The organism is Halosubterraneus shenae, assembly GCF_050510935.1.
In the GTDB taxonomy this organism is placed as follows: domain Archaea; phylum Halobacteriota; class Halobacteria; order Halobacteriales; family Haloferacaceae; genus JBDGPU01.
Genome location: NZ_JBNLVO010000005.1, coordinates 54,412 through 110,506, shown reverse-complemented (window position 1 = coordinate 110,506; position 56,095 = coordinate 54,412). Strand labels below are relative to the sequence as shown.

The window sequence follows — 56,095 nt, the reverse complement described above, 5'->3', positions numbered from 1 at the left end:
CGAAACTGGCGTCGCGACGACGGCGATCTCAACCGCGTGACGCTCAAAACACAGATGGACACGCTCCGAGTGTTCGTTCGGTGGTGCGGCCGCGTCGGACTGGTCGACGACGACCTGGACACCAAAGTCGTGTCGCCGACGCTGCGAAATGGTGAGAATGAGCGCGACGTGATGCTCGATTCCGATGTCGCAGAAACGCTCCTCGACCACTACGACACGTACCAGTACGCCTCCCGCGAGCACGTCGTCCTTCACTTGGCATGGAGAACGATGCTGAGGCGAGGCGCGATTCGGGCGATTGATCTCGACGACTACCACCCACGAGACGAGTACCTGGAGATCAGACACCGACCCAAGGTAAACACACCCCTGAAGAACCAGCACGAGGACGAACGAACCGTCGCCCTCAAATCAGATACGGTCACGCTGCTCAACGACTGGATCGACCACAAGCGACCCGAACGAACTGATGACTACGGGCGCGACCCGCTCATCACCACCACCTATGGTCGCATCCACCGCAACACGATCGCCGTCGACATTTACGCCGCTACTCGCCCGTGCATCAGTACGGGGGAGTGCCCACACAATCGAGACGTCGAGAACTGTACAGCCGCTACTGACCGTCAGCAAGCCAGCAAATGCCCGTCAAGCGTCTCGCCACACGCTGTACGGCGTGGAGGGATCACCCACTGGCTCTCAAACGATGTGCCCCGACCAGCTGTGTCTGACCGTGCAAACGTGAGTGGCGACGTGCTCGACAAGCATTACGATCGTCGCACAGAGCGTGAGAAGATGGAACAGCGTAGGCGATATTTGGACGATATTTAGAGACCTCTCCTCTATTTTTGCAACGACATGCTGAAGCCGAGGATGCGTTCAGCAGAGCAGCTTATGACCGGCTAGCTGGTCTACTTCAGGTTTTCCAGAATCTGGAGGAACCGAAATGCTGGGGCACCGTGGTCGCTAGTGTCTCCTTTTGCTTCTTTGCGGAGGTTCTGAATGCGTTCGGTATAGTCCTGATTGATGATGAGTTCGAGTTCTTCGCCGGTCTCGTGCTTGAATCGTTTCCCAAGCTCTTCGAGGCCGTCGATTAGGCCACTGCCCCGCTCCCAACCGGTGACAACGGGCGCCCAGAATTGGTACGAGTGGTCGTCAGCATTCGCAAATGTGTCGTTCACGTAGCGGTAGTCCTCCCGGAATTTCTGTTGGAGTTTTTGTAGGGAGTATTGGTGTGCTTTGGTATTGGTGAATTCGGTCCACCACCCCTCGTCTGGTGTTCCAGAGTAGAGTTTCCCACTCATGTGTGTTACCACCTCACAGGCGTAGACGTTCTGTCTGCCCGAATCTCGATCGTTGTCAATGGCGATAACATCGGCTTCCATCTGGTTCCCCTGCTCCTCAGAACGGTTGTTATAGCTAACAACCTCACAGCCATTCATCCGCTTATGGTATGCACCGACCAGTAGTTCGCCCCAAGTTGCATTTACTGGCATTATGAGCTAATGAATATGAGTCTACAAGAAGGCAGGGGTAGTTTTCGCATTTACACCGTTTCTATTGGCGATTAGTATGGGCCCTGGTTTTACCCCTTCTCTGAGAACTATCACGAAGCGAGGAGACCAACAGGGCTGTTCTCCACGATTTTTCTCTCGTTTAGGCCGTCTACTATTTGGTAGTGGGTGCGTGGCGCTACTCTTGACATCGATTCAGCGTCGTTCGAATTTCCCGAGGTCTAAATCTACCTTCCTCGTCACCATTCCATCTGGGTACGTCATTCTCGCCGTCTTAATGAATCGACTCACCGGTCCAGGTCGGGGCCCCCAATGGACGATGGGGATGTTCAGTTCAGAGCTGAGTACCCATCCAATAACAGCGTTCACTACACCCCCAACCAGCAAGGCAATCCACCAATCTCCTGGTGACGCGAGTACGACCGCCGCGACTGGAAGTGAGGCGTACGCAAAGAATGCCGGCGCATTGTAACCCCACCATGTTTTGACGTTCAATAGGTAAGCGAGCATCCCATACACCCCGAGAACCAGCCCGAGATCGCCATACCAAATCAAAAGTCGGGGTGCTTGATCGAGACCGAGAAAAGACATGTTCAACGCAAGAACGTTCGTGAAAACCGTAACCCGGCTGACGTAGTGTTTCTCAACCACTACCCCGATAAAGAGCAAAGCGAAAATCGGTAGGTTAGACCCGAATACTCGAACAAATGCGTCAATCAGCATATTCAATATTTAGTTACATGACTGCATTATAATTTCGCTGGTAGGGCTAGGAGCGCCACCAGCGAAATGCAATTGAGAGTGCTCCTGTGCCCCGTACAACTGCAATCAGGGTCGAGAACCCCACCAAACCGAACAGCTCTGGCCCAGTAAACCGTAAGAATAGGGCAATATCACTGAGAAGGGCGAAGTCAAAGAAGAACATCAGCCCAGCGTAAGCAAACGCTTGAGCCGCTTGCAGGGGCGCGATAATTCCTTCCATCGTAAGCGCCGAAACGGCCCCTAATGCTACTAAACCCCAGGTGCTGAGAATGCGCAGTCCATGTGTATACGCTGCCCCAGCATTGTTCCGGTAGTCCCCTTTGGCTTTCCTGAGCAGACTCAATATTCCCCGCATTCACGGGAAAATGATGATGCTGTCATGTAAATCTGAGTGTATCTCAGCCTGTTTCGTAGCTGCTACAGGAACTGGACTAAGCTTAGTATCGCAAGAACAACCGTCAGTACGGTCAGTATGATCGTGAGGTTCTTGATGTCTTTCTGGAGGTTTACGTTAGCGGAGGCTGTACGCGCCGCCACAGTATCGTGAATAAACTGGGAGATACGACCCAACTTCTGACCGACTCGATCAAGGTCGTTCTCAACTATTGTGAATAGCTCACGTAGATGTTCGTCGTATGAGTCGAATATCGACACTTCCTGTTCTGGTCTCGCTGGTGGTGAGATTGGAGTCGCAAATGTTCGCTCTTCATCATCCAACCAACCGGTTTCCTCTCGAAGGACGGCAACCTCATCAACCAGTTTCGTGTATACGTCCGTCCACTCACGACGCAGTGCTTCAAGGTCTTCCTCTGAGGAGAGAGCCGCCTCAACATCATCTGGCTCTTGCTTGAGGATGTCGTTGATCCCATGCGTTTCTCGGTCAATATCTGCAACTAAGTCTCGCCGGTGACGTAACCAGTCGTCAGTTCGGAAATAGGGCTTGAGGACGCCCTCAATACGGCGAAGCCACGAAGGCCCCCACGGTTCGGTTTCCTGTGGTTCATAGGATGCAGTAGTATTGAGAACTGTAAGGCTTCGAGTCCCATCGGCACCAGATGACTGCGGCGTGATGAGGTCTTCCCCGGTGAACTCGATTGGATGACCTAACAAGAACTGGAATTTCCCGAGGAAGGCTTGGTGCTCCTCGAGGTATTCGTGCATAACTTCAGTGTCGATCGAACTGCCCTCCCTGCCTATTTCCTGTTCTTCGGCCGGCTCGATGTAGAATACTGTTGGCGGGTCACGACGCTCGGCATCTACAATACTGGGGATGGACTCAGAAACCCCATTGAGTGATTCCATCAGTTCGTTCTGAAGGACGTGGGTACGGGATGAATCCTGTTCTGTGAGGTCGCGAATCTGTGAGTCTGAAAGAACTGCGACTGTAGTGACGTCAAGAATATGCCGACAGTCTGGCTCAACGAGGGTGAATACTTCCTCAAATCCGGGAAGATCACCGAATGACTCCCCATCTGCCGAATATATCGTCCGTCGCCAGGTTTCACCGGTTCCCATGATTGGCCCTCCAAATTGTTCGCCCTCTTCGTCATACATCTTCGAAAGTTGGTTCTTGAGGGATTCCTCAGATGATGCTTCACAGAAGTCGAACCGCACGATTGCGGCGAGGTCGATCTCCATGTGAGTAGTAGTGAGAAGACTTAGTTTTCGAGTGCCGCAGGGGATTCAGCACTACTCAGGGATTCATCAATGAGCAGCGATTCGACGAAGTCTGCTAGCTGATCAACATCTATCTCGTCATCAGGCATGCACTTGATCTGCAACCTCGTGCGAGTGTCTTGGAACTCAGTATCCAGACTAACCCGTTCTTCGTCGCCGACAAGCTCAGACGCAGCGTCTATCAATTGCTCTTCGTCGGTAATGGGGAAGTCACGAAGATCGACCTGTACTGAGTTTGCTCGCGTCCGCAAGAGCGCCCTATTGGTCCCCTCAATCCGGAAGGCGATGTAGATTTTCTGTGTCCAACTCGGACCAGCCAGTCCATCAATCTCAGCCAAGCGATCGACCATCTGACGAACAAGTGCGGCTGTTTCTTCGTTCATCCGCTCTTCCAGATGCCACCGTTTCCCATTGACTTTCCAGGGCTTGTCAGAGGGTGATTCACCAGTTTCGAACTTCTCCAGGTCAGATGTCGGCACGATAGTCTTTGAATCGAGGTACAACTCTTCCTCGTCGTCTTTGAACAGCGAGAACTGGACAATGCTGACGTCAATATCTTGTTCTCTTAGCCAAAGAACGACGCTGCCAATACGTTCTCGAACCATATTGCCGACTAAGAAAATTCGCTGCGTAGCGTTGAGTTCGTAATCGTCATCACAGAACTCTTCGATGACTTCCGCGAAGGAAGCGTCCTCGCCGTGTAGATCGATCCCCCATTCTGATTGGAGGAACATCTCAAACTGTTGCTTGATGTCGTCGTAGGACCATCGAGAGACGTATGAGACGTACTTTAGAGACTGGAAGTCGACCGACCCTCGCAGCGCTCCTCGTTTGAGTTCCACCACCACGAGATTACCAGCCCTATCAACCGCGAGGATGTCGATACCGTCTCCCATGTTTGCTACTTCTACCTCTCGGCCGATGACGAGCAAATCTTCCCCAAGAATCTCGGCCGAATTTGCGATCACCCATTCCCGGAGATCATCTTCCTCGAGGCCTTGATCACTCAGGGATGTCGGGGAAAGTTCACTGGCTTCTCGTCCTTCTATTCTCAGCATGTGCTCACAAGAGTGTCTGAACGACTTAAAGTTCGACTACGGCCAGGGGCTTCGAATGGGGTTGTTGACCCTTTCTGAGGTGGCACCTTCAGCGGCATCCCGAGGTGTGAATAGCTGGCTAGAACTCGTTATCTGTAGATTGTCCTCTTCAAATTTCTAATTGCGAACGAACTCAAACCACCCACAATAGCTGTTAGAGATAGTAATTGAGTAATGTGAGTCGGATGTATTCCGCCGTCTGGTCATCTACCTCGGGGTACGGTGCAGTGATGACTGCCTCATTACCACGGAATTCTATGGACCGCTCACCCTGTTCGTCCTTCAGCAACAGACTGGTCTCGAAACGTTGTTCCTGAATCCAGTCGTCGAGGGCCAAATCATTCTCCAGCATCCCGACCCTGAACCGACTTTCCGTAACTGACCTCACATTGAACTCGTCATCCATGCTCTCCCGAAGAAATTGCGCGAAGGTCCCGACGTCCATGAGTACGCCCTTGAGATTTCTAAAATCGAACTCAAATCGAATGTCCACGCCGATAGAATCCAGTTGCGCGTCAGCAACCGAGTTCACGTCTGAATGTGAGAACGAGCTGTTGTCCTGTATGAGGTCTATCGTAATCTCGAAAGGGTCGCTGTTGAGGTAGTCGACGGTCACGCTGGCCGTTGTCTCGTCTACCCAGTGGAATTCCTGAACTTCCGCCGCACCCTTGCTGCGCGAGACACTGCTTCTGATGGCTGATTCTACAGCCTCAGAAGCTTCGCTGACCGTACGACTGTCGGTTACATACGCACTGAACTCCAAGTCCGCCTTGATTTTCTTATACCGCGTTTGGTATGCCTTGACCTTCTTCTTGGCCTGTGAAATCCATCGATCAACGACTCGATCACCGATTAAGCGAGCGAACACCGAATTGAGGAAGGTTTTCACGACAAACAGCGCAATCGCCAGCAGAGAGATTCCCCCGACAAGTTCGAGAATCGACTGTTGTCCGGGGAACGGCATAGTGTGCTATTCAGTTTTGGTCGGCGAAGTCGTTTACCGTTGACTGGTCACCTGGTTCCGTGAAGTCAGTCACCGTCGATTGTTTTGAGATTTGTGGGAGAAGGTACTCTTGAATCAACGTAAGATAGGTCTCCAGCTCCATGTTAGAGTAGCTTCGAACCAGCGCATCCTCTGAGATACTGATGACCTTCTCGCCTTCGCCGATCTCCTGTGTTGCCATCATGTGAGTGCGCACCGATCCCCGTTTCTTTTCCTCCTGGTATTCCGGCTCGGATTGATAGCCACGACCAGAGATGTACTTCTTGTTTATCGAGGACTGAGGGAAGTCTTGAAATGTAGTGTTCAGGAGTTCTTCGGCGAGCTGGTCGGCAATGTGTTCGATGTCGTCTGAGCTGAGGTTGACCTCCAGAAGTGAGAGATCCAGGTTTCCGAGTTTCTCACGGATGATCTCGAGAACGTTTTCAACGAGGTTTCGTCCGGCAATCAGCACCATGTAGTAGTCATCACCGTCGCTAAAGGTGAGGAAGCGAACCGACTCGGTATCCAAGATCAAGACTCGATCATCTCGAAATACGACTGAACCGGTTTCGTCAAGCACGATATTCCCGGAGAGTGCTCTTAGGCTACCGTTCCCGACGATTTCCACGTCTTCGATGGTGGTGATGATTTTGATTTGGCCGTCTTTCTTGAATACATCCGGCTTAATCAGGTCATCATCTTCCTCGTACTCGGATGGTGGATCTAGGTGAATGGTTGTGCCGTCAAGTTGGTCGCGAAGGAACTCGAGACTGAGCGATCCTTGAGTGCTGGAGAGCCGATACACTTTGCCCGAATACGTAGAAGATTGCGTGAGGGGATTGTCCGGGGTCCCGACCATGTTTGTATACTCCCGAAGTGTAATTGGATGGTTATGAAGGTATGTGAGGGACTGACCTGTTTGCGTCAGGAATGGCCGGGGAAACCGCCGGTTGAAATGATGTAGGACTATGGTAGACCTGCATAAATTCCCACTATGGCCAAGGATCGTCGAATTGAGTGAAAACAGGTTCTTTCCGAAGCACAGCGTATTCGCTACTCCAATCACCCAAATAGTCGTACCAGACGTTTTCGAGCCCGGGAACTGGCGTCAGCTCATCGCAGCCGCCGATAGTTTCGAGGTGGCGTTCAGCAGCATCGCGAGTTGTGAATAGGCGTCTGGAACGAGTGGTACGTGGGTTGTGTTCGTCAGCGATGTACGCCAGCCAATGATGCTGGTTCTGCGCGTCGGCGAGTGTCATTTGCTTACTTTGGTTCTCAGTTGGCTGGTGGAGGCGAACCCGGACGTGCATGTTACTCCCGCTGGTATTGACGAATTCGAGTTCGCCAAAACGTAGCAGATCGCCGATTGCATCACTGATGTCGCTGCTGTCTGCGTCTACGTCCTCAACGATGCTTGCACTCGACACGGCTTGGCCATCTGGTGGTGACAACTCATCCAGGATTTGCCGATAGATAGCTCCCGTCTCCTCGTCTATTCCCATACAGGACTATTGACAAGGTGATACTTAATCAGTCCCACCGGCTCACCACCGGATTACCGACGAGAAAAGGCCCAAGTGCAGCTATCTCGCGCCAATCCTCCCGGAATAAAGCACCTGAATCATGGCAGACCGCCTTCCGTGCCTCCACGATTGGTTATTGTCTTCCAGTCAGAAAGACCATCTATGACCTTTGACCTCGATGAGTTCCACCGTCGGGCAGTTCAGATACCTTCCCATGAAGACGTCGCGGAAATGCGAGACCTCGTCGTCGAGACGCTCCAAAACGAAGGACACGAACCCGAAATTGACGAGACCGGGAACATAGTCGCTGTTCGTGGTACCACCGGAAACACCGGTACACACCTTGTTCTGAACACCCATATCGATACCGTCCCACCACATCAGCCATTCGAACGTGATGGCGACATCGTGCGAGGAAGAGGTGCATGCGACGCGAAAGGTCCGCTTGCAGCGATGCTTGATGCATTCCTCTCGGCTTCAATTGGGGACGGCCAATTGACACTGGCGATTACCCCGAACGAAGAAACCTCACAGCTCGGCGGCGCACATCTCGGCGACGAGCTATCGGCTGATGGATACATCGTAGGCGAACCAACAGGGCTCGACGTGTGCCCCGCTGCCAGGGGGAACTTTGGCGGCTACGTCACAATTTACGGCGAAAGTGCCCACGCTAGCGAGCCTAATTCTGGAACGAACCCGCTTCGCGCAATAGGAGCACTCATCGAGGCGCTTGAGGCGTATGACACGCAGTGCGGGCCGGGCGAACACGAATTACTCGGCAAATCTACGCTTGCACCGACGCGCGTTGAAGGAGGAGGGCCACTCAACCAAATCCCCTCGGAGTGTACTGTTAGCTTCGACCGCCGTACAGTCCCGCCAGAAACCATCGACGACTTCGTCGCTAGTCTTGAAGCATATCTCGACCAACGACTTCCGGGGGAGGTCGACTACGAAGTGGGTGCGGCCTACCCGGACAGCCCCAGTCCAGATGCGTTTGCTACTGAGCTTCAATCCGAGCTCGTACAGACACTCGCTACAGTCAGTGGTGGTGAGATTCGTCCGTTTGAGGCAGCGACTGAGGCATCGTACTTTGCTGATGACGCGCCGACGGTCGTGTTTGGTCCTGGTGTACTCGCTGACGAGGAAGGCCCGGTCGCGCACTCTAACCGTGAATACATCTCTCTATCAGCTATCGCGGATGCTGCGAGCGATCTTAGTGAAACTCTGGAAATACTGATGTAACGAACCCGGCTCAGAAGGACGTTTGCTGACTAACGCTGAATCGATTCTCGACTACTACATCAAGTTCGACTACGCCAGCCGCGAGCACGTCGTCTTGTATCTCGCGTAGTGAACAATAATGCGACGCGGTGCTATTCGAGCACTCAACGTCGAGGATCAAGCAGCCGCAATTGACCGACAGCAGGCAAGCAACTTTCCGGCGTCAGTAAGCCCGCACACCGTGCGTCGCGACGGTATTACGTATTGGCTACAGGAGGACGTGCCAAAGCCTGTTGTCAGCGATCGGGTGTACGTCTCAATCGACACGCGGGCTGACTACTACGACCAGCGCATCGAGCGGGAAATGATGGAACAGCGCCGCCAGTGCCTCGACGACAGCTAACCACGGTTTTATTCTCTTCTTTTGTGTACTCTGAACTATGGGGCGGACACAGTGGGAGGACGTAGCGTCCGATGACGAGCGCGTGGATACCGTCGTGCGCTCATTATCGCAACCGCGGTCGGCCGGTTGGATAGCTGATACAGCTTTCGTTCCCATAGAAACAGCACGTAAGCTCCTTTCGGAATTAGTCGATGCCGGCGTGGTGGAGATTGTCGACGACGGTAGTGAGAAGACGTACGCGCCTGACCCGGCCTACGAGCGCAATCAGGAGGTGCGGCGTCTGGCCGAAGAGCACAGCGGTGACGATCTCGCTCGTCTACGTCAAGAGTTAATCGAATGCGCTAGCCAGTCCGAAGGACAGGAGCGCCAGTTGATTGAATTTCGGCTTGAGCTTGTTAATGACGCAATCGATCGGCTCGACGGCCGCGATTAGGCCAAGGATGGAATCGCGCTCAGCGATGCGATCAGCATCGCCAGCCGGCATGACAGCCTTGACGCAACGGGCAATAGGGGCGCTCTCCGGGTGGTAGGTGAGGAACTTTATAAGACGACTCTTGTCTTGACCGCGATCGTCGTCATCGAAGCAGTCGAACGGCTCAAAGGGGGGTTCCACCCCCCATCTTGACGCGGATCCGAACCTGTCAGCCCCTCGAGTCGCTCGCTCGACATCAATCCCAACGAGATGAGATGCGACCGCGGACATGGCCGTGGACAGCATACTGGACGTGGCATTCCAGGCAGACGCCCGCTTCCTCAAGCACCGACCGCCGCGGATTGATACATCGCTCTTGGCAGCGGTCGCACTGGTATTCGACGAGGGCAGCGTCGAGATCAGTAGTGAGCGATCGGAGAATACGCTCGCGGAAGATCGTCTCAAGCGGCTCGTCGGATGCGGCCGACGATCTATCAAGCGACACGCGGACCACCTCCGAGGTTTGCGAACGTAATCGCTAGGCGCGCGCGGGGCGCGTTCCGAACCGTGATGGTATCAGAATATACCGGTCGTTGAGAAAATCGAATTCCGCCGAAAATGCCACGAAGAAGGCAGTTACTTACCGAACCGTGTTGTAACTGGTCCGGGTTAATTTCAAGTGGGCGCTGCAGGATTTGAACCCGCGACAGCCTGGTCCGAAGCCAGGTACTCTGTCCAAGCTGAGCTAAGCGCCCTGCATCCCACGGTACTCCATTCGCCCGCTTAAGTCCCGCGATTCGGACCCGCCCGCCGACTCCGCGCCTTTTAAGCGGGCGGCCGGAACACGCACTGGTATGACCCTGATGCGTCGCCTGCGTGGGTTCCTCGACCTCACTCGCCCCGGCAACGTCGTCGCTGCGGGGGTCCTCACGTTCACGGGGGCGTACGTCGCGGGCGGGGCGGTCGCGGTCGACGCGGTCGCGGTCGGCGCCGCGGTGGTGGCGACGATGTTCGCAACCGGCGCGGGCAACGCGATCAACGACTATTTCGACCGCGAGATCGACCGCGTGAACGACCCGGATCGCCCGATCCCCCGGGGCGCCGTCTCGCCGCGGGCCGCGCTCGCGTTCAGCGGGGCGCTGTTCCTGGGGGCGATGGGCTGTGCGCTGTTCCTCCCACTGACGGCGATCGCGATCGCCGTGTTCAACCTCCTGCTGCTGGTGGCGTACACGAAGCTGTTCAAGGGGGTCCCCGGCCTCGGCAACGTCGTCGTCGGCTTTCTGACGGGCTCGACGTTCCTCTTCGGGGGCGCGGCGGTCGGTGAACCCCTGGGCGCGGCGACGCTGTTCGTCCTCGCGGCGATCGCGACGCTCACCCGCGAGGTCGTCAAGGACGTCGAGGACCTCGCCGGCGACCGGGAGCAGGGGCTGAACACCCTCCCGATCGCCGTCGGCGAGGTGGCGGCGCTGCGGATCGGGCTGGCGGCGATGGTCGTCGCGGTGCTCGCGAGCGCCGTCCCGTACCTGCAGGGGACCTTCGGCGTCGCCTACCTCGCACTCGTGATCCCCGCGGATCTGGTGATGCTGCACGGGACGAAACGGGCGTTCGCCGACCCCTCGGCCGCCCAGCGCCGGATAAAAGCCGGAATGTTGCTTGCAGTCGTGGCATTTATCGTAGGGCGGACCGTCGCCTGAATGTGAGCGAATGCTTCGTGCGTTCGGATCACCCGATCAAAAAGCATAATATATGCACGAGGCATGGTTTCGACAGTTGAAGAGGCTGGGTTGGCGGGCACGACGGCAGTGGTCGTGTCCGCAGGCTGGCCGTAGAACGACGAGGCGCCCGCATGTATGACCTCACCCCACATCTCGACGCGGAGGTCGAGCCGGGAACGAATCTCCTCCTTACCGGGCCGCCACTGACGGGTAAACGCAGCCTCGCGCTCGACATCCTCGCCGACGGCACCCGCAACGGCAACGGAGCCATCGTCGTCACGACGAAGGACAGCGCCGACCGCATCCTGAAGGACTATAAAAAGCGCGTCGAGTACGAGGGCAACCCCGTCGCCGTCGTCGACTGCGTCACGCGCCAGCAGGGCGTCGGCGACGTCCGCGAGGACGACCGCATCAAGTACACGTCCTCCCCCGTCGACATGACGGGGATCGGTATCAAGCTCTCCGAGTTTCTCGAGGTGTTCTACCGCAACCAGGGGATCGAGCAGAACCGGATCATGCTCCACTCGCTGTCGACGCTGCTGATGTACTCGGACCTCCAGACAGTCTTCCGCTTCCTCCACGTGTTCACCGGGCGCATCCAGAGCGTCGACGGGCTCGGGCTGTTCTGTATCGACTCGACGGCCCACGACGACCAGACGATGAACACGCTCAAGCAGCTGTTCGACGGGATCGTCGAGACGAGCGAGGAGGGCGAGCCCAAGATCCGCCTCGCGAAATCGTAACGCGCGAGCCAGACCGGCGCGCAGCTTTTTGCGCCCTGCCCGTGTACAGCCACGTATGAGCGCCAGCGACGACCTCATGCGGGAGCTACTGGGCGCCGACACCATCGCTGTCGTCGGCTGCTCGACGACGCCCAGCAAGGCGGCCCACCAGATCCCGGCGTACCTCCAGCGACAGGGCTACCGGATCGTGCCGGTGAACCCCTTCGCGGAGGAGGTCCTCGGCGAGCCGGCCTACGACAGTCTCACTGATCTCCCGTACGACGTGGAGGTCGACGTGGTCGACGTCTTCCGCCCGAGCGACGAGGTGCCGGCCGTCGTCGACGACGCGCTCGAACGCCGGGACGAGGCCGGCGACGTCGGCGGGATCTGGCTCCAGCAGGGGATCCGTCACGACGAGTCCGCCGCGCGTGCCGAGGCCGCCGGTATCGCGGTCGTGCAGGACCGGTGTATGAAGGTCGAACACCAGCGACTGATCGACTGAGAACTGGATCGAGGAGCGCCGCCGAGCTGACGAGCCGATTCCGACAACGACCTCTCGATGGGGGAGCGCCTCAACGACGGCCCGATAGCTATCCTTCCCATTCCTCGAAGGAGCGGTAGACGCCCTTCGAGAGGTAGCGCTCGGAGGAGTCGGGGAAGACGGTGACGACGCTGTCGTAGGGCGCGTCGATCTCGCCGTCGCGGATGCGCTCGGCGACGTCGATCGCGGCGAGACTGTTGGCCGCGGCCGAGGAGGCGACGAGCTGGCCCTCCTCGGCGGCGAGCCGCTGCATCTCCGCGTGGGTGTCCTCGTCCGCGATCGTGTGGATCTCGTCGACGATCTCGGGATCGAAGAGGACGTTCGTCTCGATGTCGTGGGTACCGATCCCCTCGGTCTTGTACTCGCCTTCCGCGATCTCCTCGCCGAAGAACTCCCGGTAGGTCGACCCCTCGGGCTCGACGGCGCCGACGTAGGTGTCGGGGTGCTGCTCGCGCAGGAACTCGGCCATCCCCATCAGGGTGCCGCCGGTGCCCGTGCCGGCGACGACGGCGCCGACCTCGCCGTCGAGCGCCTCGTGAACTTCGGGGCCGGTGTGCTCGTAGTGGGCCTCCTTGTTCAGGGGGTTCTTGAACTGCTGGGGCACCGCGGCGTTGTCGAGCTCGCTTGCGAGCTCGTGGGCGCGCTCGATGGCGTAGCCCATCCCGTCCTCGCTCGGGGTGTTGATCACCTCCGCGCCGAGCGCGCGCATCAGCTGCTGCTTCTCGACGGAGAACCGCTCCGGCACGACGAAGACGGCCTCGAGGTCGAGCTGGCCGGCGGCGACGGCGATGCCGATGCCGGTGTTGCCGGCGGTCGGCTCGATGATGGTTCCGCCGGGGTCGACGTCGCCGCGCTCCAGCATCCGCTCGAGCATGTGCTTCCCGATGCGGTCCTTGATGCTCGCACCCGGGTTGAACGACTCGAGCTTCGCGTACACCGGCACCTCGTCCGGCGAGGCCTGCACGCGGACGAGGGGCGTTTCCCCGATCGTCTCCAGCACGGACGAGAGGGGGTCCCGATGGGTGGTCATATCCGGTAAAAGGGGTGGCGCTTTGTGTAGGTTTCCATCCGCAGCATTCGAACCGGAAGGTAGCCGACTCCAATCGATCTGACCTCCGGCAGCGACGTTCGACGCCGGAACCGGCCACCCGCTTCCTACTCCTCGCCGTCGCCCGCCGCCGACTCGTCCTGCTCGGCTTCCGCGATGTGGACGTCCGTGCTGACGTCCTCGCGGTCGACGCCGACCTCCTCGGCGATGGCGTCGAGGACGGCCCGCTGCTCGGCCATCTCGTTCTCCAGGCGCTGCACACGGGTCGCGGTGTCGGCGACCATCTCCTGGGTGTCGTCGACCTCCTCCCGGAGCTCCGTCAGCTTCTCGTAGGTCTGTTCGGCTTTCTCTGCGACCGTCTGGATCTTTTTTGCCGTGCCGCCGAGTCCCATACGTGCCAATACGCACCCGAGTATGTGTGCGTTTCCGTTGGCGAGGTCCGTGTCGAAGCGCCGTCGCGCACCGCGTCGCGGGCGGTGGGCTTTTGCCCCGACCTCCCCCATGACGGGTATGAGCGTCGAGCGGGTCCTCCTGACCAACGACGACGGGATTCACACGGTCGGCTTCCGTGCGCTGTATGACGCCCTGGCCGACGAGTACGAGGTCGTGGCGGTCGCGCCCGCCGACGACCAGAGCGCAGTCGGCCGGTCGCTCTCGAACGACGTGACGGTCCACGAGCACGAGCTGGGCTACGCAGTCGAGGGCACGCCCGCCGACTGCGTCGTCGCCGGACTGGGCGAGCTCTATCCCGAGGCCGACGCCGTCGTCTCCGGGTGTAACAAGGGGGCGAACCTCGGCCAGTACGTCCTGGGTCGCTCGGGCACCGTCTCCGCGGCCGTCGAGGGCGCGTTCTTCGACGTCCCCGCCATCGCAACGTCGCTGTACGTCCCCGGCGGCGACGACTGGTGGAAGCGCGACCTCGACCCCGGTCACTACCAGCACGCGGCGCACGCGACCCGGTACCTCCTCGACCACGCCGTCGACGCCGGCGTCTTCGAGGAAGCCGACTATCTGAACGTTAACGCGCCGATGGCGGACGGCGAGGCCGCGCCCCGGCCGGATGAGGGCATCGCGCCGATGGACGTGACGAAGCCCTCCACGCTGTACGAGATGGGGGCGACGCGCGACGGCGAGGACATCACCCTCCACGACCGCATCTGGGACCGCATGCGCGAGGGCGACGTGCCCGATCCCGAGGGGACCGACCGGCGCGCGATCGTCGACGGCCACGTCTCCGTCTCGCCGCTGACGGCGCCGCACACGACGGAGCTCCACGACGCGCTCGACGGGCTGGCGAGCGCGTACGACGACCTCGAACCGCCCGCGAGCGAAGCTCGCTGAAGGTCAAAAAGACGCGTCAACTGGCCGCGATTCCTCGCTACTCGCCGTCGCTAACGGTGACCTGCGCCTCGCGGACGATGCTGTCGCCCATCTCGTAGCCGGGCTGGTACAGCTCGGCGATGGTCCCCTCGGGCTGGTCGCTCTCGACGCGGAGCATCACCTGGTGGCGCGTCGGGTCGACCTCCTCGCCGGCTTCGGGCTCGATGGGCTCGACGTCCTCCTCGGCGAGGACGCGGTCGAACTCCTCCAGCGTCGACTCGACGCCGGGGCGGATGTCCGTCCCCTCCTCCTGTTCGAGCGCGCGGATCAGGTTGTCACGCACGTCGACGATCTGCTCGACGAAGTCCGCGGCCGCCCGCTCTTTGATCTGCTGGCGCTTCTTCTTCTGGCGCTGCTTGTAGTTCTGGAAGTCCGCCTGCTTGCGCTTCAGGCGCTCGGTGAGGTCGTCGATCTCGTCTTCCGCCTCCGCCAGTTCGTTCTCGAGCTCCGCAACGCGAGCCTCGAGCTCCGCGACGTCGGCCGCGACCGCCTCGTCGTGGTTCGCGACGCGCGCCGCGAGCCCGTCGTCGAGGGTCGGCTCAGTGTCGTCCGCCGTTTCCCCGTCGGCTTCGGCTGTTTCCGGATCTCCCGAGGGCTCGGCGCCCTCTTCGTCGGTTGCCGACACCGACTCGGTCGCCTCGGCGGACTCGTCCGGCTCCTCGGCGTCGGCGTCGTCGGCTGCTTCGACGTCGATCTCGACAGCGTCGTCCTCGCTCATACGGGATCGGAGGCCTTCGGCGGGCTTAAGACTTGCAGAACGCGAGGCCGCCGCGGGTCCACCCGGTCGGGTCGTTCCGACGGTTTATATGCCATCCCGGTACGAACCCTGGACAATGACCGCACCGAACCGGAACACGCTCTGGGCGCGGGCGCTCGTCGACGAGCTGGCGGCCGCCGGCGTCGACGCCGTCGTCGTCTCCCCGGGCAGCCGCTCGACGCCGCTGACGATGGCCGCCGCGCGCCACGAGGACGTCCACGTGTTCTCCCAGCTCGACGAGCGCTCGGCCGCCTTCTTCGCGCTCGGCCGCGCGCGACGCACGGGCGAGGTAACACCGCTGATCTGCACGTCCGGTACCGCGGCCGCAAACTACCACCCGGCCGTGGTCGAGGCGAACCAGAGTCGCGTGCCCCTGCTGTGTCTGACCGCCGACCGCCCGCCGGAGCTCCGCGACTCCGGCGCGAACCAGACCATCGACCAGGAGAAGCTCTTCGGCGATGCCGTCCGATTTTATAAAGACCTCCCGGAACCGGCGGCCGACGACCGGAAGCTTCGGTCGCTCCGCACGACGGTCGCGGGGGCCCTCGCCGCCGCGGAGGGCGCCGACGCCGGCCCGGTTCACCTCAACGTCCCGTTCAGCAAGCCGCTGGAGCCGACGCGCGTGCCCGGCGACGTCCCCGAGGACCTCGCGAGCGAGGCCGAGCACGGCCGCGACGGGGCCTACGTCTCGCGCAACGCCGGCGTCCCGGAGCTCGACGACCGGAGCCTCCGCGAGCTCGCACGGGGCCTCGACGTCGACCGCGGGCTCATCGTCGCCGGCCCGGCAGACCCGCCGGGGCTCGACCCCGAGGCCGTCACGGCCCTGTCGCACGCGACGGGCTTCCCCATCCTCGCGGACCCGCTTTCCGGCGTCCGGTTCGGCGGCCATACCCGGGTCGCGCCCGTGATCGGCGGCTACGACGCCTACCTCTCCGCCGACGTGGCCGAGGACGACGACTGGGCCGACCCCGAGGCCGTCCTCCGGCTCGGCGCGTCGCCGACCTCCAAGCGGCTCCGGAAGTACCTCGCCGCGACCGACGCGCGCCAGTACGTCGTCGACCCGACCGGCCGCTGGCGGGAGGCCGAGTTCGCGGCGACGGACCTCGTCGTCGCCGAGCCCTCGCGGCTCTGCGGCCGGCTCTCCCAGCTCGTCGCGGGCGGCAGCAGCTCGGGTGCCTGGCAGCGCCAGTGGACGGACGCCGACGAGGTCGCGTTCGACGTCCTCGAGGAGTCGGCCAAGGCCGAGGAGGCGCCCGAAGAAGCGCCCTTCCCTGAGGAAGGGGCGTTCCCCGAGGGGCGCGTCCTCCAGACGGTCGCCGAGGAGCTGCCGGACCCCGCCACGCTGTTCGTCTCGAACTCGATGCCGGTCCGCGACCTCGACCGGTTCGCGGCGCCGTCGACGACGAGCGTGACCGCGCTCGGCAACCGCGGCGCCTCCGGCATCGACGGGATCACCTCGACTGCGCTCGGGGCCGGCTCGGCGACGACCGACGACCTCACGCTCGTTACCGGCGACCTGGCCTACTACCACGACATGAACGGCCTGCTCGCGCTCGATCGCTGTGACGTCGACGCGACGATCGTCCTGATCAACAACGACGGCGGCGGGATCTTCCACAAGCTCCCGGTCGAGGAGTTCGAGCCGCCGTTCACGGAGCAGTTCAAGACCCCACACGGCCTCGACTTCGAGCCGACCGGCGAGCTGTACGACATCGACTTCACGAGAGTCGACGCCCGCGAGCAGGCCGACCCGGCAGCGACCCAAGAGCTGCGGGAGCGATACCGTGAGGCCCGCGACAGTGAAGGCAGCCACGTGATCGAGGTCCTGACTGACGCCGAGGCGAGCCATCGAACCCGGGAAGCGCTCCGGGACGAGGTCGTCGACCACGTTCGCGGCGAGTAGGCCGACGATCGGCGAGGAGCGTCGGCCGCCTGCCGGCACAGCGGGACAATCCCTAAGCCGTCCCCCGCTCAATCCCACGTACAGCCACGCTCGATGAAGGAGTTCCCCGACCTCCCCGCGGTGTCGAACGCGCCCGACGAGCTCTTCGCGGACGGTCACCTCTGGGTGCAGGAGCTCGTAGACGGCGTCCCGTTCCGGTTCCGGGTGCTCGAGTCGGGGCTCCTCCAGTTCGGCGACGCCGACGCGACCTTCGACCCCGGCACCGTCCCGCTGCGGCTCAGGTCCGCCGCCCGCCACGTTCGCGAGCACCTCGACCGCGAGGCGCTCCGGCCCGCAAGCCAGGACGTCGAGTCGGTCGTCTTCTTCGGCGTCGCCGTCGAACCCCACCGCGTCGACTACGACTGGGCGACGACGCCCGCCTTCGTCGGGACCGACGTCTGGCGGGACGACGGCGGCGGCTTCGTTCCGCCGGATGCAGTCGAGCGCGTGTACGAGCGTCTCGGACTCACGCCGGTCCCGACCGTCGAGAAGGAGATACGCGCACGCGACGTCGACCCCGAGGGCTACGGGATTCCGCAATCGAGGTGGGCCAACCAGCCGGCTGCCGGCGTCGTCTTCCGCGACAAGACCGGCCATCGCGCGAAAGTTCGAACCGACGAGCTCGACTCGTCCAGTGAGGGGGCCTCGGCCGGACTGTCCCCGGCGGAGCTCATCGCCGACCACGTCACCGACGCGTGGCTCGACGACCTCGTCGCGGTCCACGACGTCGGGCTCGAGCAGGTCGAGTTCGACGAGCTCGCTCGCCTCGTCGTCGACAGGCTCGTCTGGGAACACGCCGACGAGCTCCGGGACGACGTCGCGTCCGTGGACGAAGCGGCCTTCAGGTCGGCCGTAAACGACCGGATCGAGCCGTACCTGCGCGACGCTCGTCCCTGAATCGGGAGCGCGCACTCTCGGTCGGTGCCATCACCGCCCGTCGCTGGCGACCCGTAGCGAACTCTTCACGACCGGACGTAACAAGACCTAACTAATCGCGGTACTCTCCCACAGTCATGACGGAGTTCTCCGACCGCGTCGAGCGGATCTCCATCAGCGGGATCCGCGAGGTATTCGAAGCCGCCAGCGAGGACGACATCAACCTCGGGCTGGGCCAGCCCGACTTCCCGACGCCCGACCACGCCCGCGAGGCGGCCGTCGAGGCGATCCGCGCCGGCGAAGCCGACGCCTACACCGAGAACCGCGGGATCCTCGCGCTCCGCGAGGCCATCGCGGAGAAACACGAGCGCGACCAGGGGATCGACGTCCACCCCGACGACGTCATCGCGACGGCCGGGGGGAGCGAGGCGCTCCACATCGCGCTGGAGGCCCACGTCGACGCGGGCGACGAGGTCATCATCCCGGACCCCGGCTTCGTCTCCTACGACGCGCTGACGAAGCTGACGGGCGCGACGCCCGTGCCGGTCCCCGTCCGCGACGACCTCACTATCGACCCCGCCGCGATCGAGGACGCCATCACCGAGGACACGAAGGCGTTCATCGTGAACTCGCCGGGGAACCCGACCGGTGCCGTCTCGCCCGGCGAGGACGTCAAGGAGTTCGCGCGCATCGCGAAGGAGCACGACGTGCTCTGCATCTCCGACGAGGTGTACGAGTACACGGTGTTCGAGGGGCAACACCACTCCCCGATGGAGTTCGAGAACGGCGGCAACGTCGTCCTCGTCAACTCCGCCTCGAAGCTGTTCTCGATGACCGGCTGGCGCGTCGGCTGGGTGACGGCCACCTCCGAGCGCGTCGACCGCATGCTCCGCGTGCACCAGTACGCGCAGGCCTGCACCTCCGCGCCCGCGCAGTTCGCGGCCGAAGCAGCCCTGACGGGCGACATGACCATCCCGGCCGACATGACGGAGTCGTTCGAGCGCCGGCGTGACCTCCTGCTCTCCGGGCTCGAGGCCGCCGGCATCGACTGCCCGAAGCCCAAGGGCGCCTTCTACGCGATGCCCGAGGTCCCCGAGGGCTTCGTGGAGGAGTGTCTCGACCGCGGCGTCGTCGTCGTCCCCGGCGAGGCGTTCGGCGAGCAGGGGAAGGGTCGCGTCCGGATCTCGTACGCGACGGACGAGGCCGAGCTGCGGAAGGCCATCGAGATCATGCAGGACGCCTACGAGGCGGTCAGCGAGTAGCCACGCGGGCCCAGACTGCCGAAACCCCGTCCGTTGGCTGCACGACGGTTCAAATTCGTTCAATCGAAGGCCGTGGTACCGTGACTCGCGGAAGCCTTATCCCGGTATCGACCCTACGTTTGTTTGCAATGGCAAACGGTAAGGTTGATTTCTTCAACGACACGGGCGGTTACGGTTTCATTTCGACTGAGGACGCTGACGATGACGTTTTCTTCCACATGGAGGACATCGGCGGGCCGGACCTCGAAGAAGGACAGGAAGTTGAGTTCGAGATCGAAGAGGCGGACAAGGGTCCGCGCGCGACGAACCTCGTCCGCAACTAAATTAGTCACACCGTCGCCTCACGGCGACAGTTGACGAACTTTTCATTTTAGTACCAACACTCGACCAGCGGTAGCTTCGTTCCTGCACCTCGGCGGCGCCGGAAAGCCCGAGCTACGCGAACAGTGCCGCAAGCCCGTCGGTCGACAGCGGACGCTTCCTTCGACATCCGCCAGGGTCGCCCCCGCGGAACGTGCGCTTTTCGGGACCGGAGATCGACGGTGCAGGCCCCGTCGCTACTGGTACATCCCGCGGGTGGAGACCCCCTGGCTCTCCTCGGTCGCCTGCTGGAGTCGCTGCATCAGCTCCTCGCGCTGCTCCCGGATCTGTTCGGCCTCCTCGACGAGACGCTTGGTGTCGACGTCGATGTCGGCGATCGGCTCGATCCCCTTGTCGATCAGCGTTTTGGCACCCAGTGGGTCCGGGAACCGCGGGTCCGACTCCACCATGAGGCCGACGGCGTCGACGTCTCGCTCCTTCGCACCGAAGAGGAACGCGCCACCGGGTCCCTGGATGAGCCCGTTGCTCCTCGGCGGGGCCACGTTGGCGTCGTCGAGCCGGCCGGCAGCCTCGCCGGTCGCGAGGCCGTGGATATCGGACTCCTTGCCGGGTTCGGTCTCGGCGGCGACGCCCGACAGGTAGATCGGCAGGACGCCGTTCTCCTCGACCCACTCGGTGAACGTAGTGACGAACGGGCCGCCCTGTACGACCTCGAACGGGATCGCGCTCTGGAGCACCATCACGTCCGTCTCGGGGTCGGCGAACAGCCGGACGGCCGACTTCACGCCACGGTCGTCGCCGTCGAACATCACTGCCGTCGGCGGCCCCTCGAAGACGACCTCGCCGTACTCGACCATGTCCAGTTGCTCGACGACGTGGTCCGCGGCGATCTTGCCGACGAGGCCGACTCCCGGCATGCCTTCGATGAGAACGGGTTCGTCGAGCGAGACGTCGTCGCGTGTGCGGATCTCCACCATGGACACGGCTTCGACGGCCGGTTAGAAAGAGGTTCTGGCGACGGCGACCACCAGCGTTCGACCAACGTCGGACCCCTACAGCCCGAGCGCGTCCGTGATCTCCGACCGGACCGCCTGCAACCGCTCGTCGGTGCGGTCCCGGGGGCGATCGAGGTCGACGTCGACGTTCGCGACGACGGTGCCGGGCTGGCCGCCGAGCACGACCACGCGGTCGGCGAGGTACGCCGCCTCCTCCACGTCGTGCGTGACGAGCACGATCGTCGCGTCGACGTCACTCCAGACGTCGAGGAGGAACTCCTGCTGTTCGACCTTCGTCAGCGCGTCGAGCGCCGAGAACGGCTCGTCGAGCAGCATGACGGACGGCCGGTAGGCGAGCCCCCGGGCGAGCGCGACCCGCTGGGCCATTCCCCCGGAGAGCTCGCCCGGGAGCGCCTCGGCGAAGTCACCGAGACCGACCTGTTCGATCAGGTCGTCGACCGCCCCGTCGTCCGGGTCCCCGTCGAACCCGAGCCGCACGTTCTCCCGGACGGTCGCCCACGGGAGGAGCCGCGGGTCCTGAAACACGACGCCGACGTCGTCGCTGCCGCCGGCCTCGATCGGCGTGCCCGCGACCGTTGCCCGCCCGTCGTAACCGGGTTCGAGTCCGGCGACGACGCGGAGGAGCGTGCTCTTCCCGCAGCCGGACGGCCCGACGACCGCGACGAACTCGCCGTCGTCGGCCGCGAAGTCGACGTCCCGGAGCGCGACCGTGTCGTCGTACCGTTTGGTGAGCTGGTGTACCTCGAGCATGATCAGGTCCAGTAGACGACGCGCTTCTCGATCGCTTTCACGCCCAGGTCCGAGAGGTTCCCGAAGAACGCGAAGAGGAGAATGGAGGAGACGATGACGTCGGGACGTGCCAGCACGCGCCCGTCGCTCAGCAGGAACCCGATCCCTTCGCTCGCGGCGATGAGCTCGGCGGCGACGACGAACATCCAGGCGAGGCCGACGCCGCCACGGATCCCGACGAGCAGCGCCGGCAACGCGGCCGGGAAGACGACCTTCCGGAGCGCGGCCAGTCGACCGACGTCGTACACCTCGACGACCTCGAGCAGCTCGTCGTCGACGTCCCGGATCCCCGTCGAGAGGTTGAGGTACACGGGGAAGAACGCGCCCAGCGCGATCAGGGTCACCTTCGCGAACTCGCCGACGCCGAACCACAGCAGGAACAGCGGCACCCACGCCAGCGAGGGGATGTTCTTCATGCTCTGGAGCAGCGGGTCGAGGAGGTCGTTCGCCAGCGGGAACAGTCCCGTGAGGATTCCGAAGCCGATGCCGACCGTCACGCCGAGGACGACGCCGACGGCGACGCGCTGAACCGTGATCGACACGTGGCCGAGCAGCTCGCCGCTCGCGGTCATCGCGACGAGGGTCTCGACGACGCTCGCGGGCAGCGGGAGCTGGTGCTGGGCGAAGACGCCGGTGACGACGAGCGCGTGCCAGGCAACCACCACCAGGGCCGGCACGACGAACCCGACCACCCAGCGGAACGAGTTTGCAGTGACCAGGGGGCCATCGCCCAGCAGGTTGTCGGCGAGGCCGGCGCCGCTCTCGTCCCCGGCCGTCTCGGTATCGTCCAGGGTTGCCATCACTCGATCACCGGCGCGGCCGTCTCGGAGTCGATCAGCTCGTCGATGGCGGCCTGGAGGTCCGTCCCCTCGTCGACCATGCCCTCCTCGTGGAGGATGGGCGCGAGGTCACTCAGGAGCTCGCGGTGTTCCTCGCCCGGCAGCGGGTTCGAGAGGTCGTTGCGGTCGACGAACACCTTCTCGGCGACGTCCTGGGACATCTCGGACTCCGCGGCGAGGATGCCCGCCGTCTCCTGGGGATTGTCGATCGCCCACGTCCGGCCGCGTTCGTACGTCTCCAGCACGCGGCGGACGTCCTCGGGATGCTCTTCGAGGAAGCCGTCCAGCACGTTGAGGAAGCCGTACGTGTTGAAGCCGGGATTCCGGTAGAACAGGTTCACGTCGCGCTCGAGCTCCAGCTCCGCCATGTGGGGATCGAGGCCGGCCCAGGCGTCGACGTCGCCCTGTACGAGCGCCGACTGCCCCTCCGGATGCTGGAGGTGGACGACCTCGATGTCGTCCTCGGACAGGCCCGCCTCGTCCAGCGCCTGCAGGAGGAAGAAGTGCGGGTCCGTGCCGCGGGTCGCGGCGACGGACTTGCCCTCGAGGTCGGCGACCTCGGTGATCCCGGAGCCGGACTTCGACACGAGCGCCGTCCACTCCGGCTTGGAGTAGATGTACGGCGTCCGGATCGGCACGCCGTTCGACCGGGCCATCAGCGCCGCGATGCCCGCGGTCGAGGCGAACTCCGCTTCCCCGCTCTGGGAGTACTCGTTGGCCTCGTTGCTACCGAGGCTCAGCACCCACTCGATCTCCGCGTCGTCGTCCGCGAACTCGTCCTCGAGCCAGCCCTTCTCGCGCAGAACGAGGCTGACCGGGTTGTAGTACGCCCAGTCGACCGTTATCGTCCGGCCATCCGAGCCACCGCTCGCGATGCAGCCCGCCGTGAGTCCCGCGGTGACCGCCGCGCCCGTCGCGCCGATGAAGTCTCGTCGGTCCATGTATCTTCCTGTCCCCGCCGCATCCCCTAATAAAGATGTATAGGGAACATATTCGGTTGCACCTATGATGCAATCTAGTAATATTTGGTGGAGTGGTCTCGGCAAGATGTGCTGCAATCGGCCGATGAACCGGAAGAGACGGCCACTCCGAGGGTCACGTGTGAGGCGATGGCACAACCCGGCTCGAAGCTGCTCCGTGCTCGATACCGGAGAGTGTTGCGAGACGGTGGATGCCCCTCGGCTGCGGATCCGAACGGAGGGGGAGTATCCCGGGGGTTCGGAACCCGATGCACCTGGCTCCTTACGGGCCAGCTGTCGAGACGATCTTGATTACGTCGCCCTCGGAGAGCTCGTAGTCGTCGGAGATCCGGCGGTTCGAACGGGCGTCGATCGCGTGCAGGTACTCCTCGCCGATGTCGGTGTGGACCGCGTACGCCAGGTCCGAGGGCGTCGACCCCTGCGGCAGGAGGAACGCGTCCGGGAGGACGTTCCCGCGCGCGTCCGTCCACTTGGAGGCGTCCTGCACGGGGTAAGCGGTGAAGTGGTCGAGCAGGTCGTAGACGGCCTCGTCCAGCGCGCGCTGGACGCCCGTCCCGTCGTACTCGGCCATCACCTCGCGGATCGACTCGAGCCCCTCGCGCTGGGCGTCGGAGACGTCGCCGACGATTTCGAAGTCCGCGTCGCCCGGGTCGTAGTCGATGACGCCCGCCTCGTCGCCCTGGCGGAGCCCGAGTTCGCCGTCCGCCGTCGCCGGGATGACCGGCTTGTCCGTCTCCTCCCGTAAGCGCTCGACGTTGCCCTCGGGGGCAACGTCGGCCTTGTTCGCAACGACCACGATGGGTTTCGTCCGCCGGCGGAGGTCGCGCGCGAGCGCCTCCCGGTGCTCGTCCTCCCAGTGTTCCGGGTCCTCGGGGTACTCGACGTTGCGGAGGGTCTTCGTCACCTCGGCCTCGGTCGCGCCGACGCCGGTGAGCATCTCCGTCAGCGCCTCGTCCATGTCGAACTCGGGCGAGCGGGACTTGCGTTCGAGGCTCTCCCAGTTGTCGTCGACGATCCCCGCGAGCCAGAGGTCCATCTCCTCCTCGATGAAGTCGACGTCCTCCAGCGGGTCGTGCTCGCCGAGGCCGACCGGTTCGCCCTCCTCGTCGGTGCCGCCGGAGGCGTCGACGACGTTGAGGATGACGTCCGCGTTCGTCAGCTGGTCGAGGAACTGGTTGCCGAGGCCCTTCCCCTCGTGGGCGCCCGGGACCAGTCCGGCGACGTCGAGGAGTTCGACCGGGACGTAGCGCTTCCCGTCGTGGCAGTTCTCGTTGCCGCAGCGCTCCTCGCGGTCGAGACAGGGACACTCCGTCCGGACGTGCGTCACGCCGCGGTTGGCGTCGATCGTTGTGAACGGGTAGTTCGCCACGTCGACGTCGGCCATCGTCGCGGCCGTGTAGAAGGTGGACTTGCCCGCGTTCGGCTTCCCGGCGAGCGCGACCGTGATCATACAGGATGCTCTACTGGGCGGGAAAAGCGCCTTTCGGTCCATTCGTGGTCTGCGCCGTTTGGATCGGTGTGGATCCTGGCGCAAAAAGAGAGCTTGACCGCTCGATACACGTGGGATTGGTCAGGTGATTCGGTTTTGTTCTTGACGGCACGGCAGACACCCCGAAAGCCCTCGGCCACTCGCAATGCGTGGGTTTGGACAGGTGATACGGACTTGCTCTTGACAGCAACGCAAACTCCCAGAAAGCCCTCGGCCGCTCGCGGTCGCTGAGCGACATATCCACGGCTCTCCGCACCGCCCGCCGTGGATAGTGATCGACTCAGCGACTCCCCTTCGGCGCGACCGGCCGTCGCCGTTTCACTCCGCCAGGACCGCGACCGCAACGGCATCCGCACCGCGACCGCCCACCAACCGCAGTCCCTCAGTCCTCCCCAGCCTCCGGCGGGGCGCGCCGGTACCGCAACGCACCGCTCGGCGCGCCCCGCCCTCCCTCGCACGCGTTTCTCGCGCGCGCCACCGCATCGCGCCGCGACCGCCCAGCAGCCGCCGCGAGCGACGCCCGGCCACCACTCCGGGGTGGGACTGAAAGGGGCAGTCGCTGAGCGGGACGCTCTGCGACGTAAGCACCGCAATCCCGGCGAACGAGCGACCGAAGGGAGCGAGGGAGCCGGGTGAGGAGCGCAGCGAGCAGCGCGACCGCTCAGCGACTGGGGCTTTCTAGGCATGCTGAGAGGTGTCGCAGGCGATGATAGCCGATCCTATTTATAAACTCACCCGGTCGACTAAAGGAAAACCGTCGTCAAACCGGATAACCGACGAACCAGTGAAGACCGTATTACGAATGAAGAACGTCGCCAATGCGCCGCGGCTCACCGGAGAGATCCGGTTCCTCCTCGACGATCTGGAGCACCTCGTGGTCCGTCACGTCGGTGTAGGTCTTCTCCGTCGCGTCCTCGATCAGTTCCTTCTCCAGTTTGAACTCCGTGCTGTTGTGGACGACGTCGACGCCGTCCTCCGCGAACGATAGCTGCGTGCTCATACCCGAACTACTGGACCGGCGCTTAAAAAGGGCTCACTCCGCTCCCTTCGCGTGGTCCGGCGACGACGCGCGCTGCGGGGCCGCAGCCGTCTCCGGCCTTCGGATCGTCTCGTGGAGCCCGATCACGAGCGCGGGCACGACGACCATGAACAGGTGCTCCTCGATCGGGATCCCGAACAGGTCGACGCCGGTCCGCGTGACGATCTCGAAGACGCCGACCTCGAGCGTGTACCAGTCCCAGACGTACGCGACGGGATACAGCGCGACGATGGTCCTTGCGGCGTCGCGGACGGCGTCCGCGTAGCGCAGCAGCGCCAGCGCGGCGGCGCCGAAGACGACCTCGGTGGCGAGGTAGGTGTACGGCCCGAGCGCGGTGACGTCTGGCAGCCCGACCGGCGCGAGCGGGCGGTACCAGACGGCGACGATCAGCAGCGCGAGGAAGACGTACGTCCCGCGGACGAGGAGCTTCGTCGCCACCTCGGCCGGCGCGCTGCGGGCGACGAGGACGACGGAGAGGAATACCAGCGCGGCGACCGGGGCAGCCGGCGGGAACAGCCCTGAGACGGCGCCCCAGAGCACGCCCAGGGCGCCGAGCGCCAGCAGTCCCTGTGCCAGCGCGCGTGCCCGGGCCCGCCCAACCAGGACCGCGACGGTCCGCTTGTCGATCGAGCTGTCGTAGTCGTAATCCGTCTCGTCGTCGATGATCTTCACTCCCGAAAGCACAGCGAGGAAGACGCCGGCGAACCCGAGGATCGCCGGCGAGAACGTGCCGGTCTGCACGTAGTACCCGCCGAGCATCACGAGCGCGATACCGACCGGATACCCCATCGTCACGCCGACGACGTTGGTGTCGAGCTGGGGCGCGTGGAGGAACCCGATGGCCCACAGCGGGAGGGTCAGCAGGGCGCCGACCGGGCCGACCAGGAGCCCGAGTGCGACCGTTGCGGCGAGGAAGCCGACGGCGGCGCCGACGAGCGCGAGCCGACAGCCCGCGATCGTCAGCGGATGGTCGTCGTCCTCGCCACGGGCGTGGAAATCGACGTAGCCGTCCTTCACGTGCGCCGTGTACACCGCGAAGAAGGCGGCGAGCATGTGGACCGCGCCGAGAGAGACCTGGAACTCGCCGGCGACGACGGCGCCGAACCAGGAGGCCGCGAGCGGCGGCGTCATGAACACCGGGTGGATCTGCGACGCCAGTGCGCGAAGGGCGGTGGGGATATCGTCGCCGTGGCGGGTAACCGACATGACGTGTGTCAACAGGGAGCAAGCAACCAAAATTCTTGTGCGGGAAACAGGTTCCCCCGTGTGGCGGCCCAGGCGTCAGACGCGCGTCGGATCCTCCCGGACAGTTTATAATCGCCCGTCCGTTTCCTCAGCGTGTGTCTCTCAGGGCCGACCCGATAGACGAGCTCGCGGTGCCGTCGGGAACGACGGTCGAGGAGCACGACCTCGTGACCGACGGGGACGTCCTCGTCGGCGGCCAGTCGACCGTGGAGTTCGGCCTGCGCGGTCGCAACGTCGCGCTCGGCGAGCGCGTCTCGGTCGGCGGCGACATCGAGGCGGACGGCGACTGCCGGCTCGACGTGTGGGCCGACGTCGACGGCAACGTCCTCGTCGGCGACGACGCCTATCTCGGCGAGCGCGTCCACATCGCCGGTCGGCTGATGGTCTCGGGCGACCTCGACGTCGGCGACGACGTGGACATCGAAGAGGGGTTCGAGGCCAACGGCTGGATCGTCATCCGCAACCCCGTGCCGACCATCGTCTTCTACTTCATCGTCCTCTCGCAGCTGCTGCGCGCGGGCGAGCAGGACAAGGCCGACGAGCTTGCGCAAGCGCTCGCGGACGGCGACGACGCGCGGGACCCCCTCATCATCCCTCGCGGGGCCGAGGTGTCCGACGACGCCTGGCGCGTTTCGACCCCCGCGACGATCGGCGACGACTGTCGGATCCACGGGAACGTCCGCGCGGAATCGATCGACGTCGGCGCGCGGAACAACATCTTCGGGTCGCTCCGCGCCCGCGAGGACCTCACCGTCGGGGCCGACACGCAGGTCCACGGCGACGTGACGACCCGGAGCGGGACGGTCGTCGTCGAGGAGGGCGCGCGCGTCCTCGGCGACGTCTCCGCCGGCGACCTGATAATTCACGAGGGCGCCGAGGTCGACGGGACGCTCCGGGCCCGCGGCGAGATGAAGCTGGTCAAATCCGACCCGAGTCGAGAGCCGGAATAAGAGTTCCTGGCGGGAACGTAGAGGGAGACCGGAGCGCCTGCCGTCGGTCGTTTCGGGTGATTTATTTATCCTGCACCAATGCGTCCACCAGTATGGAGGCTGGCGGTCGCTCCGCGTACTGGGACGAGGTCGCCACACTCGTCGAACAGTCGCGCGGCCGCTTCGAGGAGTTCGACCCCGAGACCGGCGACGCGCAGGTACCGATAACGGAGGGCGTCGTCCCGATCGTGGAGCTGTACGTCGAGGTCCGACGCGACGACGTAACGCTGTCACAGGTCGAACGGTCCCTCATCGAGGGCCTGCTGAACGACTGGCTGAACGCGTACGCTCGCGCCCACGACACGAGCTGTCCGGGAGAGTTCTCCGTCCACGACGTCGTCCTCGCCTTTGCGGAGGCCGGATCGCTCGAGGACGCTGTCCACGATCTCACTGTCGACTGGACGCGCCGACCTGGACCGGCGTAATCGGCGACACTCCTGTTACCGTGGCGTCGGTATTCGAACGAGCGACGGCGACTGCGCCACCGACTGCGACGGCGCCACCGACTGCGACAGTCCACGCCCCGACGGACAGTACGGATCCGTCCGCCTACTGGTTGTTTGGCCTATGTTTTCACCCTGATTAGGATTAATCTCGCACAAGATATTTACGTACAAACTTCAGAAATTGGAAACGTAGTATGTCTGGGCAGCGAGTTGGTCGCCGCACGGTCCTGAAGGGGGTCGGCGCGGCCATCGCGACGGGCGGCGTAGCATCGACGGCAACCGCTTCGACCACCGACTGGACCATCGTCGAGACGGCGGTCGACAGCTCCCTCCACGACGTGGTGGCGGCGTCCGCGGGACGCTACGCCGTCGGCAACGGCGGCAACCTCCTCACGCAGGACGGCGACCTGTGGACGATCGTCCGGCAGGGCGGTCCGACGGGCAACGGCAACGACCTCTACGGGGCCGACGTCACGGCCGGCGGCGACCGTGTCTGGTTCGTCGGCGCCAGCGGCGCGATCGGCGAGTACGTCCCCGCGACGGACACGCTGTACGACCACTCCGCGCCGAACGACAACACGAACAACTACAACGGCGTCGCCGTGACCGGCGAGGCCAGTGACGCGAACGTCTACGTCGCCGGCGACTCGGGGAAGATCTACTACAGCTTCGAGAACGGCGAAGCCGGAACCTGGGACTACGTCACCCCCGGCAGCGGCTCCGCGATCAAGGCCATCGACTTCCACGGCCCAAAAAGTGGCCACGCGATCGACACCAACGGGAAGGTGTTCGCCACGGACGACGGCGTCACGTGGAACGCGATCGGCGTCGAGGACGCCAACGTCACCTTCTACGGCGTCGACAGCGACGCCGCGGACGACGTGAAAGTCTCCGGCGGCAACGGCTCCCTCCTCGACTACGCCGACAGCCAGTGGACCGTCGACCAGCTCGGCGACAAAACCTTCACCGACGTCGAGGTGTCGGGCAACGACGGCATCGCGGTCGGCTCCAGCGGGACCGTCCACGAGATCGTCGACGGCGTCCGGGCGTCCCTCGACACGCCGACCGGCGAGAACCTCAACGCCGTGCTCCGTGACGGCACCGACGTCGCCGTCGGGGCGAGCGGCATCGTCATCGAGAAGTAGCCCGCGCCGTCCGGCCGTTTTTCGAGGTTCAGCTTCCTACTTTTGCAGCCAGCACGATAGCCGACGCCACGCCGAGTGAGCCAAAAAGGCCGTTCAGTGTGTCACGACCGGTTCGAACACGTCCTCGTGGAGCGCGCCGCAGACGGTGTCGGCGAGCGCGCGCAGGTTGACGGCGTCCTCGCGGTTGTAGGAGATGAGGGTTTCGAGGGAGTCCTCGTCGCCGCGCTCGTACTCGCGCCAGAGCCGGACCGCGTCGCGGCCGGAGATGTCGGGCCGGTCGCGGTCGATGCCGAGCTCCTGCTCGATCGGTTTGAGCCCGCCCGAGAGCCCGAGTCGCTTGGCGGGGTACATCAGGTCGAGGTGGGGCGTGTCGACGTCGATACCCAGCGACGTCTCCAGGAACGGCACGTCGAAGCGGGCGCCGTTGAACGTCGCCAGCAACTCGGCTTCGGCGAACTGCTCGGCGACGGCCTCGGCGGTCAGGTCCTCGCCCTGGACGAGCGTCCGCGTCTCGCCGTCCTGGTGGAAGCTCACCGTCGTCACCTCGTTGCGGTGCTCGTCGAGCCCGGTCGTCTCGATGTCGAAGAAGCAGGTCTCCGCCCGGAAGTTCTCGTAGAGGCGCCACCGCTCGTTGCTCGGGAAGGTTCGGTCGAAGTAGGCCGCGTTGTCGTCGTCGAGGTGCGTCTTCGCCTCGACGATGAACGTCTCGATGCGGTCCGCCGTCGTCGGCCCGACCCCCGACACGTCCACGCCCGGATCGAACGCGTCCCACTCGGTCACGCCACCCTCCCACAGCCGGCGCTCCGTCCGCTCGCCGACGCCGTCGACGGGGATGAAGCTGTTCTCGATGCGCATACTCACTCCCGGCACTCGGCGCCTTTGAATCCCTCGCTCGGCCGGTTGGAATCGGGTGGCACGTCGGTGCCGCGTCGGTGCTGCGTCGGTGCTGCGTCGGTGTCGCGTCTGTGTAACCTCGGCGCAACCTCGGTGACGGCACGGATTTAATTGCGCCCGTCCCAAAGCACCGCTATCGATGTGCGGGCGCTACTCCCTGTTCACCGGCACCGACGAACTCGAGGCCCGATTCGACGCCGACTTTCGATCCCACGAGCCCACGTACAACTGCGCCCCGGGCGAGGAGCTCCCGGTGATCACGAGCGAGTCTCCCGACGAGGCCCGCCGGCTCGAGTGGGGGCTCACGCCCTCGTGGGCCGACGAACGGCACGGCCACATCAACGCTCGCGCGGAAACCGTCGACGAGAAGCCCGCCTTCGAGGCCGCCTACGAGTCGCACCGCTGTCTCGTACCGGCCGACGGCTTCTACGAATGGGTCGAGCAGGAGGGGAGCAAGCAGCCGTACCGCGTCGCCTTCGAGGACGACCGGCCCTTCGCGATGGCCGGGCTCTACGAGCGCTGGACGCCGCCGACCACCCAGACGGGCCTCGGGGATTTCGGCGGTGGCGCGTCGACCGATGAGGAGCCCGTCGAGAGCTTCACGATCCTCACGACGGAGCCGAACGACCTCGTCGCGGACCTGCACCATCGCATGGCCGTCATCCTCGACCCCGAGACGGAGGAGACCTGGCTCCACGGCACGCCGGAGGAGGCCGCCGAGCTGCTCGAGCCGTATCCCGCAACGGCGATGACCGCCTATCCCGTCTCGACACGGGTGAACGCCGCCGGCAACGACGGTCCCGAGCTGATCGAACCGGTGTAACCCGGCCTGCGACCGGAGGCCAGGCCACGCGACCGTGGCGGAGTTTCTTCAACCGACATGTGGTGTATCGGTCGATCAGTCCGCCGTCTCGCGCTCGTCCGTCCAGTCGTGCTCCTCGCGTGCGTCCTTCCACTCGCCGACGCCGGAGGGGTCGAGATGGACGTGGACGTCACCGACGGACTCGATAGCCCGGAGTCGTTCGACGAGTTCGGTTTCGACGTCGTGGGCCTCCCGGAGCGACATCTCGCCGTCGACCTCGACGTGGCCCTCGACCTCCAGGTCCGTGCCGTCGTAGAAGATGGAGAGGTCGTGGACGCCCTCGACGGCCGGATGCTCCGAGAGCGTCGACTCGATCACCTGGCGGTCCTCGACCGGCGCCGCACTCCCGACGAGGTAGGGCACGTTCTCGCGCCCGATCTCGATCCCCTGGTAGACGACCAGCAGGCTCACGAGCGCGCCCGCGAGCGGATCGAGAACCGGATACTGGAAGAACACGCCGACGACGCCGACGACCGCGGCCAGCGACGTGTAGATGTCGTTCAGACAGTCCGTCGCCAGCGCGGCGAGGGAGGGAGAGTCGAGGTCGGCGTTCACCCGCGTCGTGTACCAGTAGAGCGCGTACATGTCGACGACGGAGAAGGCGATGGCGGCGATCAGCAGCGGGTCGAAGGTCACCTCCGGGCCCCGCAGGATACCGCCGACGGATTCGACGAGGAGATTCACCCCGAGGACGACGATGACCGCGCCGACGAACAGGGCGGTCAGGGGCTCGATGCGCTGATGGCCGTGGGGATGCGTTTCGTCGGGCTCGTCGTAGACGGCGCTCCCCCAGACGAAGACGACGATGCTGGCGACGAGGTCCGCGACCGAGTGGGCCGCGTCGGCGACGAGGGCGACGCTCCCGAAGGTCACGCCCACCGCGCCCTCGACGACGATCTTCACGGCGTTGCCGAGGACGTTGACGCCGGCGGCGCGGCTGAACTGCCGGCCCTCGTCGGTCATGCCTCACCGTCGCCGGTCGCGCCTCTTAAGCGATGTGACGCGCTACGGGAGCCGACTCGACGGCAGCGGCGACGGCAATGACGACGGCAGCGGCGACGGCACCGGTGACGACGACCCGCCCTCACAGCTCGCGGGTCATCCACTCGCTCGCCTGCGGCTCCTGCGGGTCCGTGATCACCTCGACGAGCGCGGGCCCGTCGACGGCCATCGCTCGCTCGACGGCCGGACCGACGGCGTCGCCGTCCGTGACGCGTTCCGCGTCGACGTCCATCCCCTCCGCGATGGCGACGAGGTCGAGCGCGGTATCTGCCCAGCCGTACGTCCCCGGGTCGAAGCCGTACGTCCGGTCCGCCTCCTCGCTGATGATCGCGTAATCGTCGTTGTTGAGCGCGACGACCGTCACGTCGACGTCCTCCGCCGCCAGCGTGTGGAGCTCGTGGATGCACATCATCAGCCCGCCGTCGCCCGCGAGCGCGACGACGTCCTGGTCCGGATTGGCGAGCTTGGCACCGATTGCCGACGGCACGCCGGTACCCATGGTCGCCCACGAGCCCGGATTGACGTACGACTGCGGGCCGAACGCCGCGAACGTGACGAGCGTCCAGAGTCGAAAGCCGCCCGCGTCGGCCGTGACGATCGCCTCCTCGGGAACAGCGTCCCGCACGCGACGGAGCGTCCCCGGCGACGTCAGCGGCTCGTCCCCCTCTCGCGAGTCGAGCAGCCTGTCGATCCGGGCGCGGTCGGCAGCCCGGACGGACCCAGCTCGCTCGCTACCGCTCGCGGCGGAGGGATTTTCGGAAATCGACTCCCGAAGCGCGTCCAGGGTCAGCCTCGCGTCTGCGACCAGCCCGACCGCCGGTTCGTACCCCTCGCCGATGTCGTCGGCGCCGAGGGTCACGTGGACCAGGTCGTCGGGGAGGTCGACCGACCAGTGGCCCGTCGCGACCGCGTCGAGGTCGGAGCCGACGGCGAGGGCGGCGTCCGACCGCGCGAGGAGGTCGCGAAGCTCGGTGCTCGACGCGCCACACAGCACGCCGGCCGAGAGCGGGTGGTCCTCCGGGATCGTCCCCTTTCCCTTATAAGTCGTTACGACCGGGGCGTCCAGTCGCTCCGCGAACGCGACGAGTTCGTCGCTCGCGCCCGCGCGGCGCACGCCCCCGCCGGCGACGATCACCGGTTCGTTCGCGCCCGCCAGCACCTCCGCGGCCTCGCGAACCGCGTCCTCGCCCGGACGCTGCTGCGTGCGCGGGTCGACCGGCGCGACCTCGGCTTGCTCGACCCGCGAGGCGAGGAAGTCCTTCGGGATCCCGACCCGGACGGGACCCTGCGGCTGCTCGCGAGCGGTCCGGATCGCCGCGTCGATCGCCGCAGCCGCGCCCTCGGCGTTCTCGACGAGGATGTTCTCCTTGACGACGTTGTCGTAGGTGTCCGGCGGCGTCTCGTGAATCCCGTCACCGCCGCGGACCTCGTGTTCGGTCTCGACGGCAACGTGGAGGAGTGGGGTCGTGTCGTTGAGGGCGTTCTTCAGCCCGTTCATCGCGTTCATGTCGCCCGGTCCCGGGATCACGACGGTCGCGGCCATCGTGCCCGGCTCGCGGGTTTCGGCGTACCCCCACGCCTGATGCGAGACGGCCGTCTCGTGGCGCGCGACGACGAACCGCGCGCTGGGGCGATCAGCGAGCGCCCGATTCATCGGGAGGGTCTGCTTGCCGGGAATACCGAAGACCGTATCGATCCCGTGGTCCAGCATGCGGTCGACGACCGCTTCGCCAACCGTGGGCGTCGCCGCCGCGGGCACGGAGTCGTCGTCGGTGGTCATGATTCCGGGGTTCGCCGGATTGTCACAAGAACCTGTCGTCACTGCAATCGAACCGAAACGTCGCCGGTTCCGGCTGGCGATTCCCTCGAGTTACTTGGGTCAGATGGCTGTATTCGCTGGCATCTCGATGGATCGATCGGAGGAAGAATTGGTATAGCGAAATAGGATTTATCCGTTTGATCCTGGTCAGTGGAAGAGTCGGATCCAGAGCAACAGAATTTCGGGTGGTCGGATCGGCTTTTAAAATACCCCTCACGGAGAGTCAACGTGTTGGTCCCCGTCGGCTTGTCTGTGACGTCTTCAAAGGTGATCGGATGACGGCGATCCGGTAAGGTGCCGGCGAAGGCGACCACGCAGGCTCCAGAGAGCGACGGTATCCGTCATCGCGCCACAGCGATCGTATCAGATACGGGACGGCGACGTGGAGCGCCTGAACATGGCAGTCAGGCGCTACAATCTGAAGAAACAGCGGGAGCCGAGCTGAAGTTGACCTGCGAACGATATCGTATACAGGTGTTTATCGATGGAACCGAGAACCAGATTCGTTGATTACTGATGTCGAACAAGCCCCCTGGGAGCAGAGAATCGAATGAATTGTCGTGGCCACGGCGGCGACGGTGGACGATCACTGACTCAGCGCTGAGACCCGGGAGAGATTAGATTGACGCCTCTATCCACGCGGTACCCACCGACCCCCGCGCTCGCTCGTGAACGCCGTCCAACAGCGGCGGTTACTTGCCGAGTGACGCTGTTTGCTCCGCGGTCGAGATATGGGTTGTAAACGAGAGTGAATCATTCTGAAAAACGTGGTCAGCACCAGGTTCCGAAACGAGCGCGTCGTGACTACGGACGCCATAATCAATGTTGATGGCTAACGAAGATCGGTACAAGCACAACAAATCGTGGAACGGGAAACCATCAGCTCAATTGACAGTATTGGGCGAGATCTTGGCTAAAATGGAACCGGACTTTACCCGTCTGACCCCTGGGGTACACGCCCGGAGATTGGGCATCCTCTGAGCGCCGATCGACCCTCTGAGTGAGAAATCTCGGCGCGGTCTCGATCGGTACTGCAGGTGTGTCCAAATCGGTCGAACGCGATCCTGTTCTCGAGAGATATCGTCATTGGAATGAACTATCACAAAACTGGTTTATCAATAGATTCGGTATGCCGACTATCGCTGATGATCGCCGATCTCCGGATCACTCGAAATTTCGCACGGATTCTTATCTGTGATCGTGGGACTATTAGTGCGGTTTTAAAGTACTAGAATCACAGTCTAGTGTACAAAATCACCGAAATGAGGGAACTATATCTACAAATAAAGACCCTTATTTGTGGTTGTAGGTAGATTCATAATCCCGGGTCGATATTGCTGGCCCATGAGCGAAGCCGACGATCGGACTGCAGTGAAAACATACGTTCCTCGATATCAAAAGGAGATCTGGGCCGAGCACGCCGACGAACTCGACATGAGCCAGAGCGAGTTCGTCCGGACGATGGTCCAGGCTGGACGGAGCGATTTCGACGTGGACGTCTCGATCGACGAGCCGAGCGAAGATGTCGACGACGCGGACACCGAGACCGCCGAGTCGAGCGGGGACCTGGAGGGTCGCGTCACCAAAGCCCTGCGCCGAGAGGGCTCGCTCGGCTGGGACACGCTCGTCGAGACGCTCACTGCGGACCTCGAGGACGACCTCGAGGCCGCCCTCGAGAACCTGCAGGAGTCGAACGTCGTGCGGTACAGCGGTCGGGACGGGGGGTACGTGATCGTCGATGAGTAGCCAGAGCGCCGTCGAGTACTTCATCGAGGACATCGAGTACCACGGCCGCAACGAGCGAACGGCGGAGTTCTACCGGCGCGTGCTGACGGAGTTCGAATCGTTCGTCGACGAGGAGTTCGGCAAGTCCCCGACGGAGGTCGATTACCGCGACTGCATGGCGTACGTCCACGAGCTGCGGTCGACGAAGGGGGAAAGCACCGTGGCGACGTACGCCTCCTACCTGAACCGGTTTTACACCTATCTCGAAAGCGTCGATCGGCACGACGAGAACCCGATGTCGCTCGTCATCGAGGAGATGGACGAGTCCATCGACACCGACCCACAGCGCCGGGACGTCTCCCTCCCCGAGATGCAGGAGTTCGTCGCCGACATCCGCCATCCCCTTCACCGAGCCATTGTGGTCACGCTGCTCAAGACCGGGATTCGGTCGGGAGAGCTGTGTAACCTCGACCTCAAGGACGTGAACCTCTCGGGCGTGGAAACCGCCAGAGAGCCGCGTCCAGCGCTCTCAGGCCGCCCTGACTCGCTGTACGTGCCGGCCGACCATTCGTACGGCGAGCGGAGCGGCGGCGAGGTGCGGACCGCCTCGAACAAGCGTAAACGGAGCACGACGATACCGATCGACGACGAGCTCCGCCGGATCCTCGTGCAGTGGCTAGCGATCCGCCCGGATCCGGTCTCGGAGACGGAGCCGCTGTTCATGGGCACCGTCGAGAGCTGGGGGGACCGCCTGACGCCGAACGTCGTCCACCACATCGTCGAGGGCCACGCTCGCGACGCCGGCTGGTACCGGACCGGTGGGTCGGCCGAGGAGAACGTGACGCCGCACTACTTCCGGCACTTCTTCACGACGTATCTCCGGGACAGCATCGGGGATCGGGGTATCGTGAAGTACCTCCGGGGCGACGTCGGCGACGACGTCATCGACACGTACACTCACGACTGGGGGAATCGCATCCGCGAAACCTATCTGGACCACATCTACACGGTCACGGAGTAGCTCTCGGTGGCGGGATCGATTCGTATTCTCGCTACGAGAGTAACTGCTGCAACCGGCCACCGATTCTCGGCCTATTCGCGAAGAAATAGTTTAGAAGTTGAGCATTCACGAAGTGATGTTCGTCCAACGCGGACCACATAAACTGCATGTCGCTATACAAAACGTTCGAGAGAGCCTTGCCAGCGCCGGAGAGACGAACTGGCCGTAGAGCCGGCATATATCCCGAATATCGGGTTTCCGGCCCGTACCATTCGAATGCACCTTCGCTACGAGAAGGTCGTCGTAACGCTCCGAGTGCAAGGGTCACGCGGCCAACCTTTTTGAGGCTGTTTCACCCGTTACGACCGTGTCACCGAATACCACGACTTCGCGATTTGCGGGACGAACCGTCCTCGTCACCGGGGCGGCACAGGGGATCGGGCAGGCGACCGCGGAACGCTGTGCGAACGAGGGCGCCACCGTTGTCGTCACCGACGTCGACACGGAGGGCGGCGAGGAGACGGTCGCGACCATCGAAGACGACGGCGGCGACGCAGTTTTCCGAGAGCTCGACGTGACTGACGCCGAGGAGTTCGACGCGGTCGTCCGGGCCGTCGCCGAGCGACACGGGCTCGACGTACTCGTGAACAACGCGGGGATCGCGCACCCGCTCGAGAGCATCGAGGACACGGACGCCGAGACGTTCGACCGGGTCCTCGACGTCAACGTCCGTGGCGTCTGGAACGGGTGCCAGGCTGCGCTTCCGGTTCTGAAAGAGCAGGGCGAGGGCGCGATCGTCAACGTCGCCTCGCTCGGGGGGATGATCGGGCTCCCGCGCCAGGGGGCCTACACGCTCTCGAAGGGGGCCGTCCTCAACTTCACGCGAACCGTGGCGGCGGAGGCCGGCCCGCACGGCGTCCGCGCGAACGCGGTTTGCCCCGGCTTCGTCGAAACGGCGATGGGCGAGTCCTTCTTCGCCGAGGCCGACGACCCGGAGAAGGCCCGCGAGCGCATGGAGCGCCAGTATCCGCTTCGGCGACTCGGCGAGCCCGACGAGGTGGCCGGCTGCATCGCCTTCCTCGCGTCGGAGGATGCGGCGTACGTCAGCGGGCACGGCCTCGTCGTCGACGGCGGTTACTCGATCAGCTAACTGAACGTCGCGGGTGAAGTCGACGACCGGGGAACGCTGCTGGTCGCCGGCGACTCGGAAACGGTTCGAGACTGAACCCCCTGTTTGAACCGTCAGGCAACGAACGGTACCGTATGCCAGTTGCCTCTGTCGGCGACGAGTCGCGCGCGGAGACGGTCCTGTCGGCCGAAGACGTCGACGCCTTCGCCGAGATCACGGGCGACGACAACCCGATCCATCTCGACGAAGCGTATGCGGGCGAGACGATGTTCGGCGGGCGCATCGCACACGGCATCCTGAGCGCGGGGGTGATCAGCGCCGCCATGGCCGACCTCCCCGGCGACGTCATCTACCTTTCGCAGGACCTGCGGTTCGAGAACCCCGTCCAGCTCGGCGACCGCGTCGTCGCCACCGCGACCGTCGAGGAGGAACCTGGCGGCGACCGGATCCGCGTCGAGACGGTCGCTCGCGTCCCCGACCGCGACGAGGTTGCAATCTCGGGGGAAGCCACCGCGCTCTCGACGCCGCACGAGGACTAACTCGGCAGGGAATACCGGCTGACGCCGCCACGTGACGACGTGTTTACAACCGTCCTCGTGAAGTGGGGAATATGGCCGAACACGCGGCGGGCACCGCCGCCGAGCGTGACCACGACCGCGTCGGCGTCCTGCTCGTACTGATCGCCGGCGTCGGCTTCGGCACCCTCGGTATCTTTGGGACCTACGCCCAGGGGGCCGGGCTGTCGATCCCGACGGTGCTCCTCTACCGGTTTTTCGTCGCGACGCTGGCGGTCTGGGGCGTCCTCCTCGCGCAGGGACGACTCCGACCCCTCCGCGGGCGGACGCTGCTCGCGGCCGTCGGACTGGGGTCGCTCGGCTACGCGACGATGAGCGGGCTCTTCTTCCTCGGACTGGAGTACATGACGGCCGGGCTCGTCGCCATCGTCTTTTATACGTACCCCGCGTTCGTCGTCCTGCTCGCGGTCGTCGCCGTCGGCGAGCGCGTCACGCGAACGACGGTGGTTGCCCTCGCGCTCGCGCTCGGCGGCGTCGGCCTCGTCGTCGGCGCCGATCCGGCTGGCGCCTCCCAGACCGGCGTCGCGATCATGATCGCTGCCGCACTGACCTACGCCGTGTACATCACCGTCTCGCGCGCCGTGCTGGAGACCACCGATTCGCTCCTGCTGACGGCTCACGTCCTGCCCGCGGCCGGCCTGACGTTCCTCGTCGGCGGTTCGATCACGAACGATCTGGCCATCCCCGGGACGCCCACGGCCTGGGGCATCCTGGTTGGGGTCGCGCTGCTCGGTACGGCGGTCCCGGTGTTCACGTTCTTCGCCGGCCTGAGCCGGATCGGGGCCAGCCGAACCGGGATCATCAGCACGGCTGAGCCACTCGTCACAGTCGCGCTGGGCGTGATCCTCTTCGCCGAGCCGCTGTCGCTCCCGACCGTCGCCGGCGGCGGACTCATTCTGTCGGCGGTCGTGTTGCTGCAGACGGCGTGACTCGGCGGTTGCCAGCGAGAGATTCCGCCGATCGGCAGCGATATATAAAAGGCGTCGGCAGCGACTTATAAAGGACGCTGCCAGCGACGGGTCGAGTGCCTACTCACGCCAGCGAAGCACCGTCGCCGCCCAGGTGTAGCCGGTGCCGGCCGCCAGGAAGAGCAGGACGTCGTCGGTGGCGATCAGGTCGCGGTCGAGACCCTCCTCGAGCGCGAGCAGCTGGTCGACGCTCTGCACGTGACCGTAGCTGTCGAGGTAGACGCTGTCCGTCTCCGGGTCACAGCCGAGTTCCGATAGGACGCGCTCGTGGAACGACCGCTTCATGTGGGTGATGGCAACGAAATCGACGTCCTCGCGCGTGAGGCCGGAACGGTCCAGCGCGTCGTCCGCGACCTCGAGGAACGACGGCAGCGACACGGGCGCGAGCCGTTCCTTCATCCCCTCCGGATCCGGCACGTCGAGGGTGTGCTCGTTCGCGGCCAGCGTCTCCTCGCTCGGTGGCTTCCGGGAGCCGCCGGCCGGCATGACCACGTCGCGCGAGAAGGAGCCGTCCGTCTTGGCGGCGCTCTCGTGGACGATTGCACGGGCGCCGTCGCCCGGATCCGATTCGAGCACGGCCGCGCTCGCGCCGCTGCCGAAGTTGAACATGAACGATGCGTCGGGGTTGCCGTAGTCGACGAGGTCCTCCTCCCGACTGGCCGATACGAGCAGCGCGGTGTCGACGTGGTCGAGGGCGAGCTGCGCCCGGGCCTGTCGGATCGCGATGGGGGCCCCCGCACAGAGCGTGTAGCTCTCGGTCGCGAAGGCGTTCTCGGCCCCGAGCCGCTCCGCGACGTCGGCGGCCGCGCTCCAGACGTAGTGGTCCTTGTACTCCGATCCGTGATACAGCACCATGTCGACGTCCTCGGGAGCGCGGTCCGCGTCGGCGAGGGCGGCCTCGGCCGCCTTTATCCCCATGTCGGTCACATGGTCGTCGTCCGGTGGAGGGACGTGCTTCTCGACGACGCCCATCTTCTCGATGACGATCTCCTCGGGGATTCCGCTTTGCGCGGCGATCTCCTCGCCGGTAATCCGGTCGTCGGGGACGTAGGTCCCGAAACCGGTGATGCCGACCGTGGTCACGGTAGAATCACCCCGTTCGTCGACGTGGTCGTGTTCGCGCAGCCGTTCGTCGTGGTCACTGTGTCCGCGTGAGTGCGGTACTGCGTTGGTGAACGAGCGTGTGTCATGAGCGTTAATGGAGGAAAGTGGAGGAGCGCGCCTACGGCAGGTAGCGGCGCACCTGGTCGGGAAGCGTTGCGGCGACCGTGCCGCCGAGTCGGTCGCGAAGCGTGCCGACGATCCCCCGCGGGACGAACAGGACGAAGGCGATGAAGATGATCCCGAGGTACAGCGAGGCGCGGCCGTCGACGAGGACGTTCACGACTTCGAGCAGCGTGACCCCGGCGAGGTCGGCGCTCAGCGCCGACTCCGGTAGCGTCTCCCGGAGGTACCGAGCGAGCCCGTGGGATTCCGTCGTCAGGATGCCGCCGACGAACTCGTGGAACAGGTGGCCGTACAGCGGTCCGGCGAGCGTCCCGAAGCCGCCGATAATGGCCGCCAGCAGCGCGTCGGCGGTGACGAACAGATCGTAGGTGTTCTCCGGCGCGACGGACCGCCGGTAACCGGCGAACAGGGCGCCGCCCACGGCCGCGAACGCGCCGCTGATGGCGAACGCACCCATCTTGTACCAGAACGTGTCGTAGCCGATCGCCCGCGCGCGCTCCTCGTTCTCGCGGATGGCGACCATCACGCGGCCGAACGGGGAGTGGATGATCCGCTGCATCGCGAAGTAGCAGAGCAACGCGACGGCGCCGATCAGGTAGTAGGAGAGCTCCGCCGTCCCGATCTCGACGCCGAGCCCCAGCGCGTTCTCGAAGCTGTCGCCGACGAGCCGCCCGATAGCGAACTGGAGGCTGTCGACGAACGGGACGCCGAGTTCGAACCCTTCGGGCGAGGTGACGGCTGCGCCGTCGCGCGGATTCTCGGACACGCGGCCCCAGTTGCGGACGAAGACGTGCGTGACCTCCGCGAAGCCAAGCGTCACCATCGCGAAGTAGACGCCGGTCAGTCGGAACGAAACCGACCCGACCAGCAGCGCCAGCAGGGCCCCGAGCACGGCGGCGGCGACGATGAGGACCATGAACGACGTCCCCGCGCCGACGAGCGGGAGCTTCCCGTTCGCCGCCATGACCACGAAGTACGCGCCGGAGCCGTAGAACATGGCGTGGCCGAAGGAAAGGTAGCCGGTGTACCCCGAGACGAAGTCGAAGCTCATCGCGAACAGGCCGACGTAGAAGACGGCGATCATCGTCCGCAGCGGGGGCAACAGGACGGCGAACTCGTCGCCCAGCGGCGTCGACAGCAGGTAACTGAACACCGCCGGGTAGAGCGCGAACGCGACGACGACGCCGACGTGGACGACGTGGTCGCGCGCGTACTGCTTCGCGTACGCTCCCGGACCCTCGGGGCGGTCCGCGACGGCCTCGCCCGTCGCGTCCGGGTGGGCCTCGCCGCCGTGGCCGGGTGGCGCGTCCGCACCCGGCGTCGCGTCCGCGGATTCGTCGGGTTCAGGCGGCACGTCGTCAGCGACGGACCCCTCGTCCGTCGTCGACTCGGCTCGACTGAACCCGGCGTCGTCCTCCGGGCCGCGGTCGGATGGGCTAATGGCCGCCCACCTCCTCCAGCCCGAACAGTCCCTGCGGGCGGACGACGAGCACCGTGACTAACACGAGGAACATCACCATCTCGGGCAGTCCGGGGAACGCGACGTGGTTCTGGAACACCCACGTCATCACGGCGTCGACGAAGCCGACGAGTACAGCCGCGACGACGGTGCCCTTGAAGCTTCCGAGGCCGCCGATGATGACCACGATGAACGCGATGAGCAGCGTCTCGACCCCAAGCGGGACCGAGGCGCCGTAGCGCGCGTCCCACATCAGCATCACGCCGGCAACGCCCGCGAGGCCGCAACCGACGCCGAAGACGACGGTGAACGCCCGGCGGATGTCGATGCCGAGCGCCTCCGCCATTTCCGAGTCCTCGCTGCCCGCGCGGATGTAGAGTCCGTAGCGCGTCTCCGTGAGGAACAGCCAGATGGCGGCGACGACGACGGCGCCGACGAACACCTCGAACAGCTGTAACCCCCCGGTGGAGACGCCGGCGACCTGGTAGGAGGACGCGAGGAAGTCCGGTTTCGTCCCGATGGCGTCCTGCCACTCGCTGGAGGGCTGCATGCCGCGCAGCTCGATGACGATCCGGGCGACCTCGTCGAGGACGAGGACGAGTCCGAACGTGAGCAGGATCTGGAACAGCGGCGCCCGGTCGTAGACGGGCCGGATCAGCGTCTTCTCCAGCATCGCGCCGCCGAGCGTCATGACGGCGAAGACGGCCGCGACTGCGAGGAAGAACAGGACGAGGCGAGTGATCCCGCCCGTCCCGCTCGTCACCGCGACGACCATCACGACGCCGCCGAGGTGCGCGCCGATCATCGTCAGCGACCCGTGCGCGAAGTTGATGACGCCCATCAGGCCGAAGATGAGGCTAAGGCCGCTGGCGATGAGGACGAACAGCGACGCCTTCGAGAGCCCGTCGAGCACGATTCGCGTGACCGTCGAGATGCTCTCGGTGAGGGCCAGCATCCCGGTTGCGCCCAGCGACGCCGGTGTCGGATCCAGCGGTATCATGCGGAGAGGTACCTCCGGATCGTTTCGTCCTCCTGCGTGACGCCCTCCGTGTCGCCCGAGTCAACGACCGTGCCGTGGTCGATGAGGTAGTACCGATCGGCGAGATCCATCGCCAGCGGGAAGTTCTGTTCGACGAGGAGGATCGTCGTCTCGGTGGACACCGACCGCAGCGCCTCGGCGACGGATTCGACGATCTGTGGCGCAAGCCCTTCGCTGGGCTCGTCGACGAGCAGCAGGTCGTTGTCACCGACGAGCCCGCGGGCGATGGCGACCATCTGCTGCTGGCCGCCCGAGAGGTCGCCGGCGTCCTTCTCGCGGTGGGACTTCAGCTCCGGGAACGTCGAGTAGGCGGTCTCGTACGCCGCCTCGACCATGTCGGGCTCCGGCGTCGCGATCCGGACGTTCTCGTCGACCGTCAGGTGGGAGAACAGCCGACGCTCCTCCGGCACCCAGCCGACGCCGCGGCGGGCGATCTCGTGGGTCTCCTCGCCGGTCACGTCCTCGCCGTGAATCCGCACGGTCCCCTCCCGGGGCGGTGTGAGACCGAGGATCGACCGAATCGTCGTCGTCTTGCCGACGCCGTTGCGGCCGATGAGCGCGACGACCTCGCCCTCGTCGACGTCGAGCGAGACGCCCTGGAGGACGTGGCTCTCCCCGTAGTAGGCGTGGACGTCCTCGATTGAGAGGAGGCTCACGGCGAGTCACCCCCCGGGGAGCCATTGGCGTCGCGGTCCTCAGTGGCGTCGCTTGAGCCAGAGCCAGAGCCAGAGCCGGAGCCGGAGCCACCCGCGGAGGCAACGCGATGCTCGTCGGGATCGTAGCCACCGAGGTACGCTTCCTGCACGCGCTCGTCGTTGCGGATCGCCGCCGGGTCGTCGTCGGCGATGAGCTCGCCCTGGTGGAGGACGGCGATGCGGTCCGAGAGTTCCATCACGACGTCCATGTTGTGCTCGACGAGCAGGACCGCGTGGTCCTCGGCCACGTCGTCGATGAGGCGTTTGACCTCGTCGATCCCGTCTGTCGAGACGCCGGAGGTCGGCTCGTCGAGCAGCAGCACGTCGGGGTCGCCCGCGAGCGCGATGGCGACCTCCAGGTTCCGCTTCTGGCCGTGGCTCAGGTTCTGCGCGACCGTCTCGGCCTGGTCGGCGAGGCCGACGCGGTCGAGAATGGCGTAGGCTTGCTCGGTGTACTCGGTGAACGAGTCCGCGTTGCGCCACACCTTCCAGGAGTCGGTGCCGCCGTGGGCCTGCGCGGCCACGCGGACGTTCTCCAGCACCGTCGACGTGGCGAAAACGTTCGTGATCTGGTAGGATCGATGGAGGCCGGCGAGGGCGGTCTGGTCGGTGTCGTAGTCGGTGACGTCGACCCAGCCGTCGGCCCCCGGAGCGTCGCCGCCGTCGCGTCCGGCGGCGGCGTCGCCACCATCCGCGCCGTCTCCGCCATCGCCGACGGCGCCGCCGTCACCGGCGACCCCGCCATCACCCACGGCACCCGTCCGGCTCGTTCCGGTAGACGGCCGGTACTCGACGGAACCTGCGGTCGGCTCCAGCGCGCCCGTGAGCAGGTTGAAGAACGTCGTCTTGCCGGCGCCGTTCGGCCCGATGAGCGAGCAGCACTCGTCCGGCGCGAGCTCGAAGGAGACGCCGTCGACCGCGGTGAGTCCCCCGAATCGCTTCGTGAGTCCGGTGGTTCTGAGGGCCATTTACAGCGAGCAGTCCACGTCCTCGGCCGGCAGAGTCGTTTCGCTCTTGTCGATCGTCGCCAGCGGCGCGCCCGGCTTGATCGGTGCGCCCCACTCGCCATCTTCGTCAGGCACCGGGTACGAGACCGTCATCGCCGACCGCGCCTGGTTGTTGTACTCCTGGTAGGTGTAGCCGTCCTCGCCTTTCGGCGTCTCGGCGACGGTCATCCCGCGCATCGCGGCGGCGACGTCGGCACCCTCCGTCGAGCCGCTCGCTTCCACCGCCTGGACGATGCCGGACGCAGCCGTGAACGTCCCCGAGGTGAACAGGTCGGGCACCACCCCGTACGTGCTCTTGTAGGTCTCCACGAACGACTCGTTGATCGGGTTGTCGTACTGGTTCCAGTGGTACCGCGTCGTGAACGGCCCGAGCTTGGCGTCGCGGATCTTCTCCTCCGTCAACGGCTCGCCGAGGACGCGCTGGGCGACGCCGCCGATCGCCTTCATGCTGATCTGCGTGCCGAAGCCGCCGAAGAGCCGGAGGCCGTAGTCGCCCTCGAGGCCGGTGCCGAGGAACTGCGGCAGCGTCACCACGGTGAAGCCGCCGATGACCGCGTCGGCGTTCGCTTCCACGGCGTTCTGGTAGAGCCCGTCGAACTCGGAGTAGCCCCGAGGGACGAACTTCTCGCCCACGATCTCGACGCCCTCGCTCTCGAGGACCTTCCGGTAGTTCTCGGCGACGGAGCGACCGAACGTGTAGTCGGCGGCCATGATGTACACGCGTTCGACGTCGGTTTCGCGGGCGACGTAGCGGCCGCCGGAGCGGGCGTCCATCGCCGTGTTCTCGGACGCGCGGAACACGAGCTCCGAGCAGGTCTCGGAGCTGGACGTGATGTCCGTCGCGGCCGCCGGGCCGGCGACGAACGGCGTCTCCGAGGGGAGTGCGACCGTCTCGACGACACGGCGCGCGGACGCCGACGACGCCGTCCCGAAGAGGACGTCGACGCCGACGCTGTCGACCAGATCGGTCGCGACGGACTGGGCCGTGTCCGGCGAGAACTTCGTGTCCTCGATGTGGAGCTCGATGTCCCAGCTCCCGGCGTCGATCGTTTGCGTCCCGGTCGTGCCGGTATCGATCGGGTCCTGGTCGAACTTGTGTGCGAGTCCCGAGAGGAACCCCCACAGCGCTTGCTGACCGTAGTACTGGAGGTCGCCGGTGACGGGCTGCATGACGCCGATGGAGAGCGTCCCCTCGGCGCTGGCGCTCGTCTCCGCCTCGTCGCCCGAGTCGGTCGAGCCGCCGTCGTCGGCGTCGGTAGCAGTTCCCCCGCTGTTTCCGCCCGAACAGCCAGCGAGACCGGCGATCCCGAGCGAACCAGCGGTCGCGGTACCTTTCAGGTATCGTCGTCGTGTGGTGTCGTCCCGCATACCCTATAGCGTGGACGCCATCCCCCAAAGTGGGGCTGGTTAACATGCTAACCTGCTCTGCGGCTTTTGCGGGGATCGCCAGCAGGCACGTGGTTCCCAACAGTGGACTGTCCGGGCGGCTGCCGCAGTCGAGCGTCGCGCTCGAGCGCCCCCCTACTCCATGTTCTCGAGCGCCTCGACGACGCTACGGAGGAGCTTCTTCTCGCCGCGGCGCATGTTCTTCGAGACGGCCGCGGTCGACACGTCGAACTCGTCGGCCAGCGTCGACAGCGTCGCCTCCCGGGGCGAGTCGAAGTAGTTGGCCTCGGCCGCCGTCGTGATGGTGTCTCGCTCGACGTCGGAGAGATCGCGGCAGGCCTCGAGGAGGGTCGCGGCCGCGTCCGCGTTCTGCATGAGATCGTGGAGCTGGTGGAGTTCGAGGTCGCGCTCGTCCTCGACCGTGAACTCGTTGCCCTTCTCCAGGTCGACGAGGGCGTCGTCGACGGTCGTCGCGTCGTCGAAGCCGACCTGCCAGAGCTCGCTGCCGTCTTCGATGTGGAACGGCCCCGTGATGTAGCCGTCGTGCTCGGTGATCGTGGTCATCGCGTTCGTCTGCTCGATGACCGTCCGGATCACGGCCGTGCCGTCCTCCTTCGAGAACAGCCGGTAGTCGTTCATGTTGTCGTGTTCGCGCAGCGCCGTGAGCCCGGCGTCGAGCTCCCAGCGGTCGGGGCTGTCGACGAGCAGCCTGGTTTCGAGCTCCTCGGCGGCGGTGTCGAGCTGCCAGTGCATCGTGGAGAAGGCGACCTCGTGGTCCGCGGACGTGTCGATGAACGGGCAGTCGAACTGCTCCATGTCCATCGTGAGGTCGATCATGGCCGAGGATTCACCCGCACCCACATAATTATTAACCATTATAAATGAATGCGCGTCCGTGGATGAAACCCGGGACACACGGGGGCCGTCGCCCCCGCGGCGGGACCACGCGGTCGGTCATTCGCCCTCGAACCGCTCGTTGATGGCGGCCCGGTCGATCTTCGAGGGCCCGCTCATCGGCATCTCGTCGACGAACGCGAGGCGTTTCGGGATCGCGTACCGGGCGACCCGCGAGGCGAGGTGTGACTCCAGCTCCTCGAGGGTGAGCGACTCGTCGCCCTCGACGACGGCCTTGCCGACGGTGCCCCACTGGTCGTCGTCGACGCCAATGACGACGACCTCGTCCACGGCGGGATGGTCGGCGATGGCGTCCTCGACCTGCGGCGGGTAGACGTTCTCGCCGCCGGAGACGAACATGTTCTTCTTCCGTCCCTCGATGTGGAAGTAGCCGTCCGCGTCGACGCGCGCGAGGTCGCCCGTCGACACCCAGTTTCCGAAGGTCTCCTCGGTCTCCTCGGGGTTGTTCCAGTACCGGTCAGCCGCGTGCGGGCCCGCGAGCTCAAGCTCGCCGATGTCGCCGGGATCGACCGGAGCGCCGTCGTCGTCGACGATGCGGGCGTCGACGTGGAGCGCGGGCATCCCGACGCTGTCCGTCTTCTCCGGCGGGAAGTCGTCGGGCATCGCGAAGTTGTTCGGGCCGCACTCCGTCAGCCCGTACCCCTGCGAGAACTCGACGCCGCGGTCGCGCCACAGCCGGATGACGGCGTCGCGGCACGGGCCGCCACCGCTCTTGACGAACCGGAGCGTGGAGAGGTCCGTCGCGTCCCAGTCGTCGTTGGTCGTCATCATCCGCAGGACGGCGGGCACGCCGACGAGAACGGTCGCGCCCTCGCGCTCGACGTCCCGGAGCACACGGTCGGGGTCGACCTCGGGGCTGATGAGCAGCGTCGCGCCCATGTGGAAGAACGGGACCGTGAGCACGTTCCAGCCGCCGGTGTGGAACATCGGGAACACCATCGGCGTCACGTCGTCCTCGCGGATCCCCCACGCTGTGATGGTGTTAAAGGAGTTCCAGTGGATGGCGCCGTGGCTGATCACCGTCTCCTTCGGCACGCCGGTCGAGCCGCCGGTATGGAGGAACAGGTGCGGGTCCGACAGCGCCACGTCGGGCGTGTCGACCGGGTCGTCGTTGGCAGGAAGCTCGCTCGTGTACGGGACCCACGCGTTGTCCGCGTCGCTCGGGATGGCCCGGACCGTCGGCTCCGCGTCCGCGCGCTCGAGTGCGTCGACGACGTCGCCCCCGAACGGCGTCTCCACGAGCAGGAGCTCGGGGTCGACGTCGCCGAAGACGGCTGCCAGCTCCCGCTCGGCCAGCCGGTGGGACAGCGGCGCGAGTACCGCCCCGAGCTTGCCCGTCGCGAAGAAGAGGTCGACGAGCTCGACCCGGTTCCGGGAGATGACGGCGACGCGGTCGCCCTTGGCGACGCCCTTCTCTTTCAAGAACCGGACCGTGCGGTTCGCCCGCGCGTTCAGGTCCGCGTACGTGTACTCCTCGCCGGCCGCCGTGTCCTTGACGGCGACGCGGTCCGGCGAGAGCCGTGCCCGTCGCTCGGCCAGCGAGCCGACCCAGCCGTACTCCCGGTCCGCGTGGGGATGCGGTCGGAGGTCTTGCACCGTGTCGCCGTCAGACATGGGCCTCCAGGAACTCGCGGACGCGCTCGTTGACCCGCTCGCGCTTTTCGATGAAGAAGAGGTGCGAGCCGCCGTCGACGCGCTCGTACTCGGCGTTCGGCAGGCGGTCGGCCAGGAGGTCGCCGTTCTCGACCGGGAGCACCCGGTCCGCGGTGCCGTGCATGACCAGCGTCGGGAGGCTCAGCTCGTCCAGCCGGTCGCTCACGTCGAACGCCTCCACGGCGGCGGCCTGGGCGTTCCGCCCGGCGTCGGCCGCGTCGCCGGCGAGCCGCCAGTCAAGGATCCGTTCGACGAGGTCGGGTTCCGCCTCGTAGAACCCCTCGGAGGCGGCCGGCTCCATCCGATATTTGAGCGCTTCACGCCGGTTGTACTCGTCCGGCGTCGAGAAGATGTGGTCGAGCACGTCCTCGGGTGTTGGCACGGCTTCCTCGCCGCCCGGGGAGGTACACAGCAGGCCGAGCGCCTCGGCCCGGTCGTACTCGAGGGCGTACTGCATCCCGATCATTCCTCCCATCGAGGCGCCGACGACGGCGGCGGCGTCGGCACCGTGGTGGTCGAGCACCGCCTCCACGTCGTCGGCCATTTCGCCGATCGTGTACGGCCCCTCGGGCGTGTCGGACTTGCCGGTTCCCCGGTTGTCCGGGCGGATCACCTCGTACTCCTCGTGGATGGCGTCGGTCAGCCAGCGCCACATCCAGCGCCCGTAGCCCAGGCCCTCCAGGAGAACGACGGTCGGGGCGTCGCTCGGGCCGTCCACCGAGTAGTGGAGAGAAACGTCGTCGTTGACAGCGCGCGGCATACACGGATCATCCTCGACAACCACTATCAAAGAGGGGTTTCACATGTGAACCTCGCGCCGGAATCCGACCGCGTTGCCTCGGGCTGGTGGTGACGAAAACGGCTCCGGCCACCCCGCGACCACCGGAATCGTTCCACGAACCCGAGCTGGAGACCCGATTTAAACCGTCAGCGCCGACTCCAGGTCCGGCCCGACGACGAGTTCGCGCACGCGCTCGACGTGCTCGTCGGCTTCCGCCTGGTTCTCCATCAGCATCGTCTCGCTCGGGAAGAGGTGCTCGCCCAGCACGAGCCCGTAATCCCGGGCGGTCGACCCGGTGACGGTCAGGTAGACGCCGAGGCCGGTTTCCGCGATGGCCGCTTCCTCCTCTTGCTCGGGAGCCGGGTACGTGAACTCGACGTCCGACAGCGCGCCTGTGCCGAGAACCGCGGTGACGAGGCGCTCGTAGCGCGGCGAGATGCAGAGCTCGCCCTCGTACGTTTCGAGGAACGAGCGGTCGAGGTCGGCCCCGGTCGGCAGCGTCTCCGGGCGGGCCATCAGCGTGTGGTACACAGTGTCGCCGAGCCCGGAAACGACCCGGACGTCGGTGTCGCGGGGGTTGATCCGCTCGTTGACGTCGTTCAGCGTGCTGATGCCGGACTCGCGGAGCTCGACGACCTCCTCGAGCACGAGGTCGGCGGAGTCGAAGCCGAGCGCGAACTCGTGGGTCCGCAGCGCGCGGAAGGGCTCCTCGCGGCCGACGAGCGTGACCGGCGTCCCGTCGATCTCGACGGTGGCGGAGTCGAAGACGATCCGGCGCGGCTTCCCGTCGCGGTCGTCGCGGAGGAGCGTGAACTCCGGCGAGCTCGGGTTCGACGGGTCGGAGTACGCCGCGAGTCGCTCGTAGATCCCCTTCTCGGCGGTCATCTCTCCCTTCGTCACGGCCTTCTCGTACCGCAGCGTCGAGCTGACGGTGTCCGCCAGCTCGGCGGCGTCGGAGACCTCGGCGAGCCGTTCGAGGACGGCCTCCAGCGGTCGCCCCTTGCGTGGCACGGCGACCGGAACCGACTGAGTCATTACACCCTCTCGGGTATCGCGCGTAAAACGGGTTGCGTTTCCACTCCCGGATCAGCCGCCGAACGCGTCGCTGAGGCTGTCGCGGAACTCCCTGAGGTCAGCGAGCTCCTCGTCGATGCGCTCGATCTCCGACTGGAGACCGCTGACCGCCTCCGCGGTCTCCTCGACGTCCGTGAGTCGGGCGTCCAGCTCCGCCACGTCCTCCCAGACGTCGCCCAGCTCCTCGTCGAAGGAGTCGACGCGCCCTTCGACGGCGGCGACCTGGTCGCTCGTGTCGGACAGCTCCTCGCTCGTCGTCGCGAGGTTCTCCGAGAGGTCGTCGAGCGTCGAACGGAGTTCGTCGACGTCGTTCTCGACGGCTTCCACCGCCTCGTCGACCTCGCTGATCGCGGCGTCGTTCGTCGAGACGTCCTCGACGATGCTCGCTCGCTCGTCGGCAGCCGCGTCGAGCTCCTCGTCGAGCTCCGCGACTGTCTCGCGGACCGCCTCGAGCTCGGCCTGGACCTCGTCCAGCACCTGCTCGGCTGTTCCCTCCTCGTCGATGAACTCCTCGAGCGCCTCCGTGTACGCTGAGAGGTCCTCGACGCGGGACTGGAGGCGCCCGATCCGGACGTCGACGCTCTCCGGCGTCTCGAAGTCGAGCTCCGACTGGAGCACCTCGAGGTCCTCGTCGTCGACCTCGCCGGACCGGATCTCGTCGGCCAGCGCGGAAGCAACGCTCTCGACGCCGCCCGCTGGAGTCGCGGGTGACGCCGGAGACGCCGACTCGGAGGCGGACGAATCCGTCTCGGCGGGATCTTCCAGCTCCAGCTCCTCGGAGTCGCCGGCCGATTCCGCCTCGACGGCCTCGACCGCCGGCTCGCCGTCGGTCGCCTCCACCGCCGACTCCGTCGACGCGGCTGCCGGGTCCGGCTCCGGTTCGGGAGCCACGTCCGCGTTGGCGTCGGCGTCGTCCTCATGCACGGACACGGCAGCGGTCGAATCCGTGTCCGGTGTGCGCGGCTCGGGGCTTTCGTCGTCCGACCCGGACCCGCCTGCTACGCTCGGTTCGTCGTCCGACTTCGCTTCGACTCCAGTTGGCTCGTCGGTTCCCTCCGCGACCGCTTCCTCGGCCGTCGGATCCGCGAGGTCGATGGAGCCGGTTTCGACGTCGACGTCGTCCTCGTCGCTCGCTGTGCCCGTCGTTCCGAGCCCGCCGTCGGTCCCGGACAGCGAGTCGCCTTCGCTCGACAGGCCGTCGGCCTCGTCGACGTCGCCGATGGCTGCGGCGACGGCGTCGTCCGAGGGCCCCTCGGCGACCGTTTCTTCCGATTCGGCGTCGGCGTCGACGTCGGTGGCCGAGTCGCCCGGGTCACCCGCGCCCGCGCCGACCTCCGAGTCGACGATCGGTTCGTCCATGCCCGGCAGCGAGTCGCTCTCGCCCGCGAGCACCTCGCGGACCGGCTCGGCGTTGTCGCCGCCGAGGATATCCTCGATCTCCTCGTCCTCGGGGACGTGCTCGACGAGCGGCGGGGTGAGGAAGGCGTCGACGTCGGGGTTCTCGTCCCGGATGCCGAACACCGTCAGGACGTCCTCGTCGGGTTCGAGCACGCGCTCGTACTCGACGCGGTGGTCCTCGTAGGCGGTCCAGTTCTCGCTCTCGTAATCCGGGTGAAAGCCCACCTGGTTCATCGGGAACGACTCCGGAATGGTGTCCACGATGCGCACGCGCGTGGGATCTGCCCGGTTGGAAACGAGACGGAACGTGACCGCTGGGACGGGGAACTCGTCGCGCGAGAACGATTTCTCCACCCGGATCCCGTCCTCCTCGACGGTTACTGCTGCGTGATCGGCCATAGGGATACGCTTCGCTACTGGATCCTTAAATCACACGGGCCGTTTTACATCGTTGATAGCGGCGTGAAACGGCGGCTGGGGCGATCAGACCGTGTAAACCGTCACTGGATCGTCGAAGTCGAGGATGACCCGCTGCGTCGCGTCGCCGAAGAGCGCCTTGCCGGTCGGCGAGCGCTTGCGGCCGCTCAGGAAGACGTGGTCGGCGTCGATCCGGTTCGCCTCCTTGACGATCGTCTCGCCGCGGTCACCGAGCGCGCCGCGAGCCTCCCACTCGACGTCGACCCCCTCGAGCACCTCGCGGCCGATGTCGGCGGCGTAGTTGCGCGCGCCCTCCATCGCCTGCGAGATGCTGTAGGAGGCCTCGTAGTTCGAGACCTGCTCGAGCTCCTCCCGTCGGTCGTTGTACTCCTCCTCGGTCGTTACGTGGAGGAGCGTGAGGTCGGCATCGACGCCCGCGGCCAGTTTCCCGGCCTCGCGGACGAGGTCTTTCGCTTCCTCCGTCGGACCGACAACTGCGACTGCGTGATCCATGTTCCGGCCTAACCGCAACCGCACTTAAAAACGTAGGGGGAATCTTACAGGTCGACGCGGTCGCCGATCTCAGCGATCTCCAGCCGACGGGGGTGTTCGTAGCTCCGAACGTGGTCGTGCAGCGCCGTCGGGTCCGCCGTCAGCCCCTTCCACATGTCCCAGTGGGTCGGGAGGAGGCGGTCGAGCTCGAGGTCGCTCGCGGCGTCGACGACCTGGTTCTCGTCGTTGTACCACTTCGTTCGCTTCGGCTCCCGGGTCTCCTTGTCCGGGATCTGGCCGACCGAGCCGAACGCGAGGATCCCGAGGTCGACGTCGTGGTCGGCGGCGAGATCGGGGAAGCTCTCCGCGGGCTTCGTGTCGCCGCCGTGGAAGATCGTCCCCGACTCGTGTTCGATTACATAGCCGACGGGGTGGCTCGCGTCCGGGTCGTTGACGGCGACGACGTCGATCTCGAACTCGCCGACCTGGAGGCGGTCGCCCTCGGCGACCTCGAGGAACTGTTCGTCGGCGACGTCGTAGTTCGCGGGCCAGTTCTCCTCCTCGCGCGCGACCGCCAGCGAATCGTCCGGCGCGACGTAGTCGGCGTCCGTTTCCTCGAGGATGGGAGCCTGCGACGGGCCGTGAACGTGGTCAGTGTGCTCGTGCGTCGCGAGCACCGCGTCCGCCTCGTTGACGTCCGCGGGGGCGAACGGAACCGGGATCATCCGGATCGTGCGAGGCGGGTCGCCCGTGCCCAGGTACGGGTCGATCCACAGCGTCGTTCCCTCGCTGCCCTTGATCGCGAAGCCGTTACAGCCCAGGTACCAGAGCGCGACGGTGTCGGGGTCGGCGTCGGCGACGGCCTGCGGCAGCCAGTCGCCCCAGTCTGAAGTCGTCATGGGCGTGCGTCCGTGCGGCGGTCCCCTAACCGTTGCGGGAGCGGGACGGGAGCAGCGCGGGAGCGGGACGGCCCGGGGCGGGAGCGGGACGGCCCGGTGATTGCGAGAGCATCCCCTGCGCGTCGCGCACACTCCTTATGAATCCCGACCCGCTATAGCGAATCATGACCGAAGGGACGGACGGTGGCGACCCGGACGCGCTGGCCGCGCTGGCGAGCGAGCTGCGCGAGGCCGACCGCGCCATCGCCCTGACCGGCGCCGGGCTCTCCGCCGCGTCGGGAATCCCCACCTTCCGCGGCGACGACGGCGTCTGGGGCGACGTTTTCGACGAGGCGGACTTCCACATCCGGCGGTTCACCGACGACCCGGCGGGCTTCTGGACGGACCGCCTGGAGCTCCACGAGCACATGACCCCCGAGGGCGGCGCCGGGCCGAACGCCGCCCACGAGGCCCTCGCCGAGCTGGAGAACGCCGGAGTCCTCGACGCCGTCGTGACCCAGAACACCGACGGTCTGCACGCGGCCGCGGGGACGGAGTCGGTCATCGAGCTCCACGGCAACAGCGAGCGCGTGGTCTGCCGCGGGTGCGGCCGAACGACCGCCGCCGAGCCGGTCCGCGAGCGCGTCCGCGAGGGCGAGCGCCCGCCGGAGTGCGAGGCGTGCGGCGGGGTTTATAAACCGGACGTGGTGCTGTTCGGCGAGCTACTGCCGAAAGCGGACCTCCGCAAAGCGAAGAACCTCGCGCGCGCCAGCGACGTGGTCGTCGCCGCGGGCTCGTCGCTCACGGTCGATCCGGCCGCCTCGATCCCCAGCCACCAGCAGGGCGGATCGCTTGCGGTCGTCAACCTGGAGTCGACGCGGTACTCGGGACGCGCCGAGTACGACGTCCGCGCGGACGTGACCGAGGTGCTGCCCGCGCTCGCGGAGCGCGTACTGGAGTAACGTGCGGAGGGAGGCCATATCCAACCTGGCCTGTGTGGCGGCCGACGGTGCTGTCGGCCGCGGAGGGGATCGAGTTACTCTGCCGGTTCGATGGTCCGGCTGATCCGCTCGCCGCCAAGCAGTTCGAGGTGGTACGTGACGCTGTTCGGTTCGCCGGCCGGTTCGTAGGGGCTCTTGGCGGGGTACTCCCTCGTCATCGACTCGCCCGCGTCGAGGTCGACGGTGATCTCGCGGACCGGCGTGTAGGCGATGCGCGGGCCGACGCGGTTCAACCCCAGCACGCAGGTGCCCGCGACCTCGCCCCGGTTGTGTACCGACAGCGATAGCGTGGGCGAGTCGTCCTCGGTGACGGTGGGGGGTGCCTCGAAGGTCACGTCGAACGGCGGCGACGGCGTCTCGAGTCGCGTCCGCGTCCGCGGCAACAGCGTGACTGTCCCGTCCGGCCAGCCGAATTTCGGCTCGCTCGCTTCGACCTGTTCGGGTAGCTCGAACACGACCCATCCCTTCCCCTTGTCGAACTCGTACAGCGCGCCGAGGTCCTCATTTTTAAATAATCGGTAGCGCTCCGGTTCGTGACGCTCGCCCGCGACGAGGAACGAGAGGTCC

54 protein-coding genes, 1 tRNA gene and 1 pseudogene (2 of these 56 running past the window's edge) are annotated in these 56,095 nt (G+C 65.3%); 21 read left to right on the top strand and 35 right to left on the bottom strand.

All coding sequences use genetic code 11. From position 1 onward, the window contains the following. Positions 1-831, top strand: the 3' portion of a protein-coding gene (locus ACQE3M_RS12085; RefSeq protein ID WP_430505877.1) for a tyrosine-type recombinase/integrase. The gene continues 186 nt to the left of window position 1, outside the view; the window shows 831 of its 1,017 coding nt (coding positions 187-1,017); its start codon lies beyond the left edge, outside the window; it ends in the stop codon at positions 829-831. 80 nt (positions 832-911) lie between these two features. On the opposite strand, the gene ACQE3M_RS12080 is transcribed toward ACQE3M_RS12085, so the two are convergent. From ACQE3M_RS12080 to ACQE3M_RS12050, 7 genes are all read right to left on the bottom strand, one after another. Then, positions 912-1,496, bottom strand: coding sequence for a hypothetical protein (locus ACQE3M_RS12080; protein WP_430505876.1), 585 nt, complete (start codon positions 1,494-1,496; stop codon positions 912-914). A gap of 213 nt (positions 1,497-1,709) precedes the next feature. Next, positions 1,710-2,237: a hypothetical protein gene (locus tag ACQE3M_RS12075; protein WP_430505875.1), complete on the bottom strand. Its 528-nt coding sequence runs from the start codon at positions 2,235-2,237 to the stop codon at positions 1,710-1,712. Between the two features lie 456 nt (positions 2,238-2,693). Then, positions 2,694-3,914, bottom strand: a complete 1,221-nt coding sequence (locus tag ACQE3M_RS12070; RefSeq protein WP_430505874.1) for a hypothetical protein — start codon at positions 3,912-3,914, stop codon at positions 2,694-2,696. A 20-nt stretch (positions 3,915-3,934) separates the two neighbouring features. Beyond that, positions 3,935-5,011, bottom strand: coding sequence for a hypothetical protein (locus tag ACQE3M_RS12065; protein ID WP_430505873.1), 1,077 nt, complete (start codon positions 5,009-5,011; stop codon positions 3,935-3,937). Between the two features lie 193 nt (positions 5,012-5,204). After that, the gene (locus tag ACQE3M_RS12060) at positions 5,205-6,014 is read right to left on the bottom strand and encodes a hypothetical protein (protein WP_430505872.1); all 810 of its coding nucleotides are present in this window, start codon (positions 6,012-6,014) and stop codon (positions 5,205-5,207) included. Between the two features lie 10 nt (positions 6,015-6,024). Then, the gene (locus ACQE3M_RS12055; protein ID WP_430505871.1) at positions 6,025-6,891 is read right to left on the bottom strand and encodes a hypothetical protein; all 867 of its coding nucleotides are present in this window, start codon (positions 6,889-6,891) and stop codon (positions 6,025-6,027) included. 133 nt (positions 6,892-7,024) lie between these two features. Next, positions 7,025-7,534 carry a hypothetical protein gene (locus ACQE3M_RS12050; protein WP_430505870.1) on the bottom strand — a complete coding sequence of 170 codons (510 nt, stop codon included), beginning with the start codon at positions 7,532-7,534 and terminating at the stop codon, positions 7,025-7,027. Between the two features lie 183 nt (positions 7,535-7,717). On the opposite strand from ACQE3M_RS12050, the gene ACQE3M_RS12045 reads away from it, so the two are divergent. Both ACQE3M_RS12045 and ACQE3M_RS12040 read left to right on the top strand, forming a co-directional pair. Beyond that, positions 7,718-8,797 carry a M20 family metallopeptidase gene (locus tag ACQE3M_RS12045; RefSeq protein WP_430505869.1) on the top strand — a complete coding sequence of 360 codons (1,080 nt, stop codon included), beginning with the start codon at positions 7,718-7,720 and terminating at the stop codon, positions 8,795-8,797. 419 nt (positions 8,798-9,216) lie between these two features. Continuing rightward, positions 9,217-9,612, top strand: coding sequence for a DUF7342 family protein (locus ACQE3M_RS12040; RefSeq protein ID WP_430505868.1), 396 nt, complete (start codon positions 9,217-9,219; stop codon positions 9,610-9,612). Positions 9,613-10,271: 659 nt separating this feature from the next. On the opposite strand, the gene ACQE3M_RS12035 is transcribed toward ACQE3M_RS12040, so the two are convergent. Beyond that, positions 10,272-10,346: transfer RNA gene (locus ACQE3M_RS12035), tRNA-Arg, on the bottom strand. Between the two features lie 99 nt (positions 10,347-10,445). On the opposite strand from ACQE3M_RS12035, the gene ACQE3M_RS12030 reads away from it, so the two are divergent. The 3 genes from ACQE3M_RS12030 to ACQE3M_RS12020 all read left to right on the top strand — a co-directional run bounded on the left by ACQE3M_RS12030 (position 10,446) and on the right by ACQE3M_RS12020 (position 12,530). Beyond that, a complete protein-coding gene (locus ACQE3M_RS12030; RefSeq protein ID WP_430505867.1) occupies positions 10,446-11,285 on the top strand; it encodes a geranylgeranylglycerol-phosphate geranylgeranyltransferase in 840 nt (279 codons plus the stop codon). A 152-nt stretch (positions 11,286-11,437) separates the two neighbouring features. Beyond that, positions 11,438-12,049, top strand: a complete 612-nt coding sequence (locus ACQE3M_RS12025) for an RAD55 family ATPase (protein ID WP_430505866.1) — start codon at positions 11,438-11,440, stop codon at positions 12,047-12,049. A 55-nt stretch (positions 12,050-12,104) separates the two neighbouring features. Beyond that, complete coding sequence (locus tag ACQE3M_RS12020) at positions 12,105-12,530, top strand: CoA-binding protein (RefSeq protein WP_430505865.1); 426 nt, start codon at positions 12,105-12,107, stop codon at positions 12,528-12,530. An 88-nt stretch (positions 12,531-12,618) separates the two neighbouring features. On the opposite strand, the gene ACQE3M_RS12015 is transcribed toward ACQE3M_RS12020, so the two are convergent. Next, positions 12,619-13,599, bottom strand: coding sequence for a PLP-dependent cysteine synthase family protein (locus tag ACQE3M_RS12015; protein ID WP_430505864.1), 981 nt, complete (start codon positions 13,597-13,599; stop codon positions 12,619-12,621). 125 nt (positions 13,600-13,724) lie between these two features. Then, positions 13,725-14,009, bottom strand: coding sequence for a DUF5798 family protein (locus ACQE3M_RS12010; protein WP_430505863.1), 285 nt, complete (start codon positions 14,007-14,009; stop codon positions 13,725-13,727). A gap of 118 nt (positions 14,010-14,127) precedes the next feature. On the opposite strand from ACQE3M_RS12010, the gene surE reads away from it, so the two are divergent. Continuing rightward, a complete protein-coding gene (gene surE / locus ACQE3M_RS12005; protein ID WP_430505862.1) occupies positions 14,128-14,958 on the top strand; it encodes a 5'/3'-nucleotidase SurE in 831 nt (276 codons plus the stop codon). 37 nt (positions 14,959-14,995) lie between these two features. Here the strand turns inward: surE and ACQE3M_RS12000 are convergent, their stop codons facing one another. Then, a complete protein-coding gene (locus ACQE3M_RS12000) occupies positions 14,996-15,715 on the bottom strand; it encodes a nucleotide exchange factor GrpE (protein ID WP_430505861.1) in 720 nt (239 codons plus the stop codon). Between the two features lie 115 nt (positions 15,716-15,830). Between ACQE3M_RS12000 and menD the strand changes: the two genes are divergently transcribed. The 4 genes from menD (at position 15,831) to ACQE3M_RS11980 (ending at position 20,157) form a co-directional block, all read left to right on the top strand. Next, positions 15,831-17,657: a 2-succinyl-5-enolpyruvyl-6-hydroxy-3-cyclohexene-1-carboxylic-acid synthase gene (gene menD, locus ACQE3M_RS11995; RefSeq protein WP_430505860.1), complete on the top strand. Its 1,827-nt coding sequence runs from the start codon at positions 15,831-15,833 to the stop codon at positions 17,655-17,657. A gap of 93 nt (positions 17,658-17,750) precedes the next feature. Continuing rightward, positions 17,751-18,593 carry a hypothetical protein gene (locus ACQE3M_RS11990; RefSeq protein ID WP_430505859.1) on the top strand — a complete coding sequence of 281 codons (843 nt, stop codon included), beginning with the start codon at positions 17,751-17,753 and terminating at the stop codon, positions 18,591-18,593. 116 nt (positions 18,594-18,709) lie between these two features. Continuing rightward, positions 18,710-19,834: a pyridoxal phosphate-dependent aminotransferase gene (locus ACQE3M_RS11985; RefSeq protein WP_430505858.1), complete on the top strand. Its 1,125-nt coding sequence runs from the start codon at positions 18,710-18,712 to the stop codon at positions 19,832-19,834. Between the two features lie 128 nt (positions 19,835-19,962). After that, positions 19,963-20,157: a cold-shock protein gene (locus ACQE3M_RS11980; protein ID WP_430505857.1), complete on the top strand. Its 195-nt coding sequence runs from the start codon at positions 19,963-19,965 to the stop codon at positions 20,155-20,157. A gap of 234 nt (positions 20,158-20,391) precedes the next feature. Here the strand turns inward: ACQE3M_RS11980 and ACQE3M_RS11975 are convergent, their stop codons facing one another. The 7 genes from ACQE3M_RS11975 to ACQE3M_RS11945 form a co-directional block, all read right to left on the bottom strand. Continuing rightward, the gene (locus ACQE3M_RS11975; protein WP_430505856.1) at positions 20,392-21,132 is read right to left on the bottom strand and encodes a proteasome assembly chaperone family protein; all 741 of its coding nucleotides are present in this window, start codon (positions 21,130-21,132) and stop codon (positions 20,392-20,394) included. Between the two features lie 75 nt (positions 21,133-21,207). Further along, entirely contained in the window at positions 21,208-21,921 is a 714-nt protein-coding gene (locus tag ACQE3M_RS11970) for an ABC transporter ATP-binding protein (RefSeq protein WP_430505855.1), read from the bottom strand. Between the two features lie 2 nt (positions 21,922-21,923). Further along, positions 21,924-22,760: an ABC transporter permease gene (locus tag ACQE3M_RS11965; RefSeq protein ID WP_430505854.1), complete on the bottom strand. Its 837-nt coding sequence runs from the start codon at positions 22,758-22,760 to the stop codon at positions 21,924-21,926. Further along, positions 22,760-23,740 carry a substrate-binding domain-containing protein gene (locus tag ACQE3M_RS11960; RefSeq protein ID WP_430505853.1) on the bottom strand — a complete coding sequence of 327 codons (981 nt, stop codon included), beginning with the start codon at positions 23,738-23,740 and terminating at the stop codon, positions 22,760-22,762. The genes ACQE3M_RS11965 and ACQE3M_RS11960 overlap by 1 nt, the downstream gene beginning before the upstream one ends. Before the next feature lie 301 nt (positions 23,741-24,041). Beyond that, positions 24,042-25,229 carry a redox-regulated ATPase YchF gene (locus ACQE3M_RS11955; RefSeq protein ID WP_430505852.1) on the bottom strand — a complete coding sequence of 396 codons (1,188 nt, stop codon included), beginning with the start codon at positions 25,227-25,229 and terminating at the stop codon, positions 24,042-24,044. 835 nt (positions 25,230-26,064) lie between these two features. After that, entirely contained in the window at positions 26,065-26,268 is a 204-nt protein-coding gene (locus ACQE3M_RS11950) for a DUF5800 family protein (protein ID WP_430505851.1), read from the bottom strand. Positions 26,269-26,301: 33 nt separating this feature from the next. Beyond that, positions 26,302-27,513, bottom strand: a complete 1,212-nt coding sequence (locus tag ACQE3M_RS11945) for a lycopene cyclase domain-containing protein (protein ID WP_430505850.1) — start codon at positions 27,511-27,513, stop codon at positions 26,302-26,304. A 134-nt stretch (positions 27,514-27,647) separates the two neighbouring features. Here ACQE3M_RS11945 and ACQE3M_RS11940 point away from each other — a divergent pair. The 3 genes and pseudogenes from ACQE3M_RS11940 to ACQE3M_RS11930 form a co-directional block, all read left to right on the top strand. Beyond that, positions 27,648-28,499, top strand: a pseudogene (locus ACQE3M_RS11940) (polymer-forming cytoskeletal protein); the annotation flags it as partial. Between the two features lie 95 nt (positions 28,500-28,594). After that, entirely contained in the window at positions 28,595-28,966 is a 372-nt protein-coding gene (locus ACQE3M_RS11935) for a hypothetical protein (protein WP_430505849.1), read from the top strand. 215 nt (positions 28,967-29,181) lie between these two features. Beyond that, positions 29,182-30,132, top strand: coding sequence for a beta propeller repeat protein (locus tag ACQE3M_RS11930; RefSeq protein ID WP_430505848.1), 951 nt, complete (start codon positions 29,182-29,184; stop codon positions 30,130-30,132). Between the two features lie 93 nt (positions 30,133-30,225). On the opposite strand, the gene ACQE3M_RS11925 is transcribed toward ACQE3M_RS11930, so the two are convergent. Continuing rightward, on the bottom strand, positions 30,226-30,987 hold the full coding sequence (locus ACQE3M_RS11925; protein ID WP_430505847.1) for a ribonuclease H-like domain-containing protein: 762 nt from the start codon (positions 30,985-30,987) through the stop codon (positions 30,226-30,228). Between the two features lie 178 nt (positions 30,988-31,165). Between ACQE3M_RS11925 and ACQE3M_RS11920 the strand changes: the two genes are divergently transcribed. Next, on the top strand, positions 31,166-31,849 hold the full coding sequence (locus ACQE3M_RS11920; protein ID WP_430505846.1) for an SOS response-associated peptidase: 684 nt from the start codon (positions 31,166-31,168) through the stop codon (positions 31,847-31,849). 75 nt (positions 31,850-31,924) lie between these two features. Here ACQE3M_RS11920 and ACQE3M_RS11915 read toward each other — a convergent pair whose 3' ends face one another. Together ACQE3M_RS11915 and ACQE3M_RS11910 are read right to left on the bottom strand one after the other, a co-directional pair. Then, positions 31,925-32,851 carry a cation diffusion facilitator family transporter gene (locus ACQE3M_RS11915; RefSeq protein ID WP_430505845.1) on the bottom strand — a complete coding sequence of 309 codons (927 nt, stop codon included), beginning with the start codon at positions 32,849-32,851 and terminating at the stop codon, positions 31,925-31,927. A gap of 121 nt (positions 32,852-32,972) precedes the next feature. Beyond that, complete coding sequence (locus ACQE3M_RS11910) at positions 32,973-34,670, bottom strand: thiamine pyrophosphate-binding protein (protein WP_430505844.1); 1,698 nt, start codon at positions 34,668-34,670, stop codon at positions 32,973-32,975. 1,383 nt (positions 34,671-36,053) lie between these two features. Between ACQE3M_RS11910 and ACQE3M_RS11905 the strand changes: the two genes are divergently transcribed. From ACQE3M_RS11905 to ACQE3M_RS11885, 5 genes are all read left to right on the top strand, one after another. Continuing rightward, on the top strand, positions 36,054-36,455 hold the full coding sequence (locus ACQE3M_RS11905) for a DUF5805 domain-containing protein (protein ID WP_430505843.1): 402 nt from the start codon (positions 36,054-36,056) through the stop codon (positions 36,453-36,455). Next, complete coding sequence (locus tag ACQE3M_RS11900; protein ID WP_430505842.1) at positions 36,448-37,455, top strand: tyrosine-type recombinase/integrase; 1,008 nt, start codon at positions 36,448-36,450, stop codon at positions 37,453-37,455. The genes ACQE3M_RS11905 and ACQE3M_RS11900 overlap by 8 nt, the downstream gene beginning before the upstream one ends. A 346-nt stretch (positions 37,456-37,801) precedes the next feature. After that, positions 37,802-38,584 (top strand): SDR family NAD(P)-dependent oxidoreductase, encoded by a 783-nt coding sequence (locus tag ACQE3M_RS11895; protein ID WP_430505841.1) that lies wholly within the window; start codon positions 37,802-37,804, stop codon positions 38,582-38,584. Between the two features lie 113 nt (positions 38,585-38,697). Next, on the top strand, positions 38,698-39,102 hold the full coding sequence (locus tag ACQE3M_RS11890; RefSeq protein ID WP_430505840.1) for a MaoC family dehydratase: 405 nt from the start codon (positions 38,698-38,700) through the stop codon (positions 39,100-39,102). Positions 39,103-39,173: 71 nt separating this feature from the next. After that, the gene (locus ACQE3M_RS11885) at positions 39,174-40,067 is read left to right on the top strand and encodes a DMT family transporter (RefSeq protein WP_430505838.1); all 894 of its coding nucleotides are present in this window, start codon (positions 39,174-39,176) and stop codon (positions 40,065-40,067) included. A gap of 99 nt (positions 40,068-40,166) precedes the next feature. Here the strand turns inward: ACQE3M_RS11885 and ACQE3M_RS11880 are convergent, their stop codons facing one another. From ACQE3M_RS11880 to ACQE3M_RS11820, 13 genes are all read right to left on the bottom strand, one after another. Further along, positions 40,167-41,189: a 3-oxoacyl-ACP synthase gene (locus ACQE3M_RS11880; protein WP_430505837.1), complete on the bottom strand. Its 1,023-nt coding sequence runs from the start codon at positions 41,187-41,189 to the stop codon at positions 40,167-40,169. 139 nt (positions 41,190-41,328) lie between these two features. After that, positions 41,329-42,687 carry a branched-chain amino acid ABC transporter permease gene (locus tag ACQE3M_RS11875; RefSeq protein WP_430505836.1) on the bottom strand — a complete coding sequence of 453 codons (1,359 nt, stop codon included), beginning with the start codon at positions 42,685-42,687 and terminating at the stop codon, positions 41,329-41,331. Positions 42,688-42,769: 82 nt separating this feature from the next. Then, complete coding sequence (locus ACQE3M_RS11870; protein WP_430506137.1) at positions 42,770-43,747, bottom strand: branched-chain amino acid ABC transporter permease; 978 nt, start codon at positions 43,745-43,747, stop codon at positions 42,770-42,772. A 41-nt stretch (positions 43,748-43,788) separates the two neighbouring features. Then, on the bottom strand, positions 43,789-44,487 hold the full coding sequence (locus ACQE3M_RS11865) for an ABC transporter ATP-binding protein (RefSeq protein WP_430505835.1): 699 nt from the start codon (positions 44,485-44,487) through the stop codon (positions 43,789-43,791). Beyond that, on the bottom strand, positions 44,484-45,494 hold the full coding sequence (locus tag ACQE3M_RS11860) for an ABC transporter ATP-binding protein (protein ID WP_430505834.1): 1,011 nt from the start codon (positions 45,492-45,494) through the stop codon (positions 44,484-44,486). The genes ACQE3M_RS11865 and ACQE3M_RS11860 overlap by 4 nt, the downstream gene beginning before the upstream one ends. After that, positions 45,495-46,901, bottom strand: a complete 1,407-nt coding sequence (locus ACQE3M_RS11855; RefSeq protein ID WP_430505833.1) for an ABC transporter substrate-binding protein — start codon at positions 46,899-46,901, stop codon at positions 45,495-45,497. It abuts the gene before it with no gap. Between the two features lie 153 nt (positions 46,902-47,054). Further along, positions 47,055-47,756: a helix-turn-helix domain-containing protein gene (locus ACQE3M_RS11850; protein ID WP_430505832.1), complete on the bottom strand. Its 702-nt coding sequence runs from the start codon at positions 47,754-47,756 to the stop codon at positions 47,055-47,057. A 117-nt stretch (positions 47,757-47,873) separates the two neighbouring features. After that, entirely contained in the window at positions 47,874-49,448 is a 1,575-nt protein-coding gene (locus ACQE3M_RS11845) for an AMP-binding protein (RefSeq protein WP_430505831.1), read from the bottom strand. Beyond that, positions 49,441-50,247 carry an alpha/beta fold hydrolase gene (locus ACQE3M_RS11840; RefSeq protein WP_430505830.1) on the bottom strand — a complete coding sequence of 269 codons (807 nt, stop codon included), beginning with the start codon at positions 50,245-50,247 and terminating at the stop codon, positions 49,441-49,443. The genes ACQE3M_RS11845 and ACQE3M_RS11840 overlap by 8 nt, the downstream gene beginning before the upstream one ends. Positions 50,248-50,406: 159 nt before the next feature. Then, on the bottom strand, positions 50,407-51,303 hold the full coding sequence (locus ACQE3M_RS11835) for a hypothetical protein (protein WP_430505829.1): 897 nt from the start codon (positions 51,301-51,303) through the stop codon (positions 50,407-50,409). 51 nt (positions 51,304-51,354) lie between these two features. Then, positions 51,355-53,139: a hypothetical protein gene (locus tag ACQE3M_RS11830; protein ID WP_430505828.1), complete on the bottom strand. Its 1,785-nt coding sequence runs from the start codon at positions 53,137-53,139 to the stop codon at positions 51,355-51,357. An 84-nt stretch (positions 53,140-53,223) separates the two neighbouring features. Continuing rightward, positions 53,224-53,670, bottom strand: a complete 447-nt coding sequence (locus ACQE3M_RS11825; protein WP_430505827.1) for a universal stress protein — start codon at positions 53,668-53,670, stop codon at positions 53,224-53,226. 44 nt (positions 53,671-53,714) lie between these two features. Continuing rightward, complete coding sequence (locus ACQE3M_RS11820; RefSeq protein WP_430505826.1) at positions 53,715-54,548, bottom strand: MBL fold metallo-hydrolase; 834 nt, start codon at positions 54,546-54,548, stop codon at positions 53,715-53,717. A 164-nt stretch (positions 54,549-54,712) separates the two neighbouring features. Here ACQE3M_RS11820 and ACQE3M_RS11815 point away from each other — a divergent pair, with 164 nt between their 5' ends. Beyond that, entirely contained in the window at positions 54,713-55,489 is a 777-nt protein-coding gene (locus ACQE3M_RS11815) for a Sir2 family NAD-dependent protein deacetylase (protein WP_430505825.1), read from the top strand. A 74-nt stretch (positions 55,490-55,563) separates the two neighbouring features. Here the strand turns inward: ACQE3M_RS11815 and ACQE3M_RS11810 are convergent, their stop codons facing one another. Then, positions 55,564-56,095 carry the 3' portion of a hypothetical protein gene (locus ACQE3M_RS11810; RefSeq protein WP_430505824.1) on the bottom strand. It continues 296 nt past the right edge of the window, so 532 of the gene's 828 nt are visible here — the last part of the coding sequence; its start codon lies off the right edge, out of view — the gene reads right to left on this strand; its stop codon occupies positions 55,564-55,566.

Coding starts and splice junctions, on each gene's coding strand:
- ACQE3M_RS11835 (WP_430505829.1), bottom strand. CDS start 51,303: ATGACTCAGTCGGTTCCGGTCGCCGTGCCACGCAAGGGGCGACCGCTG.
- ACQE3M_RS11905 (WP_430505843.1), top strand. CDS start 36,054: ATGAGCGAAGCCGACGATCGGACTGCAGTGAAAACATACGTTCCTCGA.
- ACQE3M_RS11985 (WP_430505858.1), top strand. CDS start 18,710: ATGACGGAGTTCTCCGACCGCGTCGAGCGGATCTCCATCAGCGGGATC.
- ACQE3M_RS11915 (WP_430505845.1), bottom strand. CDS start 32,851: ATGACCGACGAGGGCCGGCAGTTCAGCCGCGCCGCCGGCGTCAACGTC.
- ACQE3M_RS11850 (WP_430505832.1), bottom strand. CDS start 47,756: ATGATCGACCTCACGATGGACATGGAGCAGTTCGACTGCCCGTTCATC.
- ACQE3M_RS11910 (WP_430505844.1), bottom strand. CDS start 34,670: ATGACCACCGACGACGACTCCGTGCCCGCGGCGGCGACGCCCACGGTT.
- ACQE3M_RS11920 (WP_430505846.1), top strand. CDS start 31,166: ATGTGCGGGCGCTACTCCCTGTTCACCGGCACCGACGAACTCGAGGCC.
- ACQE3M_RS12015 (WP_430505864.1), bottom strand. CDS start 13,599: ATGACCACCCATCGGGACCCCCTCTCGTCCGTGCTGGAGACGATCGGG.
- ACQE3M_RS11925 (WP_430505847.1), bottom strand. CDS start 30,987: ATGCGCATCGAGAACAGCTTCATCCCCGTCGACGGCGTCGGCGAGCGG.
- ACQE3M_RS11935 (WP_430505849.1), top strand. CDS start 28,595: ATGGAGGCTGGCGGTCGCTCCGCGTACTGGGACGAGGTCGCCACACTC.
- ACQE3M_RS11860 (WP_430505834.1), bottom strand. CDS start 45,494: ATGGCCCTCAGAACCACCGGACTCACGAAGCGATTCGGGGGACTCACC.
- ACQE3M_RS11975 (WP_430505856.1), bottom strand. CDS start 21,132: ATGGTGGAGATCCGCACACGCGACGACGTCTCGCTCGACGAACCCGTT.
- ACQE3M_RS11830 (WP_430505828.1), bottom strand. CDS start 53,139: ATGGCCGATCACGCAGCAGTAACCGTCGAGGAGGACGGGATCCGGGTG.
- ACQE3M_RS12075 (WP_430505875.1), bottom strand. CDS start 2,237: ATGCTGATTGACGCATTTGTTCGAGTATTCGGGTCTAACCTACCGATT.
- ACQE3M_RS12045 (WP_430505869.1), top strand. CDS start 7,718: ATGACCTTTGACCTCGATGAGTTCCACCGTCGGGCAGTTCAGATACCT.
- ACQE3M_RS11900 (WP_430505842.1), top strand. CDS start 36,448: ATGAGTAGCCAGAGCGCCGTCGAGTACTTCATCGAGGACATCGAGTAC.
- ACQE3M_RS11845 (WP_430505831.1), bottom strand. CDS start 49,448: ATGTCTGACGGCGACACGGTGCAAGACCTCCGACCGCATCCCCACGCG.
- surE (WP_430505862.1), top strand. CDS start 14,128: ATGAGCGTCGAGCGGGTCCTCCTGACCAACGACGACGGGATTCACACG.
- ACQE3M_RS12055 (WP_430505871.1), bottom strand. CDS start 6,891: ATGGTCGGGACCCCGGACAATCCCCTCACGCAATCTTCTACGTATTCG.
- ACQE3M_RS12065 (WP_430505873.1), bottom strand. CDS start 5,011: ATGCTGAGAATAGAAGGACGAGAAGCCAGTGAACTTTCCCCGACATCC.
- ACQE3M_RS11950 (WP_430505851.1), bottom strand. CDS start 26,268: ATGAGCACGCAGCTATCGTTCGCGGAGGACGGCGTCGACGTCGTCCAC.
- ACQE3M_RS12020 (WP_430505865.1), top strand. CDS start 12,105: ATGAGCGCCAGCGACGACCTCATGCGGGAGCTACTGGGCGCCGACACC.
- ACQE3M_RS11825 (WP_430505827.1), bottom strand. CDS start 53,670: ATGGATCACGCAGTCGCAGTTGTCGGTCCGACGGAGGAAGCGAAAGAC.
- ACQE3M_RS11970 (WP_430505855.1), bottom strand. CDS start 21,921: ATGCTCGAGGTACACCAGCTCACCAAACGGTACGACGACACGGTCGCG.
- ACQE3M_RS12050 (WP_430505870.1), bottom strand. CDS start 7,534: ATGGGAATAGACGAGGAGACGGGAGCTATCTATCGGCAAATCCTGGAT.
- ACQE3M_RS12025 (WP_430505866.1), top strand. CDS start 11,438: ATGTATGACCTCACCCCACATCTCGACGCGGAGGTCGAGCCGGGAACG.
- ACQE3M_RS12080 (WP_430505876.1), bottom strand. CDS start 1,496: ATGCCAGTAAATGCAACTTGGGGCGAACTACTGGTCGGTGCATACCAT.
- ACQE3M_RS11990 (WP_430505859.1), top strand. CDS start 17,751: ATGAAGGAGTTCCCCGACCTCCCCGCGGTGTCGAACGCGCCCGACGAG.
- ACQE3M_RS11870 (WP_430506137.1), bottom strand. CDS start 43,747: ATGCTGGCCCTCACCGAGAGCATCTCGACGGTCACGCGAATCGTGCTC.
- ACQE3M_RS11965 (WP_430505854.1), bottom strand. CDS start 22,760: ATGGCAACCCTGGACGATACCGAGACGGCCGGGGACGAGAGCGGCGCC.
- ACQE3M_RS11945 (WP_430505850.1), bottom strand. CDS start 27,513: ATGTCGGTTACCCGCCACGGCGACGATATCCCCACCGCCCTTCGCGCA.
- menD (WP_430505860.1), top strand. CDS start 15,831: ATGACCGCACCGAACCGGAACACGCTCTGGGCGCGGGCGCTCGTCGAC.
- ACQE3M_RS11815 (WP_430505825.1), top strand. CDS start 54,713: ATGACCGAAGGGACGGACGGTGGCGACCCGGACGCGCTGGCCGCGCTG.
- ACQE3M_RS11885 (WP_430505838.1), top strand. CDS start 39,174: ATGGCCGAACACGCGGCGGGCACCGCCGCCGAGCGTGACCACGACCGC.
- ACQE3M_RS12040 (WP_430505868.1), top strand. CDS start 9,217: ATGGGGCGGACACAGTGGGAGGACGTAGCGTCCGATGACGAGCGCGTG.
- ACQE3M_RS12030 (WP_430505867.1), top strand. CDS start 10,446: ATGACCCTGATGCGTCGCCTGCGTGGGTTCCTCGACCTCACTCGCCCC.
- ACQE3M_RS11820 (WP_430505826.1), bottom strand. CDS start 54,548: ATGACGACTTCAGACTGGGGCGACTGGCTGCCGCAGGCCGTCGCCGAC.
- ACQE3M_RS12000 (WP_430505861.1), bottom strand. CDS start 15,715: ATGAGCGAGGACGACGCTGTCGAGATCGACGTCGAAGCAGCCGACGAC.
- ACQE3M_RS11840 (WP_430505830.1), bottom strand. CDS start 50,247: ATGCCGCGCGCTGTCAACGACGACGTTTCTCTCCACTACTCGGTGGAC.
- ACQE3M_RS11855 (WP_430505833.1), bottom strand. CDS start 46,901: ATGCGGGACGACACCACACGACGACGATACCTGAAAGGTACCGCGACC.
- ACQE3M_RS12060 (WP_430505872.1), bottom strand. CDS start 6,014: ATGCCGTTCCCCGGACAACAGTCGATTCTCGAACTTGTCGGGGGAATC.
- ACQE3M_RS11960 (WP_430505853.1), bottom strand. CDS start 23,740: ATGGACCGACGAGACTTCATCGGCGCGACGGGCGCGGCGGTCACCGCG.
- ACQE3M_RS11890 (WP_430505840.1), top strand. CDS start 38,698: ATGCCAGTTGCCTCTGTCGGCGACGAGTCGCGCGCGGAGACGGTCCTG.
- ACQE3M_RS11930 (WP_430505848.1), top strand. CDS start 29,182: ATGTCTGGGCAGCGAGTTGGTCGCCGCACGGTCCTGAAGGGGGTCGGC.
- ACQE3M_RS12070 (WP_430505874.1), bottom strand. CDS start 3,914: ATGGAGATCGACCTCGCCGCAATCGTGCGGTTCGACTTCTGTGAAGCA.
- ACQE3M_RS11980 (WP_430505857.1), top strand. CDS start 19,963: ATGGCAAACGGTAAGGTTGATTTCTTCAACGACACGGGCGGTTACGGT.
- ACQE3M_RS11955 (WP_430505852.1), bottom strand. CDS start 25,229: ATGATCACGGTCGCGCTCGCCGGGAAGCCGAACGCGGGCAAGTCCACC.
- ACQE3M_RS12010 (WP_430505863.1), bottom strand. CDS start 14,009: ATGGGACTCGGCGGCACGGCAAAAAAGATCCAGACGGTCGCAGAGAAA.